This is a genomic window from Serratia sp. Res13-Sevr-LER1-36-b, from assembly GCF_015673035.1.
GTDB lineage: Bacteria > Pseudomonadota > Gammaproteobacteria > Enterobacterales > Enterobacteriaceae > Chania > Chania fonticola_C.
Map to the genome: position 1 here is coordinate 1 of NZ_JADACK010000017.1, position 54319 is coordinate 54319.

The window sequence follows — 54319 nt, forward strand, 5'->3', positions numbered from 1 at the left end:
CCGATCGAGTCGGGTGAAAGTGTAGTGATTCATCATGAGCATCGGCTGACTCACCTTGGACTAAAGGGTGATCGAGTTTGCTGATATGACCTCTTTAGTTCCAAATGGGCAGGGGCAAACAGCACCCTCTCCCTGTGGGAGAGGGTTGGGGTGAGGGGCGTCAGACGTTTTTACGCTCGATGGTTTCTTCGCCCCAGTACAGTTGGTCGGCTTCGGTTTTACTGAACGCCAGCGGCAGCACTTCATCGCTGCCTTCTTCCCAAATTTTTTGCGCCAAAACCTCGTCGTTACCGGCCAACTCAAAGATCGCTTCGGCAATTTCTACCGAGGTTTCACGCACTGTCGCCCAAGATTTCACATTATGATTTGCCATGACTGCTCTCCTGTTGAGTGTGAGGCACAGCCTAGTATAGGCCACAATTCTGCTGCTGGTTTTTGCAAGGCATGCGTATTATTGCCGAAAATTCAGGGCGGAACGCCTACGGCAAAATGCAAAACGGCGTGGTATTCTTTGCCGCGTTTACATCAACAGAGGAAAAATTATGTCTAGCGCACTGAGCAACGATCAAGAACTGGTTTCCGATCTGGTTGCCTGCCAACTGGTTATCAAGCAGATCCTGGATGTGATCGACGTGATCGCGCCGACCGAAGTACGGGACAAGATGGCCAGCCAGCTCAAGAGTATCGATTTTAGCAGCCACCCGGCCGGGGCCGATCCGATCACCAAGCGGGCGATTGAAAAAGCGATTGCGCTGATTGAGATGAAGTTTAACCGCGAGTAACCGGGTTATCTTTTGTTCAAGATGGGCAGGGAGATCTAAACGGCCGGTTAAACTTCGTTTAAGTTGCCTATGCTAGCATTGATGATTAGGTTAACAACATAATCATAAGGCTGCTAAGGTTTGGGGCGTAAAAAACTGCTGGTGATAGCGGCAACGCTGTTTGCCTGCTTGCTTTTCTATCTGCTGGCTCTGGATAGCTATTGCGATCAAGGTGGGAAGTTTGCACTGGGCATTTGCTCTATCACGCGTATCGTTCCCTGGTAACATGGCGAAATAACAATTTTTCGCAAACTTGCCCCTGGCCTTGGTGGGAATGTTACTATATCGGCTTGGTTGAGGCAGTAGAGTAGATAGGGTTGTCCATGTTTGATTTAGCTTCTGGCCCGTCCGGCCTGATTTCCATCGCCGTTATGGTGTTGGCTGTATTGCTTGGCCTGTGGGTCTGGTTCATAGTGAATCGCGCCAGCGTACGTGCCAACGAACAGATCCAGCTGTTGCAGGAAATCGCCGAGCAGCAGCGCCAGCAAACGGCACTGTTAAAAACGTTGGTGCAAACCGCCCGAGGGGACAAGGCATCGGTTGACGATTATGATGATGACCTTAGCCCGGCACTGAGTTATAAAGGGTTCATCCCAGAGCGTTAATTGCGCACCTCATTTGGTGAGAAGGTTAAGGACACGTCGGTTATCTCAGTTTCAGTTTTAACCGGATCGCCTTCTCACCATTCCGTTTCAGTAAAACACCATCCCCTGATAGGGTTTCTCCCGGCAGGCTGCCAACCGGCTTGCCAGATCGCCACAGTGGATTTCCAGCGCGTGCCGATCGGGATCGAGAAAATAGCAAGATTCGCCCTCACTGTGATTGCTCTTCCACTCCTGTACGCCAACTTTGCGCAAACGCTCCACAATGACGGCAAAGTTCTCGGGTGCCACACTAAACGCGTAATGCGTATAGTCGCTCAACATCTCTTTTTTTCGGGCATCATCCAGTGACAGGCATAGCCACAGTTCACCCAATGCAAGATAGGCACCTTGATGCCAGCGGGCTTTGGGGGTAAACCCCAGCACATCCACATAAAAGCGAAAACTGCGCTCAACCTCACTTACCGCGAGCGTCAGGTGGTTAAGACCCAGCAACATAATCAATTCATCCGTAAGTAAAAATAATGTTAACGACGCGCGAGCTGTCATAAATCTGTCGTATTGGCATCGTAATGTAGCGCCAACTCTACGAAAGATGGATATCAGCAATGATTAGATGGTACGAAGAAAGCGACGCCGAAGTAAACCGCAGCATTGCGTTAATCACCGGGGAAAACCCTGACAAATGGTACCCTTACGGCGGCGTGAAAGGGAAAGACTACTGCAAGAACCCCTCCGATGCCTGGCCGATTATCTGCGCCAACAAAATAAGCCTTAATGCTCCTGAACAAAGTGACCAGCCACAGTGGCAAGCCAGTATTATCACCCAGCAAGGGGAGTGGCAAGCCGGTAGTCATAGCCCGTTGCGGGCCGCAATGATCTGTTTTTTATTGAGTCAGCAAGCGCAATAAATCAAATGTTAGTCGATAATGTAGATGACCCGTAATGATGAGACACCGCCTTATTCTGACAATGGACCTGTCGCTGACGGAGACTGTTTTATGAAGCGCATTATCAAAGGTGATACCAATCTCTCACATTTAGTGATTGCCCATGCGGCGATCGATTGTCATGCCAAAAGCTATGGGCTGCACCGACAAGGCTGGCCCTCAACCTACCTGATAAAGTATCAAAACGATCGCGTGGCGGTGGAGGTCATCACCCGCCGTCAATCCTATGTGGCGACGCTGATGATCGGCGCACGTAACCTCAGCAAACTGTGCGGTATGCCAAGCTAGCTGGCGTAGCAAACCTCTTGTAACCTCCTGGCCCGGTGAATGATTACCGGGCGCTAATCCTTGATGCCTGAAAGGTTAAGTGTTAAAACGCCCGCAGGTTTATTTATTGGTTGGCGATATCTTGCGCAATGCTGCCTGGATACTCAGCCGGACGAGGATAAGATGGGCGGTCAGCTTCAGGATACCCCGCTAAAACGCGGTTTAAAAAATAGACATATACAACTTATTGCCTTGGGAGGTGCCATCGGTACCGGCCTATTCCTGGGTATTGCACAAACCATTCAGATGGCCGGGCCTTCCGTGCTGCTGGGCTATGCCATTGGCGGTTTTATTGCCTTTTTGATCATGCGCCAACTGGGGGAGATGGTGGTGGAAGAGCCGGTGGCCGGTTCCTTTAGCCATTTTGCCTATAAATATTGGGGAGACTTTGCCGGTTTCTTATCCGGTTGGAACTACTGGGCGATGTTTATCCTGGTCGGTATGGCGGAACTGACCGCCGTAGGGATTTATATTCAATACTGGTGGCCGGAAATCCCAACCTGGGCATCGGCGGCAGTTTTCTTCGTCGTGATTAACCTGGTCAATCTGGTGAACGTACGCCTGTATGGGGAAACCGAGTTCTGGTTTGCCATCATCAAGGTGGCGGCGATCCTAGGGATGATCGTATTTGGTGCCTATCTGTTGGCCAGCGGCAACGGTGGCCCGGAAGCCAGCATTAGCAACCTGTGGGATCAGGGCGGCTTTATGCCACACGGCATCAGCGGCCTGGTGATGGCGATGGCGGTGATCATGTTCTCGTTCGGTGGGCTGGAAATGGTGGGTATCACCGCAGCAGAAGCAGCCGATCCGCGCCGTAGCATTCCTAAAGCCACCAATCAGGTGGTGTATCGCATCCTGATCTTCTATATCGGCTCGTTGACGGTGCTGTTGTCACTTTACCCGTGGGGCAAGGTTGTGGAAGGGGGCAGTCCGTTTGTGATGATCTTCCATGCGCTCAACAGCAACCTGGTGGCGACCATGCTCAACGTGGTGGTACTGACGGCGGCGCTGTCGGTCTACAACAGCGGCGTGTATTGCAATAGCCGGATGCTGTTTGGCCTGGCGACACAAGGCAATGCGCCAAAGGCGCTGACCAAGGTCAACAAGCGTGGCGTACCGGTGCTGTCTATCGCGTTATCGGCGCTGGCCACCTCGGTAGGCGTATTGATTAACTACGTCATGCCCGGCGAGGCGTTTGGCTTGCTGATGGCGCTGGTGGTCTCAACGTTAGTGATTAACTGGGTGATGATTTGCCTGGCGCACCTGAAATTCCGCGCGGCCAAGGATCGCCAAGGGGTGATCACCAGCTTTAGGTCGCTATGGTATCCGTTTGGCAACTATCTGTGCCTGGTGTTCCTGTCGTTGATCCTGGTGATCATGTACTTCAGCCCAGGGATCCGCATCTCCGTACTGTTGATGCCGGTTTGGGTACTGTTGTTGTGGGTTGGATTTTTGCTGACCCGGCGTAAAAAGGCGGGTGGTAACAAGAGGTAGTTTTCACGTAGGAGGCGCCGCAGCGCCTCCAAACGGTTAACGGGCGACGGCATTGCCCTGATGGTGGCGCCCCAGCCGCAGCAGCTTTCTGCACAGCAGGAACAGGGTGCTGATAACATCAATCACCACCACGCTAAGCATCAGCAGGCCCAGCATAAAAAAGCCTGCCAGGGTGCTTGCCAGTAACAGCAGCGGTGACGGTACGCGTAGCCGGCGCAGCTTCATTGCCAGATACATTTTCCAGTATTGCCCTTGCGTAGTCAGCGCTCGGCGATAGCGGCCCATACGAACGCGTGACTTGCCTGATGCAGTCCTGCTCATAACTCCTCCTTTTCAGAATGTCCTAGTAAGTAAATCACAAGGTTCTTAAGAAAGGCTTAACAGGTTCTTGGCGACCTTGGCCTTCTTACCCTGGCTATGACAACAATATCCACAAAAAGGTCAGTTGTTTGTCATTGCGATATTATAAGCTATTGGGTAGGCAACCTTGTAACGGTTGCGGAAACACTATGGTACTACAGGGAGAGAATGGGTTGAAAATAACCAACAAATATTACGACGCCAGCAAAGCGCATCATACGCCACAGGGATTCTGCAACCCGGAGCCGTCGCTACACCAGGCCGGGGATCTGAAGCGCTGGCAAGATGAACGCAAGAAGCTCGGCCTGCCCAAACCTCCTCAAGCAGGCTACGAACAGTTCATCTCCAACTGGTGGCAAGCCGCCGATCTGAGCGGCGATCAGGACCGTGTATGGTGGTTGGGCCATGCTTCTCTGCTGTTGCGCCTGGGGGGCCGCCATGTGCTGATCGATCCGGTACTGTCGCCAAGGGCATCACCTGTGAGCTTCTACGGCCCGCATCGCAAGACACCACCTCCGCTAACGGTAAAGCAGTTGCCCGCGGTAGATGTGGTGCTGATTTCCCATAATCACTACGACCATCTGGATCGCCAAACCATCAGGGAACTGACCAAACGCTTTCGCAATGCCACCTTCGTTGTACCGTTGGGCCTCAAACGCTGGTTCAGCCATTACCCGGCCAAACGGGTGGTCGAACTGGATTGGTGGGAGAGCCTGACGCTGGACGAAATGACGGTCTACGCCACGCCAGCACGCCACTGGAGCATGCGTACACCGTGGGATCGCAACCGTTCTCTATGGTGTGGCTGGGTGATCCATCACCCGGCGCTGCGTTTTTATTTCTCTGGTGACAGCGGTTACAGCGAGCGGTTGGTCGATATCGGCACCCGCCTTGGGCCGTTCGATATCGCGGCGCTGCCCATTGGTGCTTACGCCCCAAGATGGTTCATGCAAGAGCAGCATATGGACCCGCAGCAGTCGGTGAGGCTGTATCAGCAATTGAACGAACCCAGAGTGATCCCTATCCATTGGGGCGTGTTTGAATTGGCCGATGAGTCGTTGGATGAACCGCCTGAACAACTCAGCCTGGCACTACGCGAGGCCGGGGTTGAGCAGCACAGTTTTTATCCGCTGAAGATTGGTGAACATCTGGAGGTTAGCCCTAACTCCTAATGAGTATCATGGGGTTGCGGCGCACCCCGCATCGGGTGGCGCTGTGTGTGGTGCGGCTTTGCGGGGTTTGCGGCGGGTAATGGATAAAACAGCTACGCCAAGATTAGCGAATAAAAAGCCTTGGCGATTTTGTTAATCTTCGGCGGAAATAGCCGCTGAGCGGGTAGGTGGTATTTTTATTATTTGTTTTTATCCTTACTAACTTAGCTACGGATATAAACTTGTAGGGCGGGGGGCTATTTCGTCCACTTGCACATTCTTGGTGCAAAATTTGGCTCGCTGCATGATTATGCACTGGTCTGCGTGAGCGTTTTGGCCCGAGTGAACGATTCTGTTGTGGCGGGCCAAAGCATAACTGTCCTGCTATGACAGGCTTTGCTAGCCAAAGGTCGGATCAGTAGGCCGTTTGGCCCCCGGTCATCGATATTCAATAGTTGCATATAAAATTCCATAAATATTCAAATTTTTTTACGTTCTTTGGCCTGTCCGCGGCTTATATGTGGTCAAAACCGCTTGCTGCCGAGTTGAAAGAATTGTTAAAACTGAGGCGCCACGCGGAGTACAGCGCAGCTTCTTTACAAAGCAGAAAATAGCCAAGGCTTCAACCTCTTTTGCCCTATTTAAGCTATTCTTGCGGCTGACCGTTTCAAATATGTGCGACACGTCCATGAGTGATTAAAAATGGCTTGCCATCGATTCCAGAGTATGTGATAACGCACTTGGGTAAAACGAGGTACAGTTCTGTATATGTGTGGCATTTTCAGTAAAGAAGTTCTGAGTAAAGACGTTAGCGTTGAATACCGCTTCTCTGCCGATCCTTATCTTAGTGCCTCAAGCAGTAACGACTCTAGTTTGTCTATGTAACGCCTACGGGCGGTTTAAACAATCCAAAGGAAATACTCAAGATGGCAAAGATCAAAGGTCAAGTTAAGTGGTTCAACGAGTCTAAAGGTTTCGGTTTCATCACCCCGGCTGACGGCAGCAAAGACGTGTTCGTACACTTCTCTGCAATCCAGGGTAACGGCTTCAAAACCCTGGCTGAAGGCCAGAACGTTGAGTTCGAAATCCAAGATGGCCAGAAAGGCCCATCTGCAGTAAACGTTACTGCAATCTAATCAGCGTCAGCTGAACAAAAAACCCGCCTTAGTGCGGGTTTTTTCGTTTCTGGCGTCGGTGAATGTCACCCGGTAATGATGATGCCGGAATACTGATTACGGCCTTTAATCCCCGGATGGCTGGGATCTAGTGCACGGCGATGGCTGTTGCGGCGATAGCTGGTGTATTTAAAGCGCTGGGGCTGCCGTGGGTCGCTGTTGAGCGTGCAGATGGTGCAAGTGCCTGCGTGATCGACCGCGGCGAATCCCAAGGCTTTGAGCTTGTTTACGGCGATGGCGGCCAGATCCAGATGGCGGTGGGTCGGGCTGATCAGCTCTGCTGGCAAGGGCAGTGCCTGCCGAAACTGTTCGACCAGCTCCTGATTAACCTGATAGCAGCAAGCGCCCGCAGCGGGGCCGATGGAGGCCACCCAGTTGGCGGTATCGTCATCCTGGCCGATGTGTTTGGCCATCTGCTCCAGAATGCCATCCAGCAGGCCGCGCCAGCCCGCATGTACCGCAGCAATGGCGCTACCGTCTTTACGGCTGAAAATGACCGGCAGGCAGTCTGCGGTTAATACGCTGATCAGGATCCCTGGCTCACGGGTAAAGAAGCCATCGGCTTCACCGCATTGCTGGCCTGCCTGATGGATATCGACTATGCGAATACCGTGTACCTGTTTTTTCTCAGGCAGCGTATTGCGAAAGGGCTGTAACGGCGTTGGCAGAAGGGCACCTTTATTGCCAAAGCCATGAGCGATGCCAGGAACGCCGCTGAGCAGCGGGGAATAGTCGGTCATAGAACGTCTTTGCCTGTGGCTGAGAGGAGATATCCAGTGTAGCCAGCTTTTGGATTACTTGGCTAGTGGCAGATGGGCATCCGCCTTGCATCGTACACCAGCCTTCTTTAGACTACCCGCGCCATCTCTCTCTGGGATCTCATCCATGTCTTATCAGTGCCCCCTGTGCTTCCAACCGCTTGATTTCGCAAACCAACAGTGGCGTTGCGAAAATAACCATCAATTCGACCGTGCCAAAGAAGGGTACGTCAACTTAATGCCGGTGCAACACAAGCGTTCTAAACAGCCGGGTGACAGTGCCGAGATGATGCAGGCCCGCCGCGCATTTCTTGACGGCGGCTACTACCAGCCGTTGCAACAGCGAGTGGCCGAACTGTTAGCCAGCACCTTGCCTATTGAACCACAGGCACTGCTGGATATTGGCTGTGGTGAAGGCTATTACACGGCCGCCGTGGCTGCACGCTTGTCTCAGGAGCGGACCGTAGCGGTGTATGGCCTGGATGTCGCCAAGGTGGCGATTCGCTCGGCAGCCAAACGCTACCCGACGGTCTCTTTCTGCGTGGCTTCCAGTCATCGTCTACCGTTTGCCGACGCGTCGCTCGATGCTGTGTTACGTATCTATGCACCCTGTAAAGCCGAGGAATTGGCGCGAGTAGTCAAGCCGGGTGGGGTGGTTGTGACGGTGTCACCGGGGCCGCGTCACCTTTATCAGCTAAAACAGCAGGTTTATCAGGAGGTTCAATTGCATGCGGAGCATGATGAGCAGCTTGAGGGCTTCAGCTGTGATTTGGCCGAGTCATTGGCTTATCCGATGGCGCTGCCGGGTGACCAGGCTGCCAATCTGTTGCAGATGACGCCGTTTGCCTGGCGCGCTTCGCCGGAGGTGCAACAAGGTTTGCTCGACATGGCGACCTTTGCCTGTGAGACGGATTTCGCTATCCGCTTATACCGCCGAGTCGCCCCTCACTCCACCCCTCTCCCACAGGGCGAGGGAGTTGGTACGGAGCTGTAGTCAGTTACGGACGCTGATTTGCAACTGATGATGTGGTGTCAATCGGTTCCCTCTCCTTGGGGAGAGGGTGAGGGAGTATGCTTCGTCGCCAGAGATTAAGCCAAGTAGCCCAAGTGCTCCAGCAGGATATTAAAGCCAATTCCGATCAGCACCACGCCGCCAAGAATTTCTGCGCGCTTGCCCAGCAGCGGGCCGATAAACCGGCCAACCATCATCCCCAGCGTAGCCATGATCATGGTTGCCATACCTATCGCCATCGCGGTATGCAGGATATTAACCTGCAGGAATGCCAGACCTACGCCGATTGCCATCGCATCCAGACTGGTGGCAATGGCCGTAGCAACCAGCACCCAGAAGCCATGACGATTGACTTTCTCTTCTTCCGGCTTGTTTTTCACCCCTTCAACGATCATGCGCGCGCCAAGGATAAACAGCAGGCTAAAGGCAACCCAGTGGTCCCATTCCATGATGTATTGGCTGGCAAACAGACCGATGCCCCAGCCGATCAGCGGGGTAATGGCTTCAATGATGCCAAAGATCAGACCGGTACGGATAGCTTCGCGAAAACGCGGTTGATGCAGAGTGGCACCTTTGCCGATCGACGCGGCAAACGCGTCCATAGACATGCCAAAAGCCAGGATAAGAGTTGCGGAAAGGTTCATTGAAATAGTCTCGGCCGGGTGGCTCCATATACACGTAACCCACCCCCAACCATACGACGGAGTTACGTGCCTATGGTCTCGCCAACCTACCTGGCTGCCCGCACCACGTTTCGCTGACGAAACGAGTATGTTGATACGGGCGTTTCTGGTTATGACTCCCCAGAAACCGGCTACTCCCCAATGACGGCGCAACCATACCATAATATTTTTGCTGCGGACAACGTTTAATTTCACCGGGGTATTGGGTGAAATTGAGAATTATTTTCATTCACGGGTTTGTTGAGAGTAATAATGGTGATAGTTGCATCAATGGTGTGGAAATAATAAGCAGAAAAAACACCAGCCATGCTGATTAATTACCCGAAAAAAGCACTGTTAATTAATCAGGATGGGGTGGGGATGTTTTTAACTCATTTATTTTCAAGGAAAAAATGGTAAATTTTCTCCAGGTCATCCAGGTGTGTAACCCGGATTAATAACCGGCGCTGTTCTAAGTCGATAACCAGAATGCCGTCTTCGGATAAATTCATGGCTTTGATACGTCGATAGTCAATAAACGCATTTGCATAGAAGAAGCCCGTGGTTTTAAACAACATCTTGGGCCAGCGGATATAGGATATATATATCGCAATCAAGGCCAGGGAAATTAGCAGGTAGGTGGTTATCGGCGCTCCCTGCTCGACCAGGTTGCGATAGATCAGAATAGCGATCAGACCGACGAAAATCAGGCAGTCCAGACGGTTACCCCGCTTGAGCTGCACCTTTAACAGCGTTTTTCCTTTCAGCAGGTTCATGCCGAACTCGTCATACAGCGCATACGCCAGCATCAGCAGAATAAAAATCAGTATTACGCCATCGGTCAGAGACATCTCACCACTCCATAAATAAAAAAACCGGGGGTTGCCCCCCGGCTATCAATTGCTATTACAGACCTAACAGACCAATCCAATAACCAAAGATACCGATGGCGAAGAAGCCGATGATGATCCACAGCGCGTTGACCTTCCTGCGCAGCAGCCACATACAACCGAAGGTCAGTAGCAGCGGTACCAAGCCAGGCATCAGTTGGTCGAGGATGGTTTGTACCGTGGTCACGTGGGTTTGCCCGGTCTGGTCGGTAATTTTTGACACCACCAGCGGGATATTGACGTGCGTCCACTTGTTAACCAGGGCCCCCATGACAAACAGGCCGAGGATGGACGCCCCTTCCGTCAGTTTTTGCAGGAAACCACCGCCCATATCGCTAACGATATCGACCCCTTTGCGATAGCCGTAGGCGACACCGTAGTAACGAACCAACAGGCGCACCAGGTTAAACATCACGAAGAACAATAGTGGGCCGAGCAGGCTGCCACTCATGGCAATACCCGCACCCAATGCGGCAAATACCGGGCGAACGGTACCCCAGAATATCGGGTCACCTACGCCGGCCAGTGGCCCCATCAGACCTACTTTGATGCCGTTGATGGCCGCATCGTCGATCGGTGCGCCGTTGGCACGCTGTTCTTCCATCGCCATGGTAACGCCAAGGATTGGCGCTGCGACGAACGGTTGCGTATTGAAGAACTCAAGATGGCGTTTGATTGCCTGCTTGCGTTCGTCGTTGTTGTCCGGGTACAGGCGACGGATCACCGGCACCATGGAGAAGCAAAAACCTAGCGCCTGCATACGTTCGAAGTTCCATGAACCCTGGAACAGGTTGGAGCGTACGAATACGCCTCGAATATCGGCAGGTGTCAGTTTCTTTTGAGTCGTTGTATCAACCATTTCTTTCACCTATTCCTAGTCCAATTCGTTATCGAGGTCGTTGGCACCGGCAGGGTTGGCCTGAACCACCTGAGACTTGTTGTATTTAGGGCTGAGCTGGATGTAGAGCACCGCCATCACCACGCCGATCACACCGAGTGCGACCAGGTTAAAGTTGGTGAAGGCTGCGGTAACAAAGCCCAGGTAGAAGAATGGCATCAGATAACCGGCACGCATCATGTTGATGACCATCGCGTAACCGACCACCACGATCATGCCACCGGCGATGTTCAGACCGCCTGTGACCACTTCCGGAATCGAGTTAAGCAGGGCGTGGACTCCCGCTGTGCCGACAGAGACCGCAACGATCACCGCAGGAATCGCGACACGCATTGCCTGTACCAACAGGGCCGCGATGTGGATCACGGTAATGCCGTTCAGGTTACCCCGTTCTGCCGCTTTGTCCGCCGCATGCTGGAAGGCCACGGTGATGGTACGCACGATAATGGTCAGTACCTGGCCTGCTGCTGCCAGTGGGATCGCCAGGGCAATACCGGCACCGATGTTTTGTCCACCGGCGATAACCAGAATGGTGGAAATAATCGACGCTAACGCCGCATCGGGTGCAACCGCAGCCCCGATGTTCATCCAACCCAGTGCGATCATCTCCAGCGTACCGCCGATGATGATACCGGTTTTGATGTCACCGAGAACGAAGCCAATCAGCGTACAGGCCACTAACGGGCGGTGGAATTGAAACTCATCCAGGACGGAACCCATCCCGGCGATACAGGCAACGATAAATATCAGTACAATCTGAAGAGTGGTGATCTCCATTGCACTTCTCCTATATGACCAAACAGCTCTGAGTAAAAAATTAACGACGTTGCCGTTAATTGAGTTTGTTAATCAGGTCCATCATTTTTAGCTGACTGTCGGAAGAGACCTTACGGACTTCAAGTTCAATCCCGCGTTCGTTTAACTTCTTAAACGCCTCGATGTCTTTCTCATCGACGGACACTGCGTTATTCACCTGAGTTTTACCCTGGCGGAACGCCATACCACCGATATTCACCGATGTGATATTCACCCCTTCCTCAACCAGACGCCAAACATCGGTTGGGTTGGTGAACAGCAGCATCACGCGCTCACCCGCATATTTCGGGTTGTTCCAGACGCGGATCGCCTTCGCCACGTCAACAACGTGAGCGGTAACGCCTGGAGGAGCAACCTGAGTCAGCAAGGTTTTACGGACGTGGTCGGCGGCCACTTCATCGCTGACTACGATGATGCGGCTGACGTTGGTCTCTTTGGTCCAGCGGGTAGCAACCTGGCCGTGGATCAATCGATCGTCGATACGCGCCAGGCAGATTTTCATATGGTCATTGGGGCCGAGAGGCGCTTGGGGCGCAGCGGCTTTTGGGGCAGGGGCACTTTGTGGCGCGACGGGCTTAACACTCTCTTCCACCGGTTTCTTCAGCGCTTTCACGCCTTCACGGCCGGTTTCCAACGCCAGAGCGACCAGTTCGTCAAAGCTCGGGTTGTCATCACGGGCCATGAATGTTTCCACCAGCATGGGAATGTTAACCCCGGTGATAACCTCATAGTGTGGTTTGTCTACTGCGATGCGGCTGGCCGCGTTAAACGGGCTGCCGCCCCAGGTATCAACCAGAAACAGGACGCCATCGCTGGTATCGAGCTCACTGATTTTCCCATTGTATTTCTCAATTAACGTTTCAGCATTTTCACCGGGAACGAAATCTATGTAGGCGACGTTGGCTTGCTCACCCAATAGCATTTCTGCTGTTTTCAGCAGTTGTTCCGCTGCAGTCCCGTGTGTGCCGATGATAATAGCTATTGCCACTCGCTACCTCCTCGTTGAACTTAAGGCACGGATCGTGTCTTGACTCATCACCATCCTGGCAGTCACTTCCGCGGTTCAGATACGTTGGTGCAAATACATTATGGTAGAAAAAAAGAAACTCACACTTAACATTTATCACGCAGTTTCAAAAACCTGTGGCCGTTAATTCCCGTTAACGCCATTTATTTTAGTGCGTGAAAAAATAAATTTTGTGACATTGCTCTGCTATTAGTGGATCGATTAAGCTGAATAGTTAGTTTGCGGAATTAAACAGCAAAGCTGTTACAAAATGAGACGTAAACTGAACAAAGCCACTTTTCTGGCGAAAAATTTCCTGTTAGAGTGCATTCTTCTTTCATAACCAAGGAGTGAAGGGCCTCAGCCCTCCCTATGGACTGTCACCGAAGTTACTGTTTTACAAGGTTTCATCCGCCACCTGTTGGCGCAACAACGTTCGCTCGGCCTTATGGCTGCTTCCTGTTAGTGCCATCCTGTTTTCTCTCTGTCATCGCCAACGCCACGTCTGCGTTTGCCTCCCTACGTCTGAGCGCCGCTCTGCCAACCTGTCTTTCTTCTGGAGTCTGATATGGAAATATTAATGGACCCCTCGATTTGGGCCGGGTTATTGACCCTGGTGGTCTTGGAAATCGTGCTGGGTATCGACAACCTGGTATTCATCGCCATTCTGGCCGACAAACTACCGCCCAAGCAGCGTGATAAAGCGCGCATTATCGGTCTTTCATTAGCCTTGGTGATGCGTCTTGGGTTGCTGTCGGTGATTTCATGGATGGTGACGCTGACCAAACCGCTGTTCAGCGTGGGGGAATTTGCTTTCTCTGGCCGCGATCTGATCCTGCTGTTTGGTGGGGTATTCCTGTTGTTCAAAGCCACGATGGAGTTGCATGAACGGCTGGAGGGCAGTACCCATCAGGAAGGTGCTAACCGTGGCTACGCCAAATTCTGGGCGGTGGTAGTGCAGATTGTCATCCTTGATGCGGTGTTCTCGCTCGACGCGGTGATCACGGCAGTGGGGATGGTCAACGACCTGCCGGTCATGATGGCAGCGGTAGTGATTGCGATGGCGGTGATGTTGTTGGCCTCGAAACCTTTGACCAACTTCGTGAACGCCCATCCGACCATCGTGGTACTCTGTTTGAGCTTCCTGCTGATGATCGGCCTGAGCCTGATTGCCGAAGGCCTTGGCGTGCACATTCCGAAAGGCTATCTGTATGCGGCGATTGGCTTCTCGATCCTGATCGAGATGTTTAACCAGATTGCACGGCGCAACTTCATCAAGCACGAGTCTCGTCGCCCGATGCGCGAACGCACGGCTGAAGCGATTATGCGCCTGATGGGGCAACAGCGTACCCAGCAGCAGGTGGATGAAGACAGTCTGAGTAAGATGAAAGAAACCTTTGCGCAGGAGGAACGCTACATGATCAGCGGTGTGCTGACGTTGGCTTCCCGTACCTTGCGCAGCGTAATGACGCCTCGCACCGAGATTTCGTGGGTAGATTGCGAACGTTCCCGCGACGAGGTGCGCGAACAGTTGCTGGATACCCCGCATAGCCTGTTCCCGGTTTGCCGCTATGAGCTGGACGAGTTTATCGGCGTGGTGCGTGCCAAGGATTTGCTGGTCGCGTTGGATCAGGGCGTGGATATCGCCGAGTTTGCCGCACGTACTCCACCGATCGTGGTGCCAGAAACCATGGACGTGATCAAGCTGCTGGCGGTATTGCGCCGGGCCAAGGGCCGCCTGGTGATGGTGACCAATGAGTTTGGCGTGGTGCAGGGGCTGGTCACGCCGTTGGACGTGCTGGAAGCGATTGCCGGTGAGTTCCCGGACGAAGATGAAACGCCGGATATTATCGAGGATGGCGACCGCTGGCTGGTGAAAGGCGGTGCGGACCTCCACTCGTTGGAGCAGGCGTTGGACTGTGACGATCTGGTTAGCCCCACCGAGGATTACGCCTCGCTGGCGGGCTTCCTGCTCTCATATTCTGGCCAGATGCCAACGGTGGGAGACGTGGTCGAACTTCACGACCTGCGTTTTGAAATCCTTGAGATCTCGGATTATCGCATCGAGCTGGTCAGTATCACCAAGGTGAAACCGCTGCACGAGCAAGATGAGTAAGTGGTCTTCCCCTCACCCCAACCCTCTCCCACAGGGAGAGGGAGCTGATAGCCCCAGCTCTGTTGGGAGAGAGGAGATAATCTCAGCAACCTCGGCCATTCCTTCATCCAAAGTGAGTCAGCCAAAGCTCATGCTGAATACTGTACTTTCAGGCTAACTCGATCTGTTTCCTCTCCCACAGGGAGAGGGAGCTGATAGCCCCAGCTCTGTTGGGAGAGAGGAGATAATCTCAGCAACCTCGGCCATTCCTTCATCCAAAGTGAGTCAGCCAAAGCTCATGCTGAATACTGTATTTTCAGGCTAACTCGATCTGTTCCCTCTCCCTGTGGGAGAGGGAGCTGATAGCCCCAGTTCTGTTGGGAGAGAGGAGATAATCTCAGCAACCTCGCCATTCCTTCATCCAAAGTGAGTCAGCCAAAGCTCATGTTGAATACTGTACTTTCAGGCTAACTCGATCTGTTTCCTCTCCCTGTGGGAGAGGGTTGGGTGAGGGGGACTAATTCTCTCGCTTTTCTTTTTTTTGCGGCTGTTGATGCAGCACGCGTTGGCGGGTTTCATACTGTTGCAGCCACAGTGGAAACACGTTGATCGGCATCGGCTTGGCAAAATAATACCCCTGCAAGGCATTTACCCCCTGCGAACGTAGATATTCAGCCTGTTCCTCTGTCTCAACTCCTTCGGCCACCAGTTTTAATTTCAGGCGCTGTGCCAACGTAATAATGGTATCGGTCACGGTGGCATTGACCGCGTCGGTACCAATGGCGGCGGTAAAGCCACGATCGATTTTCAACACGTCCGGGCTGAGTTTTTTCAAGTAACTGAGCGAGCTGTGGCCGGTACCGAAGTCGTCTATTGCCAGCATGATGCCCATCTCTTTGAGCGTTTTAATCTGCTCATACTGAATTTCTGACAGGGCGGTTCGCTCCGTCAGTTCCAGCATCAATGAAGGCATCGGATGGGCGGGCAGCCAGATCCTGCGGATGTCATCAATAATGCTGACGGTATTGAAATGCTCTGCTGCGACGTTGATGCTGATATAGAAAGAGGGGCGAGGGGGGAACAGGTTGAGGTTTTCTACCACCGTGGTCATCAGATAACGCGTTAGCGGAATGATCAGGGCGTGCTGTTCGGCCAGCGGGATAAACACGTCAGGCGAAATCCAGCCTTGCCGCTTGTTTTTCCAGCGCATCAAGGTTTCAACGCCGACACAGCGCCCATTATCGCTGTTGATAATCGGCTGGCAATAAACGCGAAATTCGCGATGCGCAATGGCGTGGCCAATATGGTAAGACAGGCTCATGCGGTTGGCGGTGATCAGATAGACCACGTAGGCCGCCAGCAGGCTCAACATCAACGCCAGAGGAATATGGCGCGGTAGTGCGGCCAGCGCCAGAGTACGGGCATCGGGGCCAAACAGGGAGATGGAAAAAGGATACTTGGCTGACTTGGCGGTGTATTGCAGGCCTTCTGTTTTGCCATCGCTCAGGGTAATTTCCTGTTGACCATATTCCAGTCTGTAGGCATCCACGTTCAGGGCTACCCGGTGAGCATAAGGCTCTTGCGGTTCCAGCAGGAAATTGGACAACAGATCGATATTGAAAACGTGCAACACTCCGCTGGTACTTTGATCGGGCAGCGGAGTCCATAGCACCAGCGTTGGCGTTCCTTTTGCTACCGTGATGGAAGGGCGTAGTGCCAGCTGCATGCCGCCTTTGGTCATGGTTGGGAAAAGGGTGGTAAACACATAGTGGCGTTGGCCAAACAGGCTGGAGCAATAAATCGTGCCGTCCTTGACCAGCAGCAACGAGCGCAGCGCCTGATTCTGTGCTGCACGAAAGCGTAACGTCGAAATCACTGAATCGCAGGGTTGTCCGACCAACGACATGGTGCTGAGCGCCTGTTGCTCTGCGGGCAGCAGCAACGCATTGAGTTTGCTGATCACCCGGCTGGCCAGGACGCGCTGGTTCTGCTCGGTATTACGGACTTCCTGATAGTAGCGGGTATACAGCGAAATCAACAAAATAGCCAACCCAACCGCGCCGGCGAGAAGCCAACGGTAATAGCGGTATTTCGATGCGGCAAGTTGGGTCATCAACATCCGGTAAGTCCTTGTTCAGTCAAGCTGCCTGACGCCACTTCCAGGCGTAATTTCAGTAATACTATGCTTGGCTAATTCTAGCCTGTTCGCATGGAAAATTGATGGTAACTCAACAAATTATTTCGGTTCGTGCGATCAAAGGGGAAATTTGGGGGTTAACCGGCGGATGGATGATGTGGTCAGATTAGAATTATTGCTGAGTTTTTACGGGGCAACGAAGTTTTTCCCTAGCTAATCTATTGATTATATAAGTGGGTGCAGCATGCTGCACCCCTACGTATTGCTTAGCCAGTTCAGGTTTTTTCAGCCGTTCCCCCTCGCCGGTGATGACGAGGGGGGACAGACCTAATTAGTCACATTGAACCTTGATCGCCAGACCGCCACGGGAGGTCTCACGATACTTGGCGTTCATGTCTTTACCGGTTTCGTACATGGTTTCGATCACCTTATCCAGCGACACACGTGGCTCGCTGGTGCGGCGCAATGCCATACGCGCCGAGTTGATCGCCTTCACCGAGGCAATGGCGTTGCGCTCGATGCAAGGGACCTGAACCTGGCCAGCAACGGGATCGCAGGTCAAGCCCAGGTTATGCTCCATGCCGATTTCGGCGGCGATGCAAACCTGCTCAGGGCTGCCGCCAAGCAACTCGGCCAGGCCCGCAGCGGCCATCGAACAGGCCACACCAACTTCGCCCTGGCAACCCACTTCGGCACCGGAAATCGAGGCGTTCATTTTATACAGCGTGCCAATCGCACCGGACGCCATAAAGTAGCGGACATAGGTTTCCGGGCTGACGGACTCGATGAAATGATCGTAGTAAGCTAGCACGGCAGGGACGATCCCACAGGCTCCGTTGGTTGGGGCAGTCACCACGCGACCACCGGCGGCGTTCTCTTCGTTCACCGCCAGCGCAAACATGTTGACCCAGTCGATCACGTTCATTGGGTCACTGGACAGTTTGTCTGAGGAAACCAGCAAGCGGCGCAGGGCGGAGGCTCGGCGCGGAACCCGCAGCGGGCCAGGCAGTACGCCTTCGGTATTCAGACCGCGATCGATACAGGCGCGCATGGTTTGCCAAACGTTGCCGAAATAGGCCTCGATCTCCTGCTTGCTATGCAATGCCAGTTCGTTTTGCATGACCATCCCTGAGAGGGACAGGCCAGTGGCATGGCAGTGAGCCAACATTTCGCTTGCCGAGTGGAACGGATAGGGAACCGAGATTTCGTTACTTTCGGCTTTGCCGAAATGTTCTTCGTCAACGATAAACCCGCCACCGATGGAGTAATAGGTTTTACTGTAAATCTGCTTGTCGCCAGCGAAGGCATGGATCTGCATGGCGTTTTCGTGCAGCGGCATATTGTCGCTACGGAATACCATGCCGCCGTCGCGGGGGAAATCGACTTCGTGCAGGCCGCTGGCCAGCATCAGGCGTTGACGTTGTTCAACATCGCGAATAAAGCCCGGGATGCCATCGATATCGACGGTATCAGGCATATTGCCCGCCAGGCCGAGAATGATGGCGATATCGGTATGGTGACCTTTACCGGTCAATGAGAGTGAGCCGTAAACATCGACGGCAACACGCGTGACGGAAGGCATCAAGCCTTCGTTTACCAGATCGTCGACAAACTGTTTGCCGGCTTTCATCGGTCCAACCGTATGAGAGCTGGACGGGCCGATGCCGATCTTAAACATGTCGAAAACGCTAATCACGCTAAAACTCCTTAAAGAGGCATATTGTTATGGCTGCTGCGGTTAAAAACCGTGCAGGGAACGGCGATAGTGTAAAAGGGCCGTACGGGTTTTGCGGCCCTTTTCGCATGAAATAAAGTAATCCTTGGTATTGCTGTTAACGCCTTAAAACGCGACCGGGGTAATCCTTATAATATTAGTGGTTTATTCCGGTCGTGGCTATTTTACAGGTATTTCGTAAGGTTGAAGAGAGAGTTTACAGTTTTTTTAAAACATCGATAGCGGTAACGGTAGTTGATAAAACAGGCTGCTGGAGTGATAGCGATCGCTTTATACTCAAAACGACAGGTAATCCCGGCTTTAACGTGATGTGTGTCGCAAAAAATGCCAATTCAAATGCTGACTTGCTGCGCCAGGCGGCGAATAATCGCGGCCGTCAGGCCCCAAACGAACTGGCTCTGATACCAGGAAAGATAGACTCGATGTGCGTGACCACCACGATGGATGTCCAGCGGATAATAGCGTGAGAGCCGCAGTGCTTCGTGCAGCGGGATTTCGAACACCTCGGCGACCTCATCTTCGTTGGCATGAAACGCCACATCTGCCGGGATCAGGCCCACTACCGGCGTCACCTGAAAACCGGTGCTGCTGTCGAGCGGGGCCAACTGACCGAGGATATGCACCCGCTGCGGTGGGATCGCTACTTCTTCCTGCGCTTCACGCAGTGCGGTAATGATGGGAGAACCGTCTTCAGCATCGGTTTTACCGCCGGGGAAGGCCACTTGACCCGCATGTTTACGCAATGAATCGGCGCGGCGAGTGAGCAGCAGGGTCGGTTCTGGCCGACAAACGATCGGGATCAGCACGGCGGCTGGGCGCGAATTGTGAGAGATCTGCATCGCCTGCGGCTGTTGCAGCTGAAAGCGGCTGATAAAATCGGCCAATGAGGCCGGATAGTCCTGATGGCTCACGAAACGGTAAACTCCCCCAGCTGTGGCAAAATACGGCCTACTTTATCAAAGGTTTCCTGATACTCCGCCTGTTCCTGACTATCGGCAACGATGCCACCACCGGCAGAACAGTTGATGCGCCCGTTTTCGGCAATCAGGGTGCGGATGGTGATATTGGTGTCCATGGTACCGCAAACGCTGAGATAGCCAATGCTACCGCAATAGGCATTACGGCGCTGCGGCTCCAGTTCCTCGATGATTTCCATTGCCCGCACTTTGGGCGCGCCGGTAATCGAACCGCCGGGAAAACAGGCGCGCAACAGCTCGCTAGCCGAGCGGTTAGCGGGCAGGGTGGCAGTAATGGTACTGACCAGATGATGTACCGCCGGGAATGGCTCAACCACGAACAGTTCCGGCACTTTGACGCTGCCAGGCTCTGCCACACGGCCAATGTCATTACGCAGCAGATCGACAATCATCAGATTTTCGGCCCGGTCCTTGGGTGAATTGGCCAACTTTTGCGCCTGTTCTGCATCCAGCGCGGCATCAACAAGGCGGGGTAGCGTACCTTTGATGGGCCTGGTCTGGATCTGCCGATCGGCCAACCACAGGAAACGTTCTGGTGAAACACTCAACACCGCGTTGGCGGGCAGGCGCAGGAACGCAGAGAACGGCGCACGGTTGCTGGCGTTTAACTGCTGGAATGCCTGCCATTCGTCCCCTTGATAAGGGGCGGAAAAACGCTGAGCCAAATTGATCTGATAGCAATCGCCACTGCGCAGATAGCTCTGGATACGCCGGAATTTCTCGCCATATTGCTGGCGCGTCATGTTGGCCTGCCAGTTGCCGGTCAGGGCGAAGGGGGGCTGTGGCACAACCCGCTGTTGGTTAAGCCATTGCCAGCGCTGTTCTACATCCCCATAGCTGAGCAGGGTCAGTTTTTGCTGATGATGATCGGCGATCAGTGCCCAGTCATAAATGCCCACCGCCATATCCGGCAGCTTGATATCGGCCTGTGCCAACTGCGGCAACGCTTCGATACGTCGTCCCAAATCATAGCCAAAAAGCCCTAGCGCTCCCCCTTGAAAGGGAAGTTCGCCGTTCAGCGGCGGATGCAGGTTGAGAGCGTCTAGCTGTTGCTGTAACAGCACAAAGGGATCTTCAGGCGAGTTACTGCGAGTCCCTCCCTGCTGGATCTCGGTGCTGGCACCGCAAGTAGTCAGCGTGGTGCGCGGTTCTGCCACCAGAATGTCAAACCGGTTATGCGGGTGCTCGGCAAAGCCTGAATGCAGCAGCATAGCCCAAGGCCGTTGTGCCAATGGAGCGAACAGCGTTAATACGGCTTCGCGCGTATAGGGTAACGATTTGAGGTTTGGGGCGGTGACATTCATAGGGTTCAATCAACCTGATTCACGTAAACAGCGGTGTTGGCAGCCATTCTGCCACATTACGCCATAGGGTGCTGCTTACAGATTAGCCGGATGAAAAGTAAACCAAGCGTAAATGGAGCATTTTTTGCCACGTCTGCCATAATATAAAATGTAAAATGCCATTATATATTCGCTGAAAGAAATTTCCTCGGTGAATATTTTAATAAGTAAAATAATAATAAAGGTATCTTCTTTTACCCGATAATTATTCTAATTACCCCGCAGGTGAGGGCAGCAATGTCATTAAAATTAAGCGTTATTGTTCCTTTGCATAATGTTGGGGAGCTATTTATTCCTTTCTTGAATTCATTGCTGGCGCAACATGAGCAGCAGTTGGAGGTGATCATCGTTAACGATGGCTCCACCGACGGCTCAGGAGAGATCGCGCACCGCTACGCCGCGCAGCATCCACATATCAAAGTCATCGATCAGCCCAATTCAGGGGTCTCCAATGCTCGCAATGCCGGGCTCGCCGTGGCCCGAGGCAAATATGTCGCCTTCCCCGATGCCGATGATTTATTGGATCCGAAAATGTATTCAACGCTGCTTACATTAGCCGAAGAACATCAATTAGACGTGATGCAATGTAACGGCGAACGCTATTTTGCAAGCAATGGTGATTTGCAACCCATTATTCCTGCTACGCGCCTGAAAGATACGGCGGTTATTTCTGGTGCACAGTGGTTGGAAAATGCGTTGAAATCAAGACGCTTTATTCATGTGGTGTGGTTAGCCGTGTATCGCCTGGATTTTATCAAGCAGCACCAACTCTATTTCGAACCTGGTTTACACCACCAGGATATCCCATGGACCACCGAGGTGATGTTCAATGCTCAACGAGTTAAATACCTGAGCAAACCGCTATATCGCCAACGGGTACACGACCGCTCGATCAGCAACCGTCGCCGTACCGGGAAGGCGAACGTCGAGTATCAACGCCACTATATGAAAATCGTCGAGATGCTGGTGGCACTGAATCAGCGTTACAGCAGCAAGATCTCGATTTGTGCGGCCTTCCATTGGCAGATCGCGCGTGAGGCACTGGGGATTTGCCATAGTATTCGCCGTGAGCCCGAACTGCAGGCGCAACAACAGATCGCTGAAGATTTCTACCGGCGCGGCATTCAGCGGATGATGATCGACAATATGCGGGGGATCAAGCAGACATGGCATGTGATGTTGTGGCTGCATCGCTTAAAACAGTGGCGCATTGATAACGTGACTCCCTTGCGGGCCAGCGAATAACAGGTGTAGGGATCTGCGCCGTTAGCGCGTATAATTCACGCCTATTTTACCGGGGAGAAATACATGCTTGCAGGTATGCCGTCACTGAGTCACCAAGAACAGCAGGAAGCTGCTGAACGTATCCATTTGCTGATGGGGCAGGGCATGAGCAGCGGAGAGGCCATCGCGACGGTGGCACAGGAAATCCGTGAAAAACATCAGGGCGATCAGGTTAGCGTGATGTTCGACGATGAAGAAGAACAAGAACATCAGCAGGAAGAACCGACCGAATATCTGGACGAAGATAGCGAAGACGACGAAAACTACTGACGTTAGCGGGGGTCGGTATCCCGAACCCCCAACCGCTTTACCCTTGCACCGTCACCGCAGCAGCGGCCTGCTTAGCCAGCTCTACCGCTTGCTCTACTTCTGGTGCAACGGCCAGTGCAACGCCCATCCGGCGTTTGCCCTCGATGTTCGGTTTACCGAATAGCCGCACCTGATTATAACCACTTAGTGCCGTCTCCAACCCACTGAAACGCACATTGTCGCTGCTTAGTTCTGGCAGGATCACCGCAGAAGCGGCCGGCCCGAACTGGCGTATCGCGTTAATCGGCAGCCCAATGAAAGCGCGTACGTGCAGCGCAAACTCGGACAGATCCTGCGAAATCAGCGTGACCATGCCAGTGTCGTGCGGGCGTGGGGAGACCTCGCTGAAAATCACCTCATCACCGCAGACGAACAGCTCAACGCCGAACAGGCCAAATCCACCCAGTGCGTTAACCACCTTTGCGGCGATCGCCTGAGCACGGCTTAATGCCAGCTCTGACATCCGCTGCGGTTGCCAGGACTCGCGGTAATCCCCATCTTCCTGACGGTGGCCGATCGGCTCACAGAAATGTACGCCATCGACGGCGTTGATGGTCAGCAGGGTGATCTCGAAATCAAACTTGACCAGTCCTTCAACAATGACCCGGCCTCCGCCAGCGCGGCCACCAAGCTGTGCGTAATCCCAGGCGGCACCCAGTTGCTGCTCTTCACGGATCAGGCTTTGCCCTTTGCCGGATGAGCTCATCACTGGCTTGACGATGCACGGGTAACCGATTTCGGCCACCGCTTGGCGGAAGTTTTGCTCGTTATCGGCAAAGCGGTAGCTGGAGGTGGGCAGTTCCAGCGTTTCAGCGGCCAGACGGCGAATACCTTCACGGTTCATGGTCAGACGTGTGGCTTCGGCACAGGGGACGACGTGATGGCCCTGTTGCTCCAACTCAACCAGCATGCTGGTGGCGATAGCCTCTATTTCCGGCACGATAAAATCGGGGCGTTCCTGTTCGATCAACGCTTTGAGCGCCGAACCATCCAGCATATTGATGACGTGGCTACGGTGTGCCACATGCATGGCTGGGGCATCGGCGTAACGGTCGACGGCAATCACTTCCAAGCCTAAACGCTGGCATTCGATGGCCACTTCTTTGCCCAGCTCGCCTGAGCCGAGTAGCATAACGCGGGTGGCGGCAGGACGCAGGGCGGTTCCAATAGTTAACATAGTCTGATACCTGGATCTGAATGAATTCACGGGTCTGACACTGAGCGCGCAGTATATACGAAAACGATTGCGTACGACCAGCGGTGCATATTAACTGCTTTTTTTAACGCTGAAATCCGGAAACCCCACCAACTCTGTTATCATCTGCGCCTGATCCGGTGCCAGCCAAGCGCAGCGCCGCCTTTCCACTTGCTATATAAGAGTTATTGCCGTGAGCACAGTTTCTTTTTCTTCCCTGCCGCTGCCAGCTGAACAGTTGGCCAACCTCAACGAACTGGGGTATGCCGAAATGACGCCGGTACAGGCCGCAGCACTGCCTGCCATCCTGAACGGGCAGGACGTACGTGCCAAAGCGAAAACCGGTAGCGGTAAGACGGCGGCATTTGGCATCGGCCTGCTGGATAAAATCAACGTTGCCAAAGTGGCAACCCAGGCGCTTATTCTGTGCCCGACGCGTGAGCTGGCCGACCAGGTGAGCAAAGAGCTGCGTCGCCTGGCCCGCTTTACCCAGAACATCAAGATACTGACCCTGTGTGGTGGCCAGCCGGTGGGGCCACAACTCGACTCCCTGGTGCATGCGCCGCACATTGTGGTGGGTACACCGGGCCGTGTGCAGGAGCATCTGCGCAAGAAAACCCTGGTGCTGGACGAGATGACCGTGCTGGTGCTGGATGAGGCCGACCGCATGTTGGATATGGGCTTTGCCGATGATATCGATGATGTGATCAGCTACACGCCGCCACAGCGCCAGACCCTGCTGTTTTCTGCCACCTATCCGGCGGGCATTGAGCGTATTAGCGCCCGTGTACAACGCCAGCCACTGAATGTGGAGGTCGAAGATGGCGATGAGCAAGCCTCTATCGAACAACGTTTCTATGAAACCACTCGCGATCAACGTCCTGCGGTGCTGGTGAGCGCCATCCGCCATTATCAGCCAGCGTCCTGCGTGGTGTTCTGTAACACCAAGCGTGATTGCCAGAGCGTGTATGAAGCGCTGGAAGCTCGTGGTATCAGTTGCATGGCGCTGCATGGCGATCTTGAACAACGCGATCGTGACCAGGTGCTGGTTCGCTTTGCCAACCGCAGCTGCCGTGTACTGGTAGCGACCGATGTGGCCGCGCGTGGTCTGGATATCAAAGAATTGGAGTTGGTGGTCAACTACGAACTGTCGTTTGACCCTGAGGTTCACGTCCACCGCATTGGCCGTACTGGTCGCGCCGGCCTGAGTGGGTTGGCGATCAGCCTGTGTACGCCGCAGGAAATGGTGCGTGTTCATGCTCTCGAAGAGTATCTGTCCATGCGCGCAAAATGGTCACCCGTGTCTGAGCTGAGCGGGGCGCCTAACACGCCGCTGGAAGCGGAAATGGTCACCCTGTGCATTGACGGCGGCCGCAAGGCTAAAATTCGCCCTGGCGATATTCTGGGGGCGTTGACCGGTGACGCCGGGCTAACGGCGGCAGAAGTCGGCAAGATCGACATGTTCCCGGTGCATGCCTATGTGGCTATCCGTAAGGCCAGCGCCCGTAAGGCACTGCAACAGCTTCAGCAAGGTAAGATCAAAGGCAAGAGCTGCAAAGTGCGGCTGTTGAAATAATAAACGGCAGGGCGCTTGCAGCCCTGCCCGAAATCACTCTATACTGTATAAAAACACAGTATCATAACCTTTGAGGAAGATGCTCATGGCTGTTGAAGTGAAATATGTAGTAGTGAGAAACGGTGAGGAAAAAATGACTTTCGCAAATAAGAAAGAAGCCGATGCCTACGACAAAATGTTGGATCTGGCCGATAGCCTCGGTGAATGGTTGCAGCAAGCGCCAGTCACGCTGGAAGAAGAACAGCGTGAAGGGTTGAGCTTCTTCCTGGCGGAACACAAAGATGTGCTGGCGCAGATCCTGCGTGGTGGTGCCCCGCAAGAAGCCGCCAAAAAGCCCGCTAAAACCAAAGGTGAGAAACCTGCCGCCGCCCCGGAAGAAGGCGCTGCGTCAGAAGAGCAGCAGGCCGCCTAAGCAGTGTTACAGCAACATGACCATAACCAAGGATCCAGCATGTCCCGTGAGATAACCTTCTTCAGCCGTTTTGAGCAAGATATTCTGGCTGGGCGCAAAACCATCACCATTCGGGATGCCAGCGAGGCTCACTTCCAGCCGAATGAGGTGCTGCGTGTCAGCCGCAATGAAGACGGCGTATTTTTCTGTTATATCGAGGTAAAGTCGGTAACGCCGGTGCGCCTGGATGAGCTAACGCATGAACATGCGCAGCAGGAGAATATGACGCTCAGCGAACTCAAGCAGGTGATCCAGGATATCTACCCAGGGCTGGATGAGCTGTTTGTCATCGCGTTTACCAAACGTTAGCCTCGGTTCGCCACTTAATCCTCCGCATCGCCCCAGCCACTTTTGTGGGAACTGGCGCGATGTTGTGGAGGAAATCCTCCATCTTGTCTGTTCTGACACCTCCATTGAAAAAATAGCTACGTGGCTTGTTAAGCTGGTGAAATTCGTGTCACTCTTGCCTTAATCAAAGTAAGCGGATGATTTAGCAATGATGACACCTCCCAAGGCAGAAAAACGGCCTTACCCAATTACCATCCATGGTGACACGCGTGTGGATGACTACTACTGGCTGCGCGATGACGAACGTACCGATCCCCAGGTATTAGACTATTTGCGGGCTGAAAATGCCTACACCGACGCGCAGCTAAAGCCACAACAGGCGCTGCGTGAAACTCTGTATCAGGAGATGGTTGCGCGTATTCCACAGCAGGAACATTCCGTGCCTTACGTCAGGCGTGGTTTCCGCTATCAGACCCGGTATGAGCCGGGTAATGAATATGCGCTGTATGTGCGGCAACCCGCAGCGGCTACTGAGCTTTGGGACACCTTGCTCGATGGCAATCAGCGTGCGGAAGGGCACGAGTTCTATACGCTGGGCGGGTTGGACGTCAGCCCGGACAACCAGCGTCTGGCCGTAGCGGAAGACTTCCTGTCGCGCCGCCAATACGATATCCGTTTCAAGGATTTACGCGACGATAGCTGGGCCGATGAGGTACTGGAAAACACCTCTGGCAATTTCGAGTGGGCGAATGATTCCGCCACCGTCTACTACGTGCGTAAACATGCCAAGACATTGCTGCCATATCAGGTCTATCGCCACGTGGTGGGCAGCGATCCGCAGCAGGACGTGCTGATCTACGAGGAACAGGATGACACTTTCTACGTCAGCCTGGAAAAAACCACCTCCGAGCGCTTTATCCTGATCCACCTCAGCGGTACCACCACCTCAGAGATCCTGTTGCTGGATGCGAACAGTGCAGACAGTAAACCGCAGATGTTTGCGCCGCGCCGCAAAGATCACGAATATGCCATCGATCACTACCGTGAGCATTTCTACATTCGTTCTAACAGAAACGGCAAGAACTTTGGCCTGTACCAGAGCGAGCAGGCTGACGAAAGCCAATGGCAGGAACTGATTGCCCCGCGCACCGATGTCATGCTCGAAGGGTTCAGCCTGTTCCGTGACTGGCTGGTGGTGGAGGAACGCATCGCCGGGCTGACCCAACTGCGCCAAATCCACTGGCAGAACGGTGAAGACAAGAGCATTGCTTTTGACGATCCGACCTATGTCACCTGGCTGGCCTACAACCCAGACCCGGAAACCGAGTTGCTGCGTTACGGCTATTCCTCCATGACCACCCCAACTACGCTGTATGAGTTGAATCTGGACAGTGGCGAGCGGGAGTTGCTCAAGCAGCAGGAAGTGAAAAACTTCACGGCGGAAGATTATCGTAGCGAGCGCGTGTGGGTGAAAGCCCGTGACGGCGTCGAGGTGCCGGTATCTTTGGTTTACCGTGCTGACCGCTTTGCACATGGGGCGAACCCGCTGATGGTGTATGCCTACGGCTCCTATGGCAGCAGCATGGATCCGGCATTCAGTGCCAGCCGCCTAAGCTTACTGGATCGCGGCTTTGTCTTCGCGCTGGCGCATATTCGCGGCGGTGCCGAACTGGGGCAACTCTGGTATGAAGACGGCAAGCTGTTCAACAAACAAAACACCTTTAACGACTTTATCGACGTCACTAAGGCATTGGTAGAGCAAGGCTATGGCGATGCTGACCGAGTGTTTGCCATGGGCGGCAGTGCCGGTGGTTTGCTGATGGGCGCGGTAGTCAACCAGGCTCCTGAGCTGTTCAATGGCGTAGTGGCTCAGGTGCCGTTTGTGGACGTGGTAACCACCATGCTGGATGAGTCTATACCGCTAACCACCGGTGAATATGACGAGTGGGGCAACCCAAACGACAAGGCGTATTACGATTACATCTTGCAGTACAGCCCTTACGACCAGGTGAAAGCGCAGGATTATCCGCATATGCTGGTCACCACCGGGCTGCATGATTCGCAGGTGCAATACTGGGAGCCTGCCAAGTGGGTGGCGAAACTGCGTGAGTTGAAAACCGACGATCGCCAACTGCTGCTATATACCGATATGGATGCTGGCCACGGCGGCAAATCTGGGCGCTTTAAGGCTTACGAGGATATTGCACTGGAATATGCGTTTATTCTGGCGCTGGCGGAATAAATCATCGCGGGCAGGAGACTGCCCGCTTGATTAACCCAACAGGTAGTATTTCAACGTGTGTTTCATATCCGGGCTGAGATCGTCGATTGATTTCAGCATCCAACGCAGATAGCCAGGATCTTCCAGCGCCACCTGCTCAATAGATTGCCCACGATATTTGCCGAACTTGAATTTTTTCAATAATACCGGCTGCTCGGTGATTTCCAGCATCTGTTCTGGCGTCCAACCGGAGTCCTGCACAATGCGTTGTAGCAGTGCGGCGGTGACATAGCAGTCGTACAGTGCGCGGTGTGGATAGAGCGCGGTGTCCTGTGGCAGTTGCACATCCAGATTCAGCGCATAGCGCAGGTATTGATTACCATATTTAATGTCTGGGTACAGCGTACGTGCCAGCTTGAGGGTACAAATCCAGGCACCGTTCATTTCTGGCAGCATGGCCCGATCAAAGGCAGCGTTATGCGCAACATAATATTGGCTGCCCTGGTAACGCCCAATAGCGACGGCGATACGCGGCTTGCCCTCAACCATCTGCTCGGTGATGTGGTGAATGGCCATGGCGTCCAGGCCGATAGGCCGATCTGGGCTGATCAGGTCGCTCATCGGATTAGTGATTTGCCCGTCGATCACGTCAACGGAAGCGACTTCCACTACGCCGCCGTCTAGCCCACAGGTTTCAGTATCGATTACACGTAACATCATGATGTTCCCAGCTAAAGTCTATTCCCTAGCTTAACGATATGGGGCTGCGATGCCAACCTGTCTTTTTGCAGGCAACAAAAAACCCGCCTCGGCGGGTTTAACTACGGTCAGAAACTGATTTACTCACCAGATGTAGACGACTGTCCTTTTTTGGAACGTTTCTCCGCTTTTTTCTCGGCTGGGGTTTTCAACGGTTTCTTCTTCGCATTTTTCTTGCTGTCCATTCCCTTACTCATGATGGCCTCTTGGTTAACCTATGGTTGGGTGGCTTGCCGAACCATTAACCCCCTAGCGGCCACCATATGCAAGCAGCAAAGGGTATGGAAACGTCAACGCCTTGTTTATCCAATGATTATTTATTATTAACCTTTATGTATTAAAAATGTTATAATGTAACAAACCTATGTACACGGAGTGTGCCATGACAGTCATGACATTATTAAGCGAGCAACAACTGCTGGCGATGCCAGAATCTGATTACATGAATACGGAGCAGCGGGCGTTTTTCCGCCAACGCCTATTGGACGAGCAACAAAAACTCTGGCAGCACATCGACGTGTTGAAACGTGATATCGACAGCGGCGATATTAGCGGTGACGAAGCGGATAAAGCCGCGCGCGAAGAAGATCTGCGCCTGCTGTTCCGCCAATTGGATCGGGAAACCCGCCTGCTGCCGAAGATGGCCGCCGCCCTGCAGCGCCTGGAAACCGGTGATTTCGGTTATTGTCTTGAAACGGGTGAGCCTATCGGCCTGCCACGCCTGTTATTACGCCCCACGGCAGAGCTGAGTATTGAAGCCAAAACCGCACAAGAAATGCGCGAACCTCATATGCGTAAAAGCAAGTCGACTTCATTTTGAGCAAACGCACACTAACATGTTGGTATAGGTGGAGGTTTTAGCGTTTTACCGTTGACCTGATGAGCGGCTTCGGCTTTGATGAGGGTATCACTCACAGAGAGACGTACGCGCCATGGAACAATTACGAGGTTTGTACCCGCCATTATCCGCCTATGACAGCGGTTGGCTGGATACTGGAGATGGGCACCGGATCTACTGGGAGCTGAGCGGCAATCCAAACGGTAAGCCTGCGGTATTTATCCACGGCGGGCCTGGCGGTGGTAGCGCACCTTATCATCGCCAGCTGTTCGACCCGCAGCGCTATAAGGTTTTGCTGTTCGATCAACGTGGCTGTGGCCGTTCCAAACCGCATGCCAGTCTGGACAATAACACTACCTGGCACCTGGTTGACGATCTCGAAAGACTGCGTGTCATGGCCGGAGTCGACCAGTGGCTGGTCTTTGGTGGCTCCTGGGGTTCCACGCTGGCGCTAGCCTATGCACAGACGCATCCGCAACGCGTCAGCGAGATGGTGCTGCGGGGGATCTTCACGCTGCGTAAGCAGGAACTGAGTTGGTATTACCAAGATGGCGCTTCCCGCTTCTTCCCGGATAAATGGGAGCGGGTGCTGTCTATCCTTTCGGAGGAAGAACGCAAGGACGTGATTGCTGCCTACCGTCAACGCCTGACGTCACCGGATCTGCAAGTGCAGCTTGAGGCTGCCAAATTGTGGAGCGTGTGGGAAGGGGAAACGGTAACGCTGTTGCCAAGCGGTGCCTCCGCCTCCTTTGGCGAAGATGATTTCGCGCTGGCCTTTGCCCGTATTGAGAACCACTACTTTAGCCATCAGGGCTTTCTCGACAGCGATGACCAACTGCTGAGCAACGTTCCGTTGATCCGTCATATTCCGGCGGTGATCGTTCATGGCCGTTACGATATGGCCTGCCAGGTACAAAACGCCTGGGATCTGGCCAAAGCCTGGCCTGAGGCTGAACTGCATATTGTCGAAGGGGCAGGGCACTCCACGGATGAACCGGGTATTTTGCACCAGCTGATGCTGGCAACCGACCGTTTTGCCGCCCCTCACGCCAACCCTCTCCCATAGGGAGAGGGAGCTGTTAGCCCCTGCTCATTTGGAGGTAAATCGGTAACTTTAGCAAAATCGATCACCTCCTCATCCAAGGTGAGTCCCGATAAATTTCAAACACACTCGATCGGTTCCCTCTCCCTGTGGGAGAGGGTTAGGGTGAAGGGCCATTACTTCATTTTAGGTTCGTAAGGCAGGCGAGAGAATTTGTGTGATTCGACGCGATAGTGCATCACACGCTCGCGGAAGTAGTCCTGCAGATGCTTTGGCTGCTCACGTTCCACCATCTCAGGGATCACCGGCATATTGTAGCGTTCCTTGAATGCCACTCCAGACGCGGCCAGATCAACGTTCACCTTGTCCATCTCGTCTTTGGAAAGCTCTGCCAGATTGTAACCCATGGGATCCTCCTTCTAGTGTGTAACGGCAACTCAGCGCAGAAGGTAATCTACCGTGCCGCGCTTGGCAAGCTTCTCAAGCCAACATATCCCTATCATCTTCAGACTCTGGACGTAGAGTCATTACAAAAAGCAGGGTGATATAATGTTTAAGCCGAATGTCGTTAGTTTATTTTGTTAAATAAGAATGATTCGTCTTACTTTAAATATAAAGATGAAAATGATTATCATAATAATTTAATGTTAAAATAAGTTATTTATAACACTTTGAATTTATAGGTAAATTTCACATTAAATTAATGAATGTAAATCAAGTGTTTTTATTTTGTGTTAATCAAGGCATAATGTGGTCAATTAAGTTTATGACCTGAGAAAATAATAGGGATCCTCATGCTAACGCAAGCAATGACCACGAAACTGAATGAGCAACTGAATCTGGAATTCTATTCCGCCAATTTGTATTTGCAAATGAGCGCCTGGTGCAGCGATAAAGGCTTCGAAGGGGCTGCCGCATTCCTTAAAGAACATTCACGCGAAGAGATGCAGCACATGCAGCGTTTGTTCGACTACCTCAGTGATACCGGGGCGTTGCCACTGATCGGCAGCATTTCTGCACCGCCGGTAGAGTTTGAATCACTGGCGGACGTTTTCCAGCAGACTTACGAGCATGAGCAACTGATCACTCGTCAAATCAATGAATTGGCGCACGTGGCTATGACCACACAAGACTACTCAACCTTCAACTTCCTGCAATGGTACGTTGCCGAGCAGCACGAAGAAGAGAAGCTGTTCAAATCCGTACTGGACAAGTTGGCGCTGGTAGGCAACAGCGGCAAGGCACTGTTCTTCATTGATAAAGATCTGAAGAGAATGGGTGCCGAGGCAGTAAGCGGTAACGGCCAGGCCTGATAACCCGCTTTTGTCATCAATCTGAAAACCGCGTACTTTTCACCGTACGCGGTTTTTTTTGCCCTGTATTTATCGTGCAGCTATAGCGATACGTGCTGCCAGATCGCAAAATATCAGTGATGTGCTCGACTTGCCGATTCACCGTCGTTATGATTTAACGCGATACGCTACCGGGAGGTAGAGAGTTATAACAGTGAGTTACCCACTCCTTCTGCTGTTTACCCGTGGCGCAATCACAGTGGTGGGTTGAGGCTGCGGAAACATCGCTCCGCGTAACCGGTCTTGGCCCTTATCACCTACATAATTGATAAAGGACTCCTCCGTGATCGCTAAAATTCGTTCATCCTATCGCCTGCTTTCCACCATTTTTGTACTGTTTGTCGGCTTGTCTTCTCAGCAGGCGTTGGCGCATGCCCACCTGAAAGTACAGACTCCGGCGGCAGACGCCACCGTAAGCTCTGCGCCAAAAGTGTTGACGCTGAATTTCTCCGAAGGCATCGAGCCTAACTTCAGCGGTGTCAAAGTGACCGGCCCAGATAACGCCGTGGTTAAAACTGGCAAGCTGGATCTGGATCCAAGCAACAATACCCAGATTAACGTACCGATTGAAGGTGATCTGGCTGCGGGGAAATACCAGGTCAGCTGGCACGTGGTTTCCGTTGACGGTCATAAAACCAAAGGTCAGTACAGCTTTACCGTTAACTAAGCTATGACTCTGGCGACCCTGTTTGTGCTGTGTCGCTTTGTGCACTTTACGGCGGTGATGCTGATGTTTGGCGTCAGCCTGTTCACCGCCGTCCTGTCGCCACAGCGCCTTTCCCCGATAATCACCCGCGATTTGCGCCCGCTGCTGCTCGCCTCGACCTGGATCTCCGCACTAACCGCCTTGCTGATGCTGGCCATTCAGGCCGGATTGATGGGTGATGGCTGGGCGGATACCTGGCAATTGAGCATTTGGTGGGCGGTGTTGGGCACCACCTTTGGTGAGGCCTGGCGCTGGCATCTGGGTTTTTCCCTGCTGGCCTTGTTAGCCTTGCTGCTGCCTGCGGCAAAGCGGGGACAAGCGTTGGCGCTGTGCTCGGCACTGCTACTGATCAACATGGCGTTTATCGGCCATGCGGCGATGCATGCGGGCATATTGGGCATAGCACACCGAGTTAACCACGCCTTGCACCTGTTAGCGGCAGGCTACTGGTTCGGCAGCCTATTACCGTTGTTGCTTTGCCTGCGCTACTTGCCACAGCCGCAGTGGCGTAGCGATGCCATCGCCACCCTGATCCGTTTCTCCCGCTGGGGCCATGTTGCCGTAGTGCTGGTGATCGTCACGGGCATAATCAACAGCCTGATCATCCTTGGCCGCTGGCCAGTCGATCTCGATTCCGCCTATCAACGTTTGTTGTTAGTTAAAGCCGGGCTGGTGGCACTGATGGTAATGGTGGCATTGGCCAACCGTTACGTTATCGTCCCCGCGATGCGCACCACCCCCAATCTGGCACAGCGCGGGGTGGTGATCGCCTGCTGGCTTGAGGTGGCGTTGGGGGCTGCGGTGCTGCTGTTGGTGAGTTTATTTGCAACCTATGCACCGGTATGACATTGCGCCTTGCCGGATGCCCCCAAACTGCGGGAAAATCGATTTAAATCGCAACTTAAGGCCAAAAACATGAAATCTGTAATTCTTGGTATTGCGCTGCTGGCAACGGCGTCGAGCGCGCTGGCGGCAGATAAGCTGGTTAACGTCACTAAGCTGGAGTACGGCAAACAGTGGGCGTTCACTAAAGAGGAAGTCACGCTGCAATGCCGCAAAGGGGCCGCCTTGTTCGTGCTCAACAACAGCACCCTGATGCAGTATCCGCTCAATGAAGCAGCTGAAGCACAGGTGAAAGCGGGGCAGCAGCGTGCCCAATCGCTGGATGTGATCCTGCTGGATGATGCCAACCATCCCGGCCAGAAAATGAGCGTGCAACCTTTCCGCGAAAGAGCAGAAAAATTGTGTGCTGACTAATCAGCTAACCACCCGATACTTATGCAAAAGTTTACGGGTGGTGACGAGATGTACGTAATTAATTTCTGTTTGTAACTATCACTTGTGTGCGCTGGGCTGGCAAAACTTGCACCTTGGACTATTCTTAGAATGCACGGTTGAACAAACCTTGCATAAATGCCAACTTTTAGCGCACGGCTCTCTCCCAAGAGCCCTTTCCCTAGACCGAGTATAGGAATCGTACTCGGTCTTTTTTTATCATATTGATTTGTAAGGATAAAAAATCAATTCCACGAAAATACACGAAATTTCCACGAATTCCTGTACTCGGTCTTTTACAACATCACGTATTCCTTCCCCCTCGTATCGAGATATTTGTCCGTCATTTTGACCGACTTATGCCCCAGCAATTTCATCGCAAACTCCTTCCCTTTCTCCTTCTCATACAGTCGCCCGGCCAAGCTTCGGATCTCATGGAACGTTGGCGGCGAATCCTCAAGAACGAGCCCAGCCAGTTTTGGGCGCGGTTGAACTCCAGCACTCCTGGTGTTTTACGAAGCTTGGCCGACCATTCATTCCATGGGCTTTCTTTTTTGGCAACAACCTCTTTTACTCTGCGGTGGATAGCGAGTGGTATGTTGAAAATATCGAAGTCCATTGGCAGAAGGGCAGCGGCAATTTCGTAGTCCAGGGTTTCTAACGTATGCGGGTATGTGCAGAGCCACATGGCAACTGGTGGACGGCACTGTGCAGATGGTCCCGGAAAACAAGTATATTCATGAGGCCATCGTGTTGAATGCTTACTCGGGACTGATTGGGCGCCCACAGCAGACCATGGGGGCAGGCGTCAACGTGCGGTGCCTTATCAACCCCAACATACGGATCAATGGACTAATTCAACTTGATCAGGCTTCCGTGTTCCGATCAGCGTTATCGGATAGTGAGGTTGCGCAGTCTCAGGGGCGATTGAGTGAGACAGACCAGAATGGAAACCGGGTGGTTTTGGGCTCCCTGCAGCAACCCGCCAGCGTGGCCACTGATGGCGTGTATATCGTGAAAGCGATCGACTATACTGGCGACACAAGGGGTCAGGCTTGGTACATGGACATGATGTGCTTTGCGCGTGGCTCAGCGGATTTGCAGACGAACGCGTCGTTGAACAGGACATACTAACTGATGAAACCCCATGCCTTGCTTCTCACTATTTCAGTGTTTCCGATGGCGGTAAATGCCGATTCTCAGTGCGGACCTTTCTTTCTGGGAACCAGTCCGGACAATGATGGATGGGCGCGAATAAACGGAGCAAAGCCCGAGAGTCAGAAAGTCACTTTTCTTAAGAAAAAAGATGACTATGACAACATCAAAATGGAATGGCGCATGGCAACGAGTCAACCAGGGCTATGGGTTGGCATGGAGTACATCAAGCGTGACGGTAAGGCATTCCTGAACACTCAGATGCTCCGTGCCAGCATGGACGCCCCACGAGAGTTTGCAACTTACGATTGCGTGAGGGTTGATAGGAAATGAACGAGAAATCTGCAAAGGAAAAATTAAAAGAAAAAGAAGATGAAACCATTGAAAGGGCAGAGTTGTTGTATAAATACCAAGTCGCTCAGTATGAGTCATCCATTGCCTCAATAAGACGTCTAGAAGATAAAGCAACTAAAACGTTTGGTGTCGTTAGTATAATTATTACAACAGTGCTCCTTATAGTTAGGTTTTGGTGGAAAGATATCTTCGAAGGTGATCATATTCCTTTGCAAGTGATCTGTAGATTTTCGCTGTCGGCTCTTCTGGTTTTTGTAATGATCGCGTGGGGGTTCACTTTCAGTGCCATGCAGACTCAAGACTTTGAAAAACCCAGTTCTTCACATGAGATGACGGATTTCTTCTTAAAAAACAAAAGATATGTGTCATTGACACATGCGGCGAACCGATATTCGGAATTTACTGATATGGTTGACCGCTTACACGCAGAAAAAGCAAAACTTGTGAACAACTGCTCAGAGGCAATGCTTTTTGGAGCTTGGGCTTTCGCTGTCTTCTTGTTAAGCTTTTTAGCACTAAAATTAAGTGTATAGGATGAATTATGTCAGAAGGGAAAAAGAACAAGCCGCTTTCAGGTACAATTGCCAAAAAAGATATAGGCAATGGTCACAAATGTCCTCAAAGTACGGTAATCAATGATAATGATGGCAGCGACGACATAATTCGGTTTGACTCTGGTGGTAAAATGCCACCAGGTAAAGTGGTGACCGAAAGCACAAAAGGTGATGTGCGAAAACACATCAAGAAGTAGTACCGAAACCCACCGCTAGGTGGGTTTTTTTATGGGAAAATTTCATGCCCGTATCACTCCAATCCCAAATCGGCGGTAAGCAGCAGGCCGATCAAGCATTAGCCGAATCCATTTCCTCAGATATCCGCGTAGCAATCCCTGGCGTGATCCAGTCCTTTGATCCTGATGCTGTGACGTGTGTCGTTCTACCCGCCGTTAAGGGGTACGAAGCGGATAGCAACGGTAAGCGCGCCCCACTTGATTTGCCGCTGCTGGTGGATGTACCTGTCATTTTCCCGCGCGGGGGCGGCGTTACGCTGACATTCCCGGTTAAGGCGGGTGATGAATGCCTCGTCGTGTTTGCGGACCGCTGTATCGATTTCTGGTGGCAGAACGGCGGGGTACAAGAGCCGGTATCAGAGCGACAGCACCACCTGGCCGACGGCTTCGCGCTGGTAGGCCCGCAGTCTCAGGCGCAGAAAATCAGCGGCATCAGCACCACCGCCGCGCAGTTTCGCAGCGATGATGGTTCCACGTACCTTGAAATCGACCCAACCAGCAAGAAAATGAAAATTGTTGCCCCTGGGGGGCTCGAGGTGATCACCCCGCTGGCTGAGTTCTCGATGGCCGTGACGGTAAACGGCCTGTTTTCTTTCATGGGGGGCATGGTCGGCAGTGCTATCAGCGGCACTGCGGCCACGATTACAGGTGTCGTGAAATTTGTCGGTCAAGTGTTTGGCAATGGCAAACGTATCGATGAGACGCACAAGCACGGCGGCGTAGAACGCGGCGGCGGCCAAACCGACGAGGTAAGCTAATGCGCTACAGAAAAGAGGACGAGAACGGCGATTACACGTTTGGCCAGGGTGATAACACGTTTCTGACGAACACCCCGGAAGCGGTTGCCCAGGCAGTAAAAACCCGGTTTGAACTGTGGACCTGTGAATGGTTCCTCGATGTCACTGCGGGTATACCCACATGACCACCGAATTGGTGGACATGGTGTTGCCGTACATGCGGGGCGGAAAACTTGGGAAAAAAATTACGGTACCGAGCGCCACCTACTGGCGCAGGTACTGGCAGAAGTGGAGAACAACTATGAATACTGATGGATTGAGGCTAACAACTGCGCAGGAATCATGGTTGACAACCCCCGCCAATAGTGTGGTTTTGTGTTTCTGGAGACAGTCAATGCCACAGCATGTTATCGAACAACTCACTTTCGGACCTGCCAGAGAATTACTAACAGTTGACCTTGATGGAAGAGACGTTTTAGTCCTCAATCCACATGATGGAGGGCATGGAAGCGAAAGAGCAGGTTAAGCAGCTTTTAATGTAGTTTGATTCCGAGAAGGTGGAGGTTCACTGGCTAGTCACTTTCACCAAGAGCAGCAGGTTCCATATTGTAAGTTATTAACGTATTATTTATGCTGGATTTTTATTGAATAATGGAACTAATAATGAGTGAGTTTGATATCATTGTAGTGTCTTCATTGGTTATCACTTACATACCTGCTTTCTGGTTTTTGGGTATGAATGTTACAGCTCAGAGTATCACGGAAGAGTTCGGTTATGACAAAACCTATGTGCGGTGGCTTATCCCTAAATGGGCAAGTAAATGCGGCGGTTTTGCTATTGCAATTCACTACTGTTTTGTACTGCTCACTCTTTTCTTAATGAACTGGGTATATGGGCTGGCGGCGTTTGGGGCTGGTGTAATTCCGTTTATACTTTTCCCTTCTATGGCGAAAATGTATCGCGGAATTTTTCGCAGAGGCGCATTCCGTGCTTACAAAATTGATCCAGAATCGGGAAAATTTTTGTTGGAAATGTTGATGAAAACCAGAAAGTTTCGATAGAACACAAATCGTATCAAGTCAAAAGAACCCGCCTCAGCATAGTCCGATTTTTTTTATTATGGGCTCACTTCGGTGGGCCTTTTTCATATCTACCGCCCGGCGTTCGCTGAGCGAAAAAGGGAGCAATTATGAGCGAGCCGATTTCCGGCATCGGGGCAGCGGTAGTAACTGGCGTGATAATAGCAGGGGGTCTCCAACCTTGATCCTGTTGTTGTCGTCGCCTCCTTCGCAGGAGCAGCAGTTTTCGTTTTTTCCTCGAGTGACCTCTCGAACTTCAAGAAAGTATGGATGTTCGCCTCCTCGTTCCTGACCGGGAGGTTCTCTGCAGAGTTCTTTGCTGACGTGATCGAGGCTTTCCTTTCTGTACTGCAGGGAAAACACATTGAAGTAGGGGACACAATTGGGGAGTGAGTGGGGGGCGCTGTCGCTGTTCGCCTGCTGATGTACCCCATCGCCAAATCTTCTCATCCAACTGCACTGGACAAAATTACCGGGCGAGGGGGAGCTCGTGAATGAATACTTGCTGACGATCAACGCAATTACCTACGGTGCAACAGCCTTCCGCCTGATGGCCTATCGCCGGAACGGGGCAACGCATCGCCCGATGGTTACGGTCTTCGCCTGGTCCATGCCAGTTTTTCCTTTTCACGGCCGTGGTTACTGGATTGCGCCGATACTGAATAAAGTTGAGGATCAGATGAAGTAGGTATGATACTACTTATCACAAGATGAAGGGCCAACTCCGATCCCAAATAAAAAGGTTTGCCCGGTTCTATCGTAATATGTGATTCCAATTACCTTATTTTCTCTTCTTGCCATGATAAAACCTGCATCTGGTGTGTTCGGTAGCACTGGTTCAAGTTCGCTATGTTTGCAATATATTTCAGCTAATTTTTCATTAGTCAAATCAATAACTTCTAATACATTTTTAAGCGAATAGAAGTCATCATAAGAAAACTTCATGCTTTTAGCGCTTATCTCTATTTTTTTCTTATCCTCGTAACCATAAAATAAACGATAGTCTAACTTTGAACCTCCAGCATGTTGAGCTATGGGCACTATGTATTCATTAAAAAAAGAAGCGTTAACACCAGAGATTTCGATGGCGTCATCGTTAAATTTTTCTTTTATTACCCCAATTAATGGGTAACTTGCAAAACCTACGCATAAAAAAGTTATGGCTATGGTGCAGCTTTTCTTGCTTATCTTCATTATCCTAACCCCAAGCTCATAAGTACAAGTGACAAATAAGGTACCCTTAAGCGTAAAAACGAGCAACCAAAACTATTCCACAACGGGACTTCTCACAGCAAGGAGGTGATCACTATGGCAAAGAAACAATACGGTATCATGCCACCATTCCCCAAGATGGTTGCCATGATGCGCAATTCTAACAATCGGCACTTTGTCTACGGGATAGACTGGCTGACTAAGGCAATCACCATTTACCGTTACGGTGCTAAATAGTGCCTATAGAAAGGGTGAGGTTTGTCGAGCCAACAGAAGAGGAAATGGAGTTATTGAACCAATCTGATAGCAGATTGTGACGCTCAATCCATAAGCTCGTTTCCACATAGGCAGATAGTCAGGAATCGTTAATCCTGCTACCCCCCTAAGTCAGTATTCACCTCCGGTGAACGCTCCGTGCTGCAGGGCAACACATGGGGGACGCAGTCAGCTATACGTTGCAGCTAAAGGTTGCACTTATGATTTTTGCGGGGTAGGTTAATATGCTCAATACTTGGAGGAATGGACTAGAAAATGGCCTTTCTAAATAATTATCTTTGCATTATGGCAGGCATTTTTTGCCTGCCATAATGAATTAGTATTTTTTGTGAACACCTCTTTACAGATTTGAATATCGTTAAGTAACCGACAGACAGCTTTGTTTCCATTTTATTATTTTTTATTGACATCATCGTTCATGGTGAAATTTATTTTTTCTAGACTGATCTCTACTGAAATACTAATAAGTTCATGCTCAATGCTTTCGATTTTATTTACAGCTTTAACTAGATCTTCATATAGTATTAATTCGTTTATTTTTTTATAACTTCCAATGGCTTCATCATAAACTCTATCTTCGGGTTCTTCATAAAATACGAGGAATAAAGGGTTGTGAGCAATAAGGTTTCTCATGCCAATAAGCTCAATGATTGAGTCCATGCAAACTGTATAGAGTTGTGAGTACTTTTGATTGGTTTCGTTGCTAACGAATATATCACGTAAAAATTTAACTCTTGTTTTGAAAGGTAAATTTGATGTGTATTTTAGAGCTATTGGCTCAACATGTTTTTTCAGTAAAGTATATGTGTGATGCTCTAGGCTTCCGAAGCCTAGAACGAACTTTCCAACTACAGGGGCCCATTTTTCAGTGTCAACGATGTTCATTTTTTATCCTTTGTGTTTTCGTGGGGTGGGTATTTTTAATATGGTTCGTTCTAGGATAATAACATTCCAGCAATGGATAATAGTAAGAAAATAATTTCGAGTTTTTTCATACGATTATCCATTCGAGATCCTATTAGTAATATCAACTTTTTCGTACATTCAATCAAGCATCACAAAGCAGCTTTTCTAGGTTGTTGCGTAATGTGCAAGTAAAGCCATCAGCAACACTTACTGGCTAGGCACCACGCAGTTGATCCACAAGGCGCACCTGCGGACATACAGCATCAAAGGGCTGCGCAAGATTCTGGCGATCGACGGCACTATGGAAGAAGGCCTGATGAAACATATGGATATGCTCCGCGAGTTTCAGACCATCGGAGGCATGACTCTAATGGACGAAGAAGATGAATTCCAGACGCACAGTTATTCGTTTGCTGGTATCGCCGACGTTATCCTGCGCTTTACCGAACAGGTTACCTGCATCCTCCTGGGGCTAATCCCCGTCTGGGTTCAGTACTGGCGACGGTGATCTGGAAAACTACTTCCCCCTTCAAACCCCCACTCAACCCCGCTATACTGTATAAAAAATCAGTATGGAGAGTACGATTGGCCAGACGTTCTACCGCACCAAGGCTTGAGTTTGAAGCAGAAGCCATTTACCAATACCCGGAACACCTACGCCAATGGCTGGAAGGCTTGCCCGCTTTACCTGGGGTATACCTGTTCCACGGTGAGTGCGAAACCATGCCGCTCTACATCGGTAAAAGCGTGAACCTCCGCAGCCGGGTACTTTCACATTTACGCACTCCAGATGAAGCGGCCATGCTGCGCCAGGCCAGGCGTATCACCTTTATCAGAACGGCGGGGGAAATAGGGGCATTGTTGTTGGAAGCGCAACTGATTAAACAGCAGCAACCGCTGTTCAATAAACGCCTGCGCCGCAACAGACAGCTCTGCGCATTGCAACTCAATGATGACAAACCCACGGTGGTGTATGCCAAAGAGGTCGATTTTGCCCGGCACTCTGGGTTGTTTGGCCTTTTTGCCAACCGGCGTGCGGCACTACAAGCACTGCAGTCTATCGCCGATCAGCATCAGCTGTGTTATGGGCTGTTGGGGCTTGAGCCATTAAGCAAAGGCCGCCCTTGTTTTCGTTCTGCACTGAAGCGTTGTGCCGGAGCCTGTTGTGGTAAAGAAAGCCTGGCCGATCATCGGCAGCGCTTGGTCTCTGCTCTCGAGCAAAGCCGAGTCGTGTGCTGGCCGTGGCGTGGCCCGATAGCCTTGCGAGAGCAGGGGGCTGATATGGCGCAGTACCATATTATTCACCACTGGTTATGGCTGGGTGCAGTAGATAGCCTGGATGAAGCGAGGGAGTTAATGATTGCTGCGCCGGGCTTTGATAGCGATGGCTATAAAATTTTATGCAAACCCGTGATCGGTGGAGAGTACGAAATTATCGATCTCTACGAAGAAACCTGAGTTAACGGTTTCGTACCAGACAGCGGGCCTGCGCGGGTGTTTGAATCAAAGACGGACGCCAGAACCGATACCAATAGTGGCCGTCGAACGCCCCGAACTACCGCCAGAGCCAGAAACACTGACCGAAGTACACCCGGCCAGCAGGATGACTAAAAGGGTACCTGCAATAATTTTCATAAAGCCCACCTGATTAGCCCTGCAACGCATGAATCAACTTAGCACAAACCAACTATAAGATGAATCCATATTGCCCGCTAGTCAGGGGAGGGCTAGATTGATCGGGTATCCCCTCATTGAGGTTATTTAAAATGCTCAAGCATCGCTGGTCGGCCCTCGCACTTGCGTTGGTCGTGTTCACTTCCTCTGCCTCTGTTATGGCCAATCCAGGGAATGATAATGGTAACGGAGGTGGGCATGGTAATTCCGCTAACCATGGAGACAATCACGGGAAGGGTAATTCAGGTAAAGGCCATTCAGACCAAGGCAAAAAAGCTAAAGGCGGTCATGACGATCTGGTTGCCGTGAATATCACTTATGACCGTGTGCGGCCCCTGGCGGTAAACTATGGATTAACCGGGTATCAATCTTTACCCCCAGGCATCGCCAAGAACCTGGCACGGGGCAAGCCATTACCCCCAGGGATCGCCAAGAAAATGGTGCCTGCTTCAATGCTGGGACAACTGCCATCTTATCCTGGCTATGAATGGCGTATCGCCGGGAATGATTTAGTTCTGGTGGCCTTAAGCACGGCTATTGTTGCCTCTGTCATCAATGGGGTATTTGACTAGCTACTGGCCTGCCCTGGGTAATTATTCAACGATAGTTACCCAATAAATCAATTGGTTACACATCAATGGCCCCTATCCTAGCCGAGGATGGGTACTGGAAAGAGAGGCCAACTTTCTTTCCTTACCGATCATGACCATATCATTCACGGTGAAAATCTCTCTTCCTCCCACCATTCGGTATATCTATACTGTATAAAAACACAGTATAGAGACATACCCCTATGAAACACTTTGTTCCAACACCAACCCCAGAGAAATTGTACTTGCCGCTGTTTTCCGATCGGGTGCCTGCTGGCTTCCCTAGCCCGGCGCAGGACTACGTCCATGCCAGGATCGATCTCAACGAATATTGCATCAGCCACCCGAATGCCACTTACTTTCTCTATGCCTCCGGTGAAAGCATGCTGGAGGCGGGCATTACCGATGGTTCGATGCTGGTTGTCGATCGCAGCATTGGGGCCGAACACGGTGACATCGTGATTGCCAGCGTTGGTGGTGAGTTCACGGTAAAGCGGCTATGTCTGCGGCCAGTCGCGCAACTCGAGCCGATGAACCCCAAATATCAACCCATTCCGCTACGCGATGGTGCTGACGATTTAGACATTGTCGGCGTAGTGGTATCGACCATCACGAGGCTCAAGTAATGTACGCGCTGGCCGATGTGAACAGCTTTTATGCCAGCTGTGAAATCCTCTGGCGACCAGACCTGCGAGGTCGTCCGGTGGTGGTGTTATCAAATAACGATGGCTGCGTAGTGGCCCGTAACCAAGAGGCCAAAAAATTGGGAATGACGATGACCGGGCCGTATTTCAAGGTCAAGCACCAGTTGGAACGGGCGGGGGGCGTCGCTTTTAGTAGCAACTACGAGCTGTATGCCGATATGTCCTCCAGGGTGATGACGATATTGGAAGCGTTGGTGCCGCGCGTTGAGATCTACTCCATCGATGAAAGCTTTCTCGATCTGTCTTCGCTGCCAAACTGCCACAATCTGGAGCAGTTTGGGCAGCAGCTCAGAAAGAAGGTGCTGCGTGAGACAGGGCTGACGGTAGGCGTCGGCATTGCGCAAACCAAAACGCTGGCCAAGCTGGCAAACTTTGCCGCCAAAAAGTGGGTAGAACAAACCGACGGCGTGGTCGATCTTTCCAGCCTGGAACGGCAGCGTAAGCTGATGAACAAGGTGCCGGTAGAGGAGGTCTGGGGCATTGGGCGGCGGCTAGCAAAAAAGCTGAACGCGATGGGGATAGAAAGTGCGCTGCAACTGGCTGATGCCAGCACCACCATGATACGTAAACGCTTCAGCGTAGTGATAGAACGGACGGTGCGGGAACTGTGTGGTGAACCTTGCCTGGAACTGGAAGAATTCGCGCCAACCAAGCAGCAGATTATCAGCAGCCGCAGCTTTGGCAAACGCATCACCGAGTATGAACATATGCATCAGGCGATTTGTTTATATGCCACGCGGGCGGCAGAAAAGTTGAGGGCAGAACGGCAGTATTGTCGGCACGTCAGCGCCTGGATAAAAACCAGCCCGTTCGCCACTCACGAGGCCTATTACGGCAATTCGGCCAGCGTCAAATTGAATACACCAACGCAAGATACTCGCGATATTATTGCTGCCGCGATGCGCTGCCTGGATGCCATTTGGCAACCCGGTCATCGTTTTGATAAGGGCGGCGTGATGCTGCAGGATTTTTTCAGCCAGGGCGTTGCACAGCTCGACATGTTCGATGAGTATCAGCCCCGGCATGGCAGTGAAGAGTTAATGAAGGTGATGGACTCCATCAATAACTCGGGCCGGGCCAAGCTATGGTTTGCTGGCCAGGGAACGCAGCAGGTGTGGTCAATGAAACGTGAATTGCTGTCACCGGCTTATACCACCAGGCTGAGTGATTTGCCCCGTGCTCGGGTATACTGAGCGGCGCTTTTCCCTGACCACAACGCCATAATAATCCACTGGATGGAGATCCACTCACCGTTGGTGGTGGTCGAACGGGCAAATCACAGTTTTGATCCTTTCCCAGACGAAGGGCGGATCTTGCCTTTTGGCTCGGGAGCCGCCATTTTTTACAACTATATCGATCTGGTGCTGCATAACCCGGCTCAGGGTAGTGTTCAGCTCGTGTTCAACGTTGCGGAGCACCAGTTCCCACCAAAGGGCAGGACTCGGTGGTGTTACATTCTGAACGGCTATACCAGAACGATGTGGTGGTAAAATATGATGTTGAAGAACAACAGGTTGAGTGAATATCGTCAATTACGCTGAGCATCAGCGTCCTGCCATTGACAGCACAACGGTAACAGAAGGAACCCTTATCATTAAGTGGGTAATATTTAGTTAAGCAGAACAAACACTGCGAATTAAATCGGGTGAAACATTAGAACCACTCTGCTCTCTTATTAGAATAAGGATATTTACCATGAATAATACCGTCAATGGAACCATCAATTTTGCTGGACAAATCGTTGCCCAAACCATGGGGATTGAAGAGGGTGGCATTATTGTACAGCGGCCACGCAGTGCTGGCCTCACCGTCAGCGTTAACGGCAGCGAAACCCAAAATGGCTATGTGCAGCTTGGGGCAGTAAGCGAAGTACAGCTGGCAAACTCAGGTGCCCAGGCACAGGCAACCCGCTTCGACATCCGCGTTGCAGGTATCCCGGAGCAATATACTCACGCCTTGGTGTTTTTTGAGGGGGGCGCTACGGTTGATGCTGTCACCGGCGGCCTGATTAATATGGCGGAGGCGGGTAACGTACAAATTCAGTTGCGTGACCAGCAAAACAATATTGTGCAGGCAGGCAGTAATGCTCAGATGGTGAGTTCGGCGTTTTTCCCGGTGATGAATGGTGAGGTTTATGCCTCCTTTGCCGCAAACTTCTGCAGTACCGGCCGCGCAACGCCGGGTAATGTGGCGAGCAAGGTTGATTACACGCTCTATTTGTTTGAGCTGGCGGCCTGATTGATCAATAGCGCTATTTAACCCACCGCTCGGTGGGTTTTAGACTGCTTCCCCCTCACTCCAACCCTCTCTCAAAGGGCTAGGGAGCCACTCGGGCCTAGATTTATTGCCCAACCAAACCATCGGCCTTCACCCAGCCCGTGGTTCTATCGCCGGTTTTGGGGTGAATATAGTTCACAAACAAAAATTCCTTATAAGGCTGCCCGTGCGTGGCGGTAACGCTATCGCCATTGACGACAAACTTCCCGCCTTCATCTTGGCAGAGCTCATCCGGCGAGTCGTAAAAATAGAGTTTTTTGCTCTTCACCAGATACTTCGCTGTAGGCGAGGCCACTTTGCTTATTGAGGCTTCGGCGCTGGCCTGGGCATCATGGCAAATCTCGTCAAGCGGGGCCAGACGATCAACGTTTATCCAGCCGGAGGTATTGCCATAACCGACTAACAGATAGCCATTTTTCTCACCTTCGACGGGCTCAAGCGCGGCATAACCCACCACTTGCACCTTGTCATCCGGGATCACAAATTGAGATTCATTGACGCACTGCTCGGTGGGGGCGGCGTGAAAATAAGCCCGGCCTTTACCACGCACCACATATTTAGGGGAGTCGGCAATGATTGGGCCTAATTTCATCTGGTCCAAAATGGCCGCGCAGCGCTGCTCCTTCTGTAGGCATTGCTGGTATTGTTTGCCGTACTGTGGATTAAAGGTGAGTTGCAGCGGATGCTGTTCGTCGGCACTGTTATCCAGTAGCTGTCCGGTTTGCGGATCGTACATGACCCAACCAAGATGCCCGGCCCCTGGTGAATCAGGTGTGGGGGGCTTTCGGCGATCGAACAGTTGAATGGCCTGTATGCCGTTGGCCCGCGGTTCAATATTAATTTCCAGCTTGTCCGCTGGCACTTTCTCCGCCCGGATCAGAGCCTGATTGCTGCTGGCTAATAGCTTGATCAACGGAGCCTGACAGTCAAACAGCGAAGCAGGCCGGTTGGGGGTAAAACCTGGGCCTACTGGCGTCACGGCCTGTAGCGCTGCCCAGGGCGCAAGCAGCACTATTCCAACTACGGCTAACGTGGCGAGCTTCTCCATTTCTATCCCATCTCCGGTGAGGCAGCATACCTGCCGGCCGCTATCATACCCGGCCAGCGGTGAGTTATGCCACACCGGCTACCCGCAACAGCGCCGTCACTGCCGCTGCAGCCAGCAGCACCACGATTAATGGCGTTTTCCTCCAGGCTAATAATGCTCCCACGGCCACGCCACCCAAGCGAGCATAACCGGCAAAGTGTTGCCCTTCGAACAGCGTCGCGATCACCGCTACGGCCAGTAGCAACGTGGTGGCGGAGTCGGCGAGCAAGGCCTGAACCCGGTCAGAAAAGCTCAGGCTGCGGCCCAGCAGGAAACCGGCAAAGCGAAACGCAAAGGTACCGCTGGCCAGGATCAGAATGCCAATGATGAGTGTTTGGTTATCCATTATTTTTCTCGCTTTCTGATCAGTAAACCCAACAGTGAAAATAGCACCGGCATGCCAATCGGTACCAAGGGTACGCTAGCCAGGGCAATCAGAGTGCCGGAGCAGGCGGAAATACTGGTGCGCAGTTTTTTCAACGAACCAACAATCAAGGCCAGCAAAATGGTGGGGAACACGGCGTCCAGCCCGATGGCATTGATATCGGGAATAAAGCTGCCGATGGTGCCGCCAATCAACACGCCCAACGGCCAGCAGGCGGCGATCCCCAGCCCACAGAGCCAGTAGGCTGCCCGTTTTTTGGTCAGCGTTGGTTGCGAAATGCCGAACACCACGCTTTCATCGTTCATGATATGGCAACCCAATAACTTAAAGCGGCTGCGCTCGATCACCTCTTTCACTGCCATACCGAACGGCAGATGGCGTGCATTCACCAGCAGCCCGGCTGCCGCTGCCGCAAAGGGGCTACCACCGCTGGCTACGATGCCGATAAACAGAAATTCAGAGGCACCCGCCAACACCAGCAACGACAGCATAAGCGGGACCCAGAGCTCGAAACCCAGGCCGGTCGCCAGCGAACCATAGGAGATCCCCACGATGCCGTCTGCCAGGCAGACCAGCGCGATCCCTTTGATCACACCCTTATCGAGCGAGGGGAAAAAGTTTTTAGCCATACTATTTTTCTCACTGCCTTTCTCAAAACGAACGGTTGTTCTATTATAATGAACACTTCAATCTCGTTTTACAAGTCGAACGATCGTTCGTTATAAGGTGAGTTACGCAGCCTATGAAACAACCCATCAATATCATTGCGGAAGCCTTGGTGCGCGAACGCCAGCGCACGGGCCTCTCGCTGGCAGAAATTGCCCGCCGGGCAGGAATTGCCAAATCCACGCTGTCACAACTCGAAGCGGGGAATGGCAATCCGAGCCTAGAAACGCTGTGGGCACTCTGCGTCGCGCTGGATATCCCCTTTGCGCGTTTGATGGAGCCGCAGCAGAGTAAAACGCAGGTGATCCGGCGTGGGGAAGGGGCTGCGGTGGTGTCGGAAGTGGCTAACTATACGGCGGTGCTGTTGGCAACCTGCCCGCCTGGCGCACGGCGGGATATCTATCTGCTGACGACACAGCCGGGAGCCGACCGCCTTTCTCATCCGCATCCGTTAGGCTCGGTGGAACACATCGTCATCACCCAAGGGCGCGCCTTGGTCGGGCTGGTGGAAGAGCCTGCCGAACTGAATGCCGGGGATTATATTTGCTACCCAGCCGACCGGCCGCATATCTTCCGCGCCCTGGAGCCGGATACGCTGGCCGTACTGGTCTCAGAACAAAACTAGCTCCGGCAAAAGCTTCCACCGATTCGCTAATTCCTCATGTAGGGCGCCACATGCTGCGCCCGCCCCGCTAACCCCAGCCGTAATCCCTTCGAGCAAACGCTGCCAAACCAGACGGACCGACAGTCACTTTGCGTCCATTTGTTAGATCCCTGTCATGTTTTTGTTATTTGCTCATTCCAAAACGCACGTTTCGCTTGTTTGGGTTAAAAAATTTCATTAGTCTAATTTTTGAAACAAACGTTTGACAAGTGAATGAGGTGTTTAACAATCACATCATGAGTTAATTTTAAGATATTGTTTTAAATGTTATTTTTAATTATTGCCGAGCATCTCATAACCAGTATTAACTGATGTGATACCGCGCGGAACAGGGTTTTAAGGCGATAATAACGAGCGGATTGTTGTTTGAATGTAAAAAATATTTTTCATTAGCCGTCAAATCAACAGGCCTCTTCACTCTAACGATTAAAGGGTACAGAACATGAAGCTGAAGAAATTGATCGTCACCTCGCTACTGATGTGCATGCTGCCAGCCTCGGTGTTAGCCAAAGATATCAAGATTGGCGTGTCGATGGCCTACTTTGATGACAACTTCCTGACCATCCTGCGCCAGTCCATGCAGAACAAAATGAAGCAGGAAGGTAACGTCAGCGGCCAGTTTGAAGATGCCAAAGGCGATATCGCACAGCAGATCCAGCAGATAGAGAACTTCGTCAGCCAAGGGGTCGATGCCATCATCCTTAACCCGGTGGATACCCAGGGCGTCAAGCCAATGATCAAGCTGGCGGAGAACGCCCATATTCCACTGGTGTTCGTCAACCGTCGGCCAGAAGCCACGCTGCCAGCCGGTATGGCCTACGTAGGTTCAGATTCCAAACTGGCGGGCAAGCTGCAGATGGAGGAACTGGCCAAGCTGATGAACGGCAAGGGTAACGTGATGATCCTGCTCGGTGAGCTTTCCAGTGAAGCCACCCGTGACCGGACCCGCGGCGTTGAGGAAGTGGTGGCCCAATATCCGAATATTCATATCATCGATAAGCAAACCGCCAAGTTTTTCCGCAAAGAGGCGGTTGACGTGACGACTGACTGGATCCTCTCCGGTCAGCAGATTGATGCTATCGCTTCCAACAACGATGAGATGGCGATCGGTGCCATTCTGGCGCTGAAACAGGCGAAGAAAACCGGTGTGCTGGTAGCGGGTGTCGACGGTACGCCAGATGCCCTGGAGTTTATCAAGAAGGGGGATTTGAGCCTCAGTATCTTCCAGGATGCCAAAGGCCAGGGGGAAGGCGCAGTACAAACCGCCATTCAACTGGTTAAGGGTGAGAAGGTTGAAAGCAGCGTCATGATCCCTTACCAACTGATCACCAAAGCCAATTACCAAGACTTTGCCGACAAGAATAAAAAGTAATTACCAACCGGCCCCTTGCCTAACGGTGAGGGGCATCGTTCACAGCGTTCGGCAGGATAACGGCGGAGGTTATCAGTATGTATCCTTATGTACTGGAGGCGGAAGGCATCAGCAAGCAGTTCCCGGGCGTTAAGGCGTTGGATAACGTGTCGCTCAAGATCAAACCGGGCAGTGTGCATGCGTTAATGGGGGAAAACGGTGCCGGTAAATCAACGCTGATGAAGTGCTTAATCGGTATTTATCGTCCCGATGCAGGCACTATCAAGGTCAAAGGGCAGCCGGTGACGTTTAACGATACGCTGGCGGCCTTGCACTCGGGCATCTCCATGATCCACCAGGAACTGAACCTGGTGCCGCATATGACGGTGGCAGAAAATATCTGGCTGGGGCGTGAACCCGCCAAGCTGGGTTTTGTAAATCACGAGGAATTAAACCGTAAAACCCGTGAACTGTTGGCGCATCTCAAGATTAAATTAGACCCGGAAACCCAACTAGGCATGCTGAGCATCGCCAACCAACAGATGGTCGAGATCGCCAAGGCGGTGTCTTATAACGCCGACGTATTGATCATGGATGAGCCGACCTCGGCATTAACGGAAGGGGAAGTGGTGCATCTGTTTGCGATCATTCGTGAACTGAAGCAGCAGGGCAAAGGCATTATCTATATCAGCCACAAAATGGATGAGATCTTTGCCATCACCGACGAGGTCAGCATTTTCCGCGATGGCGCCTCGATCGCCAGTGATAAAACCGAGAACCTGACCAAACAGTCGCTGATCACCATGATGGTGGGCCGCGAGCTGACCCAGATGTTCCCCAAGTTCAATAACAACATCGGTGAAGAGGTGTTGCGTGTGGCAGGGTTGCGGCGCAGCGGCTGGTTTCACGATATCTCCTTTGCGGTTAAGCGCGGGGAAATCCTCGGAGTTGCCGGGCTGGTGGGCGCAGGGCGCAGCGAAGTGATGGAGAGCCTGTTTGGTATGCACCCGGCCGAGGGGGGCGAGATTTATATTGAAGGCTTGCCGGTAAAAATAGACTCCCCCTCCAAAGCCATCGAACAGGGGCTGGCATTCCTGACAGAAGACCGTAAAAAGTCTGGACTGTTTCTGGTGCTGTCGGTGGTGGAGAACATGAGTATCGTCAACCTTTCCGCCTATACCAGCAAAAACGGGTTTGTCAGCCAGACGCAAATGGCGAAAGACTGCATGGAGCAAATTAGCAAGCTCAATATTAAAACCCCGACGATGGATCAGATTATCAATAACCTCAGTGGCGGCAATCAGCAGAAGGTCTTGATTGCCCGCTGGCTATTGGCGCAGCCGAAGATCCTGATCCTGGATGAACCCACGCGCGGTATCGACGTGGGTGCCAAGGCGGAAATTTATCGCCTGATCAGCGAATTGGCGCACCGTGGCGTCGCCATTATTTTGGTTTCGTCTGAACTGCCGGAAATACTTGGCATGAGCGATCGCGTCATGGTGATGCACGCCGGACGCATTACGGGGATCCTGGATAAAGATGAAGCAGACCAGGAAAAAATCATGGCGTTGGCCTCGGAATAACGCAAAGGTAAAACACAATGAATAACGTCAAAGTGGAAACTCAGCCAGTCAAAGCCTCGCTGTTTGCCGGTTTCAGCGGCAAGCTGCCGAAAGATACTGGCATCTTTATCGTCATGATCGGTATTGCACTGATTTTTGAAATGCTGGGCTGGTACGTGCGCGATCAGTCATTCCTGCTTAACCCGAACCGCCTGCTGCTGATCGTCTTGCAGGTGGCAATCATCGGCATCATCGCCGTTGGCGTCACCCAGGTCATCATTACCACCGGTATCGATCTCTCTTCTGGCTCGTTGATTGCCCTGACGGCAGTGGTAGCGGCCAGCCTGGCGCAAACCTCCGAAAGCATTTCGCCCATGTATCCGGGCCTGCTGGATCTGCCCGCCGCGATCCCCATCGGGGCCGGGATTGGGGTGGGTATTATTTGCGGGTTTATCAACGGGTTTTTGATCACCCGCACAGGCATTCCACCGTTTATCGCCACCTTGGGGATGATGGTTTCTGCCCGTGGTTTGGCACAGTATTACACCAAAGGTAACCCGGTCAGTTTCCTGTCGGATGGCTTCACCTCGATTGGCCAAGGTGCCATGCCGGTGATTATCTTCCTGGTGGTGGCGGTGATTTTCCATATCGCCCTGAAACACACCCGTTATGGCAAATACGTGTATGCCATCGGCGGCAACATGACCTCGGCCAGGGTCTCTGGGATCAACGTCAATAAATACCTGGTGATGGTCTACACCATTGCGGGTGGGTTGGCAGGATTAGCGGGCGTGGTGCTGGCGGCACGAGTCAGTAGCGGGCAGTCGAGCATGGGGGTGTCTTATGAGTTGGACGCCATTGCCGCAGCGGTCATCGGTGGCAGTAGCCTGATGGGCGGCGTGGGGCGCATTACCGGCACGCTGATCGGCGCGGTGATCCTCGGCCTGATCAAAAGTGGCTTTACCTTTATTGGTGTGGATTCCTACATTCAGGACATTATCAAAGGCATGATCATCGTGGCCGCCGTGGCTATCGATATGCGCCGTAACCGCAAGAAGCTGTGATCCTCGCCTTGGCCGCCGGTGTGATGACCGGCGGTTTGGCCAGGTGGGCAGGTTTATGCATCGCTACCATTGATACGCCGGGCCAGTTCGTAACGCTCGCCCCAGTACTGGTTATCCAGGCTGGAAACGGTGACGCCCATACTGGTAGAGGCGTGAATAAACTCACCTTCTCCGATATAAACGCCGACGTGGCGCTGACGGGGTGAGGTTTTGAAAAACACCAGATCGCCAGTGTTTAATTCACTTTTCGCTACTCGCGAGCCCAGTTTCATTTGTTCACTGGTGCTGCGTGGCAAACTGACGGCAAACTCATCTTGAAACACGCGCTGCATATAGGCTGAACAGTCGATGCCTTTGCGCGAGTTACCCCCGAATTTGTATCGAACTCCTTCCCATCGGTCATAATGCGACAGGATTTTTTTTAGCTCCTGAGTATTATTGTGGCCGGAACTGGCTGAAGCGGAAAAGCTCATGCAAAAAGCTGAGCAAGTGAGAAATACGGCAAAAAATTTAAGCATAAAAGATTTCTGAAAGAGCAACTGAACGTCTATCCCTGTAATGGAGTGGCCGGATCGCCTGACTCATTCCCTGTGAGTGATGGTAATATACACAGTTGTTGCTCAAAAATAAACCAAAAACAGGCTAATTATTAACCGTTAGTATGCGGTTATCGGCTTGTTACTTTTGATAGCGTGCCTCTGGTTGGCTGTGGAAACCCAGGAAGGACGGGCAATCAAGGGATTAGCTACCGGTGGCAGATTTTGCCAACCAAAATTACAACATGTTGCTGCTGTCGGTTTATCGGCTGGGGATGGTAGTGGGATCTCAAATTGAGACGAATCATATTGGTAATTTTATCAATCGCGCCATTTTCGCCGGCGGTGAATGTTATTTTTTATATAATTTAATGTTAATTAAATCGAAATAAATTAAGCCTCATCTGTGATGGTTTTCGCATTTAAAATTATCCCCTGCACAATACCACCCGCGAACGGCCCACTCTGCACACAATATGCATGCCCCGACCTCGTGCCGTACATCCATTATCAGGGGGGTTATCAGGCTGTGCCCTCGAATCGTAGCCATCAGGAGTGACAACCTGATCAAGGCCGTACAGGAGTGAGGTTCCATGACCAATTTGAATACTATTTTGCCCGGCGAAAAGGCGCAGACGACTGAAAAGCCAATTGATAAAGTTGAAGAGATATTACCCATTGCCCATCTTTTTACCCTGGGGCTTCAGCATGTCCTGGTGATGTATGCGGGGGCGGTTGCCGTCC

General features: G+C 52.1%; 65 protein-coding genes, 6 pseudogenes and 1 riboswitch (1 of these 72 cut by a window edge). Of the genes and pseudogenes, 46 read left to right on the forward strand and 25 right to left on the reverse strand.

Features of this window, described 5'->3' with window-relative positions; all coding sequences use genetic code 11:
- Positions 1–160 precede the first annotated feature (160 nt).
- Positions 161–373 carry a YccJ family protein gene (locus tag IMQ33_RS09945; RefSeq protein WP_021181021.1) on the reverse strand — a complete coding sequence of 71 codons (213 nt, stop codon included), beginning with the start codon at positions 371–373 and terminating at the stop codon, positions 161–163.
- Between the two features lie 169 nt (positions 374–542).
- On the opposite strand from IMQ33_RS09945, the gene IMQ33_RS09950 reads away from it, so the two are divergent.
- The 3 genes from IMQ33_RS09950 to IMQ33_RS09960 all read left to right on the forward strand — a co-directional run bounded on the left by IMQ33_RS09950 (position 543) and on the right by IMQ33_RS09960 (position 1426).
- Positions 543–782 carry a DUF2766 family protein gene (locus tag IMQ33_RS09950; protein WP_021181023.1) on the forward strand — a complete coding sequence of 80 codons (240 nt, stop codon included), beginning with the start codon at positions 543–545 and terminating at the stop codon, positions 780–782.
- A gap of 120 nt (positions 783–902) precedes the next feature.
- Entirely contained in the window at positions 903–1046 is a 144-nt protein-coding gene (locus IMQ33_RS09955) for a PhoP/PhoQ regulator MgrB (protein ID WP_037435707.1), read from the forward strand.
- Positions 1047–1144: 98 nt separating this feature from the next.
- Entirely contained in the window at positions 1145–1426 is a 282-nt protein-coding gene (locus tag IMQ33_RS09960) for a YebO family protein (protein WP_024486477.1), read from the forward strand.
- A gap of 87 nt (positions 1427–1513) precedes the next feature.
- Here IMQ33_RS09960 and fos read toward each other — a convergent pair whose 3' ends face one another.
- Entirely contained in the window at positions 1514–1921 is a 408-nt protein-coding gene (gene fos / locus IMQ33_RS09965; protein ID WP_196061494.1) for a fosfomycin resistance glutathione transferase, read from the reverse strand.
- 110 nt (positions 1922–2031) lie between these two features.
- Here fos and IMQ33_RS09970 point away from each other — a divergent pair, with 110 nt between their 5' ends.
- The 3 genes from IMQ33_RS09970 (at position 2032) to IMQ33_RS09980 (ending at position 4194) form a co-directional block, all read left to right on the forward strand.
- A complete protein-coding gene (locus IMQ33_RS09970) occupies positions 2032–2334 on the forward strand; it encodes a phage protein NinX family protein (protein ID WP_024531218.1) in 303 nt (100 codons plus the stop codon).
- Between the two features lie 90 nt (positions 2335–2424).
- Positions 2425–2661: a DUF4060 family protein gene (locus tag IMQ33_RS09975; RefSeq protein WP_024531219.1), complete on the forward strand. Its 237-nt coding sequence runs from the start codon at positions 2425–2427 to the stop codon at positions 2659–2661.
- A 162-nt stretch (positions 2662–2823) separates the two neighbouring features.
- Positions 2824–4194 carry an amino acid permease gene (locus IMQ33_RS09980; RefSeq protein WP_024486480.1) on the forward strand — a complete coding sequence of 457 codons (1371 nt, stop codon included), beginning with the start codon at positions 2824–2826 and terminating at the stop codon, positions 4192–4194.
- A gap of 36 nt (positions 4195–4230) precedes the next feature.
- Here the strand turns inward: IMQ33_RS09980 and IMQ33_RS09985 are convergent, their stop codons facing one another.
- Entirely contained in the window at positions 4231–4515 is a 285-nt protein-coding gene (locus IMQ33_RS09985) for a hypothetical protein (protein WP_065684260.1), read from the reverse strand.
- Positions 4516–4727: 212 nt separating this feature from the next.
- Here IMQ33_RS09985 and IMQ33_RS09990 point away from each other — a divergent pair, with 212 nt between their 5' ends.
- The 3 genes from IMQ33_RS09990 to cspE all read left to right on the forward strand — a co-directional run bounded on the left by IMQ33_RS09990 (position 4728) and on the right by cspE (position 6841).
- A complete protein-coding gene (locus tag IMQ33_RS09990) occupies positions 4728–5726 on the forward strand; it encodes an MBL fold metallo-hydrolase (RefSeq protein ID WP_065684269.1) in 999 nt (332 codons plus the stop codon).
- A 747-nt stretch (positions 5727–6473) separates the two neighbouring features.
- Complete coding sequence (locus IMQ33_RS09995; protein ID WP_002211058.1) at positions 6474–6590, forward strand: DUF2627 domain-containing protein; 117 nt, start codon at positions 6474–6476, stop codon at positions 6588–6590.
- Positions 6591–6631: 41 nt separating this feature from the next.
- A complete protein-coding gene (cspE, locus tag IMQ33_RS10000; protein WP_002221949.1) occupies positions 6632–6841 on the forward strand; it encodes a transcription antiterminator/RNA stability regulator CspE in 210 nt (69 codons plus the stop codon).
- 65 nt (positions 6842–6906) lie between these two features.
- On the opposite strand, the gene IMQ33_RS10005 is transcribed toward cspE, so the two are convergent.
- Positions 6907–7620, reverse strand: a complete 714-nt coding sequence (locus tag IMQ33_RS10005) for a polyphenol oxidase family protein (protein WP_196061493.1) — start codon at positions 7618–7620, stop codon at positions 6907–6909.
- Between the two features lie 145 nt (positions 7621–7765).
- On the opposite strand from IMQ33_RS10005, the gene rlmA reads away from it, so the two are divergent.
- Complete coding sequence (gene rlmA / locus IMQ33_RS10010) at positions 7766–8632, forward strand: 23S rRNA (guanine(745)-N(1))-methyltransferase (protein WP_196061492.1); 867 nt, start codon at positions 7766–7768, stop codon at positions 8630–8632.
- Positions 8633–8727: 95 nt separating this feature from the next.
- On the opposite strand, the gene mntP is transcribed toward rlmA, so the two are convergent.
- From mntP to manX, 5 genes are all read right to left on the reverse strand, one after another.
- A complete protein-coding gene (gene mntP / locus IMQ33_RS10015) occupies positions 8728–9294 on the reverse strand; it encodes a manganese efflux pump MntP (protein WP_024487163.1) in 567 nt (188 codons plus the stop codon).
- 12 nt (positions 9295–9306) lie between these two features.
- Positions 9307–9485: riboswitch (yybP-ykoY riboswitch) on the reverse strand.
- Between the two features lie 219 nt (positions 9486–9704).
- Positions 9705–10163 (reverse strand): DUF986 family protein, encoded by a 459-nt coding sequence (locus IMQ33_RS10020; protein ID WP_098930760.1) that lies wholly within the window; start codon positions 10161–10163, stop codon positions 9705–9707.
- Positions 10164–10218: 55 nt separating this feature from the next.
- Positions 10219–11061, reverse strand: a complete 843-nt coding sequence (locus tag IMQ33_RS10025; protein WP_024531227.1) for a PTS mannose transporter subunit IID — start codon at positions 11059–11061, stop codon at positions 10219–10221.
- Between the two features lie 15 nt (positions 11062–11076).
- Positions 11077–11877, reverse strand: a complete 801-nt coding sequence (locus IMQ33_RS10030) for a PTS mannose/fructose/sorbose transporter subunit IIC (protein WP_021181036.1) — start codon at positions 11875–11877, stop codon at positions 11077–11079.
- Between the two features lie 55 nt (positions 11878–11932).
- Positions 11933–12904 (reverse strand): PTS mannose transporter subunit IIAB, encoded by a 972-nt coding sequence (manX, locus tag IMQ33_RS10035; protein WP_024486722.1) that lies wholly within the window; start codon positions 12902–12904, stop codon positions 11933–11935.
- 586 nt (positions 12905–13490) lie between these two features.
- Between manX and IMQ33_RS10040 the strand changes: the two genes are divergently transcribed.
- Positions 13491–15038 carry a TerC family protein gene (locus IMQ33_RS10040; RefSeq protein WP_065685550.1) on the forward strand — a complete coding sequence of 516 codons (1548 nt, stop codon included), beginning with the start codon at positions 13491–13493 and terminating at the stop codon, positions 15036–15038.
- Positions 15039–15534: 496 nt separating this feature from the next.
- On the opposite strand, the gene IMQ33_RS10045 is transcribed toward IMQ33_RS10040, so the two are convergent.
- From IMQ33_RS10045 to pabB, 4 genes are all read right to left on the reverse strand, one after another.
- The gene (locus IMQ33_RS10045; RefSeq protein ID WP_065685551.1) at positions 15535–17136 is read right to left on the reverse strand and encodes an EAL domain-containing protein; all 1602 of its coding nucleotides are present in this window, start codon (positions 17134–17136) and stop codon (positions 15535–15537) included.
- Between the two features lie 349 nt (positions 17137–17485).
- The gene (sdaA, locus tag IMQ33_RS10050) at positions 17486–18850 is read right to left on the reverse strand and encodes an L-serine ammonia-lyase (RefSeq protein ID WP_024486973.1); all 1365 of its coding nucleotides are present in this window, start codon (positions 18848–18850) and stop codon (positions 17486–17488) included.
- Positions 18851–19221: 371 nt separating this feature from the next.
- Positions 19222–19800, reverse strand: a complete 579-nt coding sequence (locus tag IMQ33_RS10055) for a CoA pyrophosphatase (RefSeq protein ID WP_024530210.1) — start codon at positions 19798–19800, stop codon at positions 19222–19224.
- A complete protein-coding gene (gene pabB, locus IMQ33_RS10060) occupies positions 19797–21170 on the reverse strand; it encodes an aminodeoxychorismate synthase component 1 (RefSeq protein WP_196061491.1) in 1374 nt (457 codons plus the stop codon). The genes IMQ33_RS10055 and pabB overlap by 4 nt, the downstream gene beginning before the upstream one ends.
- Positions 21171–21446: 276 nt before the next feature.
- On the opposite strand from pabB, the gene IMQ33_RS10065 reads away from it, so the two are divergent.
- Both IMQ33_RS10065 and IMQ33_RS10070 read left to right on the forward strand, forming a co-directional pair.
- Positions 21447–22454, forward strand: coding sequence for a glycosyltransferase (locus IMQ33_RS10065; RefSeq protein ID WP_196061490.1), 1008 nt, complete (start codon positions 21447–21449; stop codon positions 22452–22454).
- 63 nt (positions 22455–22517) lie between these two features.
- Positions 22518–22763: a YoaH family protein gene (locus tag IMQ33_RS10070; protein ID WP_161738974.1), complete on the forward strand. Its 246-nt coding sequence runs from the start codon at positions 22518–22520 to the stop codon at positions 22761–22763.
- A 37-nt stretch (positions 22764–22800) separates the two neighbouring features.
- Here IMQ33_RS10070 and purT read toward each other — a convergent pair whose 3' ends face one another.
- Entirely contained in the window at positions 22801–23979 is a 1179-nt protein-coding gene (gene purT, locus IMQ33_RS10075) for a formate-dependent phosphoribosylglycinamide formyltransferase (protein WP_196061489.1), read from the reverse strand.
- Positions 23980–24190: 211 nt separating this feature from the next.
- Between purT and dbpA the strand changes: the two genes are divergently transcribed.
- From dbpA to IMQ33_RS10095, 4 genes are all read left to right on the forward strand, one after another.
- A complete protein-coding gene (gene dbpA, locus IMQ33_RS10080) occupies positions 24191–25573 on the forward strand; it encodes an ATP-dependent RNA helicase DbpA (RefSeq protein ID WP_024530215.1) in 1383 nt (460 codons plus the stop codon).
- 85 nt (positions 25574–25658) lie between these two features.
- Positions 25659–25985 (forward strand): YebG family protein, encoded by a 327-nt coding sequence (locus IMQ33_RS10085; protein WP_065685556.1) that lies wholly within the window; start codon positions 25659–25661, stop codon positions 25983–25985.
- Between the two features lie 39 nt (positions 25986–26024).
- Positions 26025–26333 carry a N(4)-acetylcytidine aminohydrolase gene (yqfB, locus tag IMQ33_RS10090; RefSeq protein WP_024530217.1) on the forward strand — a complete coding sequence of 103 codons (309 nt, stop codon included), beginning with the start codon at positions 26025–26027 and terminating at the stop codon, positions 26331–26333.
- 187 nt (positions 26334–26520) lie between these two features.
- A complete protein-coding gene (locus IMQ33_RS10095) occupies positions 26521–28554 on the forward strand; it encodes a S9 family peptidase (RefSeq protein WP_196061488.1) in 2034 nt (677 codons plus the stop codon).
- A gap of 30 nt (positions 28555–28584) precedes the next feature.
- Here the strand turns inward: IMQ33_RS10095 and exoX are convergent, their stop codons facing one another.
- Positions 28585–29253, reverse strand: coding sequence for an exodeoxyribonuclease X (gene exoX, locus IMQ33_RS10100; protein ID WP_065685558.1), 669 nt, complete (start codon positions 29251–29253; stop codon positions 28585–28587).
- A gap of 421 nt (positions 29254–29674) precedes the next feature.
- Between exoX and IMQ33_RS10105 the strand changes: the two genes are divergently transcribed.
- The gene (locus IMQ33_RS10105) at positions 29675–30112 is read left to right on the forward strand and encodes a TraR/DksA C4-type zinc finger protein (RefSeq protein ID WP_021806760.1); all 438 of its coding nucleotides are present in this window, start codon (positions 29675–29677) and stop codon (positions 30110–30112) included.
- A gap of 112 nt (positions 30113–30224) precedes the next feature.
- Positions 30225–31196 (forward strand): prolyl aminopeptidase, encoded by a 972-nt coding sequence (gene pip, locus IMQ33_RS10110; protein ID WP_065685559.1) that lies wholly within the window; start codon positions 30225–30227, stop codon positions 31194–31196.
- A 152-nt stretch (positions 31197–31348) separates the two neighbouring features.
- Here pip and IMQ33_RS10115 read toward each other — a convergent pair whose 3' ends face one another.
- Positions 31349–31579 carry a DNA polymerase III subunit theta gene (locus IMQ33_RS10115; protein WP_021181054.1) on the reverse strand — a complete coding sequence of 77 codons (231 nt, stop codon included), beginning with the start codon at positions 31577–31579 and terminating at the stop codon, positions 31349–31351.
- Between the two features lie 387 nt (positions 31580–31966).
- Here IMQ33_RS10115 and ftnA point away from each other — a divergent pair, with 387 nt between their 5' ends.
- The 4 genes from ftnA to IMQ33_RS10135 all read left to right on the forward strand — a co-directional run bounded on the left by ftnA (position 31967) and on the right by IMQ33_RS10135 (position 34487).
- On the forward strand, positions 31967–32485 hold the full coding sequence (ftnA, locus tag IMQ33_RS10120; protein ID WP_021806759.1) for a non-heme ferritin: 519 nt from the start codon (positions 31967–31969) through the stop codon (positions 32483–32485).
- A 322-nt stretch (positions 32486–32807) separates the two neighbouring features.
- Positions 32808–33191: a CopC domain-containing protein YobA gene (yobA, locus tag IMQ33_RS10125; RefSeq protein ID WP_065685560.1), complete on the forward strand. Its 384-nt coding sequence runs from the start codon at positions 32808–32810 to the stop codon at positions 33189–33191.
- A 3-nt stretch (positions 33192–33194) separates the two neighbouring features.
- Complete coding sequence (gene copD / locus IMQ33_RS10130) at positions 33195–34076, forward strand: copper homeostasis membrane protein CopD (protein ID WP_186530783.1); 882 nt, start codon at positions 33195–33197, stop codon at positions 34074–34076.
- Between the two features lie 69 nt (positions 34077–34145).
- Complete coding sequence (locus IMQ33_RS10135; RefSeq protein WP_021806756.1) at positions 34146–34487, forward strand: YebY family protein; 342 nt, start codon at positions 34146–34148, stop codon at positions 34485–34487.
- Positions 34488–34801: 314 nt separating this feature from the next.
- On the opposite strand, the pseudogene IMQ33_RS10140 reads toward IMQ33_RS10135, so the two are convergent.
- Together IMQ33_RS10140 and IMQ33_RS26145 are read right to left on the reverse strand one after the other, a co-directional pair.
- Positions 34802–34966: pseudogene (locus IMQ33_RS10140) on the reverse strand (tyrosine-type recombinase/integrase); the annotation flags it as partial.
- Positions 34967–34986: 20 nt separating this feature from the next.
- A pseudogene (locus IMQ33_RS26145) lies at positions 34987–35178 on the reverse strand (hypothetical protein); the annotation flags it as partial.
- Here IMQ33_RS26145 and IMQ33_RS26150 point away from each other — a divergent pair.
- The 10 genes and pseudogenes from IMQ33_RS26150 to IMQ33_RS26155 form a co-directional block, all read left to right on the forward strand.
- A pseudogene (locus IMQ33_RS26150) lies at positions 35172–35639 on the forward strand (hypothetical protein); the annotation flags it as partial. The pseudogenes IMQ33_RS26145 and IMQ33_RS26150 sit on opposite strands and share 7 nt — an antisense overlap.
- A 3-nt stretch (positions 35640–35642) precedes the next feature.
- Complete coding sequence (locus IMQ33_RS10145) at positions 35643–35993, forward strand: hypothetical protein (protein WP_196061953.1); 351 nt, start codon at positions 35643–35645, stop codon at positions 35991–35993.
- Positions 35990–36547 (forward strand): hypothetical protein, encoded by a 558-nt coding sequence (locus tag IMQ33_RS10150; RefSeq protein WP_196061952.1) that lies wholly within the window; start codon positions 35990–35992, stop codon positions 36545–36547. Before IMQ33_RS10145 ends, IMQ33_RS10150 begins: the two co-directional genes overlap by 4 nt.
- 8 nt (positions 36548–36555) lie before the next feature.
- A complete protein-coding gene (locus tag IMQ33_RS10155; protein WP_196061951.1) occupies positions 36556–36765 on the forward strand; it encodes a hypothetical protein in 210 nt (69 codons plus the stop codon).
- A 44-nt stretch (positions 36766–36809) separates the two neighbouring features.
- Positions 36810–37562 (forward strand): Gp138 family membrane-puncturing spike protein, encoded by a 753-nt coding sequence (locus IMQ33_RS10160; RefSeq protein ID WP_196061950.1) that lies wholly within the window; start codon positions 36810–36812, stop codon positions 37560–37562.
- Positions 37562–37720, forward strand: a pseudogene (locus tag IMQ33_RS10165) (hypothetical protein); the annotation flags it as partial. The gene IMQ33_RS10160 and the pseudogene IMQ33_RS10165, both read left to right, overlap by 1 nt.
- 2 nt (positions 37721–37722) lie before the next feature.
- A complete protein-coding gene (locus IMQ33_RS10170; RefSeq protein ID WP_196061949.1) occupies positions 37723–38067 on the forward strand; it encodes a hypothetical protein in 345 nt (114 codons plus the stop codon).
- Between the two features lie 137 nt (positions 38068–38204).
- Positions 38205–38603 carry a hypothetical protein gene (locus IMQ33_RS10175; RefSeq protein WP_098930774.1) on the forward strand — a complete coding sequence of 133 codons (399 nt, stop codon included), beginning with the start codon at positions 38205–38207 and terminating at the stop codon, positions 38601–38603.
- Between the two features lie 204 nt (positions 38604–38807).
- Positions 38808–39014 (forward strand): annotated as a pseudogene (locus IMQ33_RS26385) (putative holin); the annotation flags it as partial.
- A 97-nt stretch (positions 39015–39111) separates the two neighbouring features.
- Positions 39112–39309, forward strand: a complete 198-nt coding sequence (locus IMQ33_RS26155; protein WP_098930778.1) for a phage holin family protein — start codon at positions 39112–39114, stop codon at positions 39307–39309.
- A gap of 8 nt (positions 39310–39317) precedes the next feature.
- Here IMQ33_RS26155 and IMQ33_RS10190 read toward each other — a convergent pair whose 3' ends face one another.
- Positions 39318–39815: a hypothetical protein gene (locus IMQ33_RS10190; RefSeq protein ID WP_138106320.1), complete on the reverse strand. Its 498-nt coding sequence runs from the start codon at positions 39813–39815 to the stop codon at positions 39318–39320.
- A gap of 114 nt (positions 39816–39929) precedes the next feature.
- Between IMQ33_RS10190 and IMQ33_RS10195 the strand changes: the two genes are divergently transcribed.
- Positions 39930–40070, forward strand: a complete 141-nt coding sequence (locus tag IMQ33_RS10195; RefSeq protein WP_196061948.1) for a hypothetical protein — start codon at positions 39930–39932, stop codon at positions 40068–40070.
- 432 nt (positions 40071–40502) lie between these two features.
- Here the strand turns inward: IMQ33_RS10195 and IMQ33_RS10200 are convergent, their stop codons facing one another.
- Positions 40503–40994: a hypothetical protein gene (locus IMQ33_RS10200; protein ID WP_196061947.1), complete on the reverse strand. Its 492-nt coding sequence runs from the start codon at positions 40992–40994 to the stop codon at positions 40503–40505.
- A 250-nt stretch (positions 40995–41244) separates the two neighbouring features.
- Between IMQ33_RS10200 and IMQ33_RS10205 the strand changes: the two genes are divergently transcribed.
- The gene (locus tag IMQ33_RS10205; RefSeq protein WP_226906517.1) at positions 41245–41523 is read left to right on the forward strand and encodes an anti-CBASS protein Acb1 family protein; all 279 of its coding nucleotides are present in this window, start codon (positions 41245–41247) and stop codon (positions 41521–41523) included.
- Between the two features lie 77 nt (positions 41524–41600).
- Complete coding sequence (gene cho / locus IMQ33_RS10210) at positions 41601–42473, forward strand: excinuclease Cho (protein ID WP_173409149.1); 873 nt, start codon at positions 41601–41603, stop codon at positions 42471–42473.
- Positions 42474–42518: 45 nt separating this feature from the next.
- Here the strand turns inward: cho and IMQ33_RS26280 are convergent, their stop codons facing one another.
- Entirely contained in the window at positions 42519–42650 is a 132-nt protein-coding gene (locus IMQ33_RS26280; protein ID WP_021181060.1) for a hypothetical protein, read from the reverse strand.
- 131 nt (positions 42651–42781) lie between these two features.
- Here IMQ33_RS26280 and IMQ33_RS10215 point away from each other — a divergent pair, with 131 nt between their 5' ends.
- The 5 genes from IMQ33_RS10215 to IMQ33_RS10235 all read left to right on the forward strand — a co-directional run bounded on the left by IMQ33_RS10215 (position 42782) and on the right by IMQ33_RS10235 (position 46221).
- Positions 42782–43261 carry an anti-virulence regulator CigR family protein gene (locus tag IMQ33_RS10215; RefSeq protein WP_196061946.1) on the forward strand — a complete coding sequence of 160 codons (480 nt, stop codon included), beginning with the start codon at positions 42782–42784 and terminating at the stop codon, positions 43259–43261.
- Positions 43262–43482: 221 nt separating this feature from the next.
- Positions 43483–43905: a translesion error-prone DNA polymerase V autoproteolytic subunit gene (gene umuD, locus IMQ33_RS10220; RefSeq protein WP_065685564.1), complete on the forward strand. Its 423-nt coding sequence runs from the start codon at positions 43483–43485 to the stop codon at positions 43903–43905.
- Positions 43905–45176 (forward strand): translesion error-prone DNA polymerase V subunit UmuC, encoded by a 1272-nt coding sequence (gene umuC, locus IMQ33_RS10225; RefSeq protein ID WP_196061945.1) that lies wholly within the window; start codon positions 43905–43907, stop codon positions 45174–45176. The genes umuD and umuC overlap by 1 nt, the downstream gene beginning before the upstream one ends.
- Before the next feature lie 42 nt (positions 45177–45218).
- On the forward strand, positions 45219–45473 hold the full coding sequence (locus IMQ33_RS10230; RefSeq protein WP_230326709.1) for a VanW family protein: 255 nt from the start codon (positions 45219–45221) through the stop codon (positions 45471–45473).
- 205 nt (positions 45474–45678) lie between these two features.
- Positions 45679–46221 carry a fimbrial protein gene (locus IMQ33_RS10235; RefSeq protein WP_065685567.1) on the forward strand — a complete coding sequence of 181 codons (543 nt, stop codon included), beginning with the start codon at positions 45679–45681 and terminating at the stop codon, positions 46219–46221.
- Between the two features lie 103 nt (positions 46222–46324).
- On the opposite strand, the gene IMQ33_RS10240 is transcribed toward IMQ33_RS10235, so the two are convergent.
- From IMQ33_RS10240 to IMQ33_RS10250, 3 genes are all read right to left on the reverse strand, one after another.
- Positions 46325–47308, reverse strand: coding sequence for a hypothetical protein (locus IMQ33_RS10240; RefSeq protein ID WP_196061944.1), 984 nt, complete (start codon positions 47306–47308; stop codon positions 46325–46327).
- 64 nt (positions 47309–47372) lie between these two features.
- The gene (locus tag IMQ33_RS10245) at positions 47373–47693 is read right to left on the reverse strand and encodes an AzlD domain-containing protein (RefSeq protein WP_024528813.1); all 321 of its coding nucleotides are present in this window, start codon (positions 47691–47693) and stop codon (positions 47373–47375) included.
- Entirely contained in the window at positions 47693–48361 is a 669-nt protein-coding gene (locus tag IMQ33_RS10250; RefSeq protein ID WP_065685569.1) for an AzlC family ABC transporter permease, read from the reverse strand. The genes IMQ33_RS10245 and IMQ33_RS10250 overlap by 1 nt, the downstream gene beginning before the upstream one ends.
- A gap of 113 nt (positions 48362–48474) precedes the next feature.
- Here IMQ33_RS10250 and IMQ33_RS10255 point away from each other — a divergent pair, with 113 nt between their 5' ends.
- The 4 genes from IMQ33_RS10255 to IMQ33_RS10270 all read left to right on the forward strand — a co-directional run bounded on the left by IMQ33_RS10255 (position 48475) and on the right by IMQ33_RS10270 (position 53039).
- Positions 48475–49023 (forward strand): helix-turn-helix domain-containing protein, encoded by a 549-nt coding sequence (locus IMQ33_RS10255; RefSeq protein WP_021181074.1) that lies wholly within the window; start codon positions 48475–48477, stop codon positions 49021–49023.
- Positions 49024–49504: 481 nt separating this feature from the next.
- Entirely contained in the window at positions 49505–50434 is a 930-nt protein-coding gene (locus tag IMQ33_RS10260) for a sugar ABC transporter substrate-binding protein (RefSeq protein ID WP_021181075.1), read from the forward strand.
- A gap of 77 nt (positions 50435–50511) precedes the next feature.
- Positions 50512–51996, forward strand: a complete 1485-nt coding sequence (locus tag IMQ33_RS10265) for a sugar ABC transporter ATP-binding protein (RefSeq protein WP_065685570.1) — start codon at positions 50512–50514, stop codon at positions 51994–51996.
- A 17-nt stretch (positions 51997–52013) separates the two neighbouring features.
- Positions 52014–53039 (forward strand): ABC transporter permease, encoded by a 1026-nt coding sequence (locus tag IMQ33_RS10270; RefSeq protein ID WP_065685571.1) that lies wholly within the window; start codon positions 52014–52016, stop codon positions 53037–53039.
- A 53-nt stretch (positions 53040–53092) separates the two neighbouring features.
- Here the strand turns inward: IMQ33_RS10270 and IMQ33_RS10275 are convergent, their stop codons facing one another.
- On the reverse strand, positions 53093–53512 hold the full coding sequence (locus IMQ33_RS10275; RefSeq protein WP_230326708.1) for an NlpC/P60 family protein: 420 nt from the start codon (positions 53510–53512) through the stop codon (positions 53093–53095).
- A gap of 656 nt (positions 53513–54168) precedes the next feature.
- On the opposite strand from IMQ33_RS10275, the pseudogene IMQ33_RS10280 reads away from it, so the two are divergent.
- Positions 54169–54319 (forward strand): annotated as a pseudogene (locus IMQ33_RS10280) (nucleobase:cation symporter-2 family protein) (its annotated part continues 1190 nt past the right edge of the window); the annotation flags it as partial.

Coding starts and splice junctions, on each gene's coding strand:
- IMQ33_RS09945 (WP_021181021.1), bottom strand. CDS start 373: ATGGCAAATCATAATGTGAAATCTTGGGCGACAGTGCGTGAAACCTCG.
- IMQ33_RS09950 (WP_021181023.1), top strand. CDS start 543: ATGTCTAGCGCACTGAGCAACGATCAAGAACTGGTTTCCGATCTGGTT.
- IMQ33_RS09960 (WP_024486477.1), top strand. CDS start 1,145: ATGTTTGATTTAGCTTCTGGCCCGTCCGGCCTGATTTCCATCGCCGTT.
- fos (WP_196061494.1), bottom strand. CDS start 1,921: ATGTTGCTGGGTCTTAACCACCTGACGCTCGCGGTAAGTGAGGTTGAG.
- IMQ33_RS09970 (WP_024531218.1), top strand. CDS start 2,032: ATGATTAGATGGTACGAAGAAAGCGACGCCGAAGTAAACCGCAGCATT.
- IMQ33_RS09975 (WP_024531219.1), top strand. CDS start 2,425: ATGAAGCGCATTATCAAAGGTGATACCAATCTCTCACATTTAGTGATT.
- IMQ33_RS09980 (WP_024486480.1), top strand. CDS start 2,824: ATGGGCGGTCAGCTTCAGGATACCCCGCTAAAACGCGGTTTAAAAAAT.
- IMQ33_RS09985 (WP_065684260.1), bottom strand. CDS start 4,515: ATGAGCAGGACTGCATCAGGCAAGTCACGCGTTCGTATGGGCCGCTAT.
- IMQ33_RS09995 (WP_002211058.1), top strand. CDS start 6,474: ATGTGTGGCATTTTCAGTAAAGAAGTTCTGAGTAAAGACGTTAGCGTT.
- cspE (WP_002221949.1), top strand. CDS start 6,632: ATGGCAAAGATCAAAGGTCAAGTTAAGTGGTTCAACGAGTCTAAAGGT.
- IMQ33_RS10005 (WP_196061493.1), bottom strand. CDS start 7,620: ATGACCGACTATTCCCCGCTGCTCAGCGGCGTTCCTGGCATCGCTCAT.
- rlmA (WP_196061492.1), top strand. CDS start 7,766: ATGTCTTATCAGTGCCCCCTGTGCTTCCAACCGCTTGATTTCGCAAAC.
- mntP (WP_024487163.1), bottom strand. CDS start 9,294: ATGAACCTTTCCGCAACTCTTATCCTGGCTTTTGGCATGTCTATGGAC.
- IMQ33_RS10020 (WP_098930760.1), bottom strand. CDS start 10,163: ATGTCTCTGACCGATGGCGTAATACTGATTTTTATTCTGCTGATGCTG.
- IMQ33_RS10025 (WP_024531227.1), bottom strand. CDS start 11,061: ATGGTTGATACAACGACTCAAAAGAAACTGACACCTGCCGATATTCGA.
- IMQ33_RS10030 (WP_021181036.1), bottom strand. CDS start 11,877: ATGGAGATCACCACTCTTCAGATTGTACTGATATTTATCGTTGCCTGT.
- IMQ33_RS10040 (WP_065685550.1), top strand. CDS start 13,491: ATGGAAATATTAATGGACCCCTCGATTTGGGCCGGGTTATTGACCCTG.
- IMQ33_RS10045 (WP_065685551.1), bottom strand. CDS start 17,136: ATGTTGATGACCCAACTTGCCGCATCGAAATACCGCTATTACCGTTGG.
- pabB (WP_196061491.1), bottom strand. CDS start 21,170: ATGAATGTCACCGCCCCAAACCTCAAATCGTTACCCTATACGCGCGAA.
- IMQ33_RS10065 (WP_196061490.1), top strand. CDS start 21,447: ATGTCATTAAAATTAAGCGTTATTGTTCCTTTGCATAATGTTGGGGAG.
- IMQ33_RS10070 (WP_161738974.1), top strand. CDS start 22,518: ATGCTTGCAGGTATGCCGTCACTGAGTCACCAAGAACAGCAGGAAGCT.
- purT (WP_196061489.1), bottom strand. CDS start 23,979: ATGTTAACTATTGGAACCGCCCTGCGTCCTGCCGCCACCCGCGTTATG.
- IMQ33_RS10085 (WP_065685556.1), top strand. CDS start 25,659: ATGGCTGTTGAAGTGAAATATGTAGTAGTGAGAAACGGTGAGGAAAAA.
- yqfB (WP_024530217.1), top strand. CDS start 26,025: ATGTCCCGTGAGATAACCTTCTTCAGCCGTTTTGAGCAAGATATTCTG.
- IMQ33_RS10095 (WP_196061488.1), top strand. CDS start 26,521: ATGATGACACCTCCCAAGGCAGAAAAACGGCCTTACCCAATTACCATC.
- exoX (WP_065685558.1), bottom strand. CDS start 29,253: ATGATGTTACGTGTAATCGATACTGAAACCTGTGGGCTAGACGGCGGC.
- IMQ33_RS10105 (WP_021806760.1), top strand. CDS start 29,675: ATGACAGTCATGACATTATTAAGCGAGCAACAACTGCTGGCGATGCCA.
- pip (WP_065685559.1), top strand. CDS start 30,225: ATGGAACAATTACGAGGTTTGTACCCGCCATTATCCGCCTATGACAGC.
- IMQ33_RS10115 (WP_021181054.1), bottom strand. CDS start 31,579: ATGGGTTACAATCTGGCAGAGCTTTCCAAAGACGAGATGGACAAGGTG.
- ftnA (WP_021806759.1), top strand. CDS start 31,967: ATGCTAACGCAAGCAATGACCACGAAACTGAATGAGCAACTGAATCTG.
- copD (WP_186530783.1), top strand. CDS start 33,195: ATGACTCTGGCGACCCTGTTTGTGCTGTGTCGCTTTGTGCACTTTACG.
- IMQ33_RS10135 (WP_021806756.1), top strand. CDS start 34,146: ATGAAATCTGTAATTCTTGGTATTGCGCTGCTGGCAACGGCGTCGAGC.
- IMQ33_RS10145 (WP_196061953.1), top strand. CDS start 35,643: ATGAAACCCCATGCCTTGCTTCTCACTATTTCAGTGTTTCCGATGGCG.
- IMQ33_RS10150 (WP_196061952.1), top strand. CDS start 35,990: ATGAACGAGAAATCTGCAAAGGAAAAATTAAAAGAAAAAGAAGATGAA.
- IMQ33_RS10155 (WP_196061951.1), top strand. CDS start 36,556: ATGTCAGAAGGGAAAAAGAACAAGCCGCTTTCAGGTACAATTGCCAAA.
- IMQ33_RS10160 (WP_196061950.1), top strand. CDS start 36,810: ATGCCCGTATCACTCCAATCCCAAATCGGCGGTAAGCAGCAGGCCGAT.
- IMQ33_RS10170 (WP_196061949.1), top strand. CDS start 37,723: ATGACCACCGAATTGGTGGACATGGTGTTGCCGTACATGCGGGGCGGA.
- IMQ33_RS10175 (WP_098930774.1), top strand. CDS start 38,205: ATGAGTGAGTTTGATATCATTGTAGTGTCTTCATTGGTTATCACTTAC.
- IMQ33_RS10190 (WP_138106320.1), bottom strand. CDS start 39,815: ATGAAGATAAGCAAGAAAAGCTGCACCATAGCCATAACTTTTTTATGC.
- IMQ33_RS10195 (WP_196061948.1), top strand. CDS start 39,930: ATGGCAAAGAAACAATACGGTATCATGCCACCATTCCCCAAGATGGTT.
- IMQ33_RS10200 (WP_196061947.1), bottom strand. CDS start 40,994: ATGAACATCGTTGACACTGAAAAATGGGCCCCTGTAGTTGGAAAGTTC.
- IMQ33_RS26280 (WP_021181060.1), bottom strand. CDS start 42,650: ATGAAAATTATTGCAGGTACCCTTTTAGTCATCCTGCTGGCCGGGTGT.
- IMQ33_RS10215 (WP_196061946.1), top strand. CDS start 42,782: ATGCTCAAGCATCGCTGGTCGGCCCTCGCACTTGCGTTGGTCGTGTTC.
- umuD (WP_065685564.1), top strand. CDS start 43,483: ATGAAACACTTTGTTCCAACACCAACCCCAGAGAAATTGTACTTGCCG.
- umuC (WP_196061945.1), top strand. CDS start 43,905: ATGTACGCGCTGGCCGATGTGAACAGCTTTTATGCCAGCTGTGAAATC.
- IMQ33_RS10230 (WP_230326709.1), top strand. CDS start 45,219: ATGGAGATCCACTCACCGTTGGTGGTGGTCGAACGGGCAAATCACAGT.
- IMQ33_RS10235 (WP_065685567.1), top strand. CDS start 45,679: ATGAATAATACCGTCAATGGAACCATCAATTTTGCTGGACAAATCGTT.
- IMQ33_RS10240 (WP_196061944.1), bottom strand. CDS start 47,308: ATGGAGAAGCTCGCCACGTTAGCCGTAGTTGGAATAGTGCTGCTTGCG.
- IMQ33_RS10245 (WP_024528813.1), bottom strand. CDS start 47,693: ATGGATAACCAAACACTCATCATTGGCATTCTGATCCTGGCCAGCGGT.
- IMQ33_RS10250 (WP_065685569.1), bottom strand. CDS start 48,361: ATGGCTAAAAACTTTTTCCCCTCGCTCGATAAGGGTGTGATCAAAGGG.
- IMQ33_RS10255 (WP_021181074.1), top strand. CDS start 48,475: ATGAAACAACCCATCAATATCATTGCGGAAGCCTTGGTGCGCGAACGC.
- IMQ33_RS10260 (WP_021181075.1), top strand. CDS start 49,505: ATGAAGCTGAAGAAATTGATCGTCACCTCGCTACTGATGTGCATGCTG.
- IMQ33_RS10265 (WP_065685570.1), top strand. CDS start 50,512: ATGTATCCTTATGTACTGGAGGCGGAAGGCATCAGCAAGCAGTTCCCG.
- IMQ33_RS10270 (WP_065685571.1), top strand. CDS start 52,014: ATGAATAACGTCAAAGTGGAAACTCAGCCAGTCAAAGCCTCGCTGTTT.
- IMQ33_RS10275 (WP_230326708.1), bottom strand. CDS start 53,512: ATGAGCTTTTCCGCTTCAGCCAGTTCCGGCCACAATAATACTCAGGAG.